The following is a 57,671-nucleotide window of genomic DNA, read 5'->3' as shown; positions in this document are numbered from 1 at the left end:
GTATGGCAAATTATTCTATCCCTCAAGAAGTTTTCGTGAAGGCTGCCGAACAGTACGGCACCCCGCTCTGGATTTATGACCGCGCTACGATTGAAAAGTGCGTGAAGGATGTCCAGGTTTTTGACACCGTTCGTTTTGCCCAGAAGGCATGTCCGAACCTTTCCGTGGTTTCGCTCATCCGCAAGCTCGGCTGCGTCGTCGATGCCGTCTCCGCTGGCGAAATCGTCCGCGCCCTCAAGGCCGGATTCAAGGGCGGCCAGCAGAAGGGCAAGGCTCCCGAAATTGTCTACACCGCAGACATCTTCGACAAGGACGCTCTTGAACTCGTCAAGGAACACAACATCGCCGTGAACGTGGGTTCGCCGGACATGATTCAGCAGCTCGCTGATTTCGGAGTGAAGTCGGAACTCACCATCCGCGTGAACCCGGGTTTTGGCCATGGACACTCCCGCAAGACCAACACCGGTGGCGACCTCAGCAAGCACGGCATTTGGCACGAACAGATTAAGGACTGCATCAAGCTCGCTCAGGCTAACGGCATGTGGATTACGGGACTGCATATGCATATCGGTTCCGGCACGGACTTTGAACACCTCGCTCAGGTGTGCGATGCCATGGTCGACGCTAGCCGTCGCCTGGGCTCTCACTTGCGCACCATCAGTGCAGGGGGCGGCCTCCCGATTCCTTACCACGAAGAAGACAAGGGCAACCGCATCGACGTGAACGCTTACTACAAGCTGTGGGACGATGCCCGCAAACGCATTCAGCAGAGCATCGGCCACGAGGTTCACCTTGAAGTGGAACCCGGTCGCTACCTGGTGGCCGAAAGCGGTTACCTGATGGCCGAAATCCGCGCCGTCAAGAAGCAGGGCGACAACTTGTTCTACCTGGTAGACGCCGGCTTTACCGATCTCGTTCGCCCGAGTTTTTACGGTAGCTATCATGCCATTTCCATCATCGCCCGTGACGGTCGCGAACTGAACGAAACGGTCGATGCCGTCGTGGCAGGCCCGCTCTGCGAATCCGGTGACGTGTTCACGCAGGAAGAAGGCGGCTTTGTGGTGACCCGCAAGCTCCCGAAGGCAAAGGTCGGCGACCTTTTGATTCTCCATGATGCAGGCGCCTATGGCGCGGCCATGAGCAGCAACTACAACAGCCGCCGCTACGCCGCCGAAACCATGTACACCAAGGGTGAACTGAAGGTGGTGCGCGAGCGCCAGACTTTCGAGCAGCTTCTCCAGAACGACCGCATTATTGATTTATAAACTGCGCATTACGGCGTTTCCCCAAAGGGGATAACTCTCACTAAGAGGCTACGCCTCAAGTGTCGTATAGCTCGCTCCCTCACGTACGTTTTAGTACGCTACGGGAGCTCGCGCCTTGTCCTGCTTGTTTCTAAATCAATAACAATAATTCGAATCTTATTTAAGGCTTTCGTCAGAAATGGCGAAAGTCTTTTTTTGAAATGTCGCCTATTGTAAGACGGCCTTGAATTTGGGTATTGAATTATTCTATATTTGCCCATACCCAATGGTTCAACCTCAACATCAAGGCGTAATTATGTCTGATCGTTTTATCGTGACCGGAAACTTCACCGATGACCCGTTCGCCATCGACATGGCCCAGTACATCGGCCTCCGTGAAGATATTTCCGACGTGGTCTCCTTGAAGACCTTCGCAAACTCCGAATTCTGCCCCCGCTACATGCTGGACGTGGACGATATGGAACATATCGGCCGCCGCCTGGAAGGCAAGATCGTGCTGATTTGCTCGGTTTCGAACCATGAACGCAGCCGTAACGACTACGCCATGCGTAACTGCATTTTGGCCCGTGCCGCCAAGGACAACGGTGCCGAACAGGTCGTCCTGGTTGAACCGGACCTTTTCTACAGCGCCCAGGACCGCGGTCCGCACCGCATCGGTGAACTCGAGAAGGATCGCCCGGACATTGACCTGAAGAAGTTTGACGGCCAGGCCTTCACGAGCCTTCTTTATGCCGAACTTTTGAAGAAGTCCGGTGTCGATGCCGTGGTCACGGTGCACAACCACAGCATCAAGGTGCAGAACCTGTTTGCCGAAATCTTCGGCAAGGACAATTTCCATAACCTGATTCCGACGGACGTCTACGCCCACTACATCAAGAACAGCAACTTTGTTCAGACTGGCAAGGACGGCAACAACCTCGTAATCGTTTCTCCGGACAAGGGCGCACGCCCGTTCATGAACGCCGTTTACGAAGCGCTCGACCTGCCCGAATGCAAGCGAGTGGTGATGGACAAGGTGCGTACCGGCGAACGCGAAATCAGCATGACCTTCAACCCGGAACTTTCCGACATCAGCATCGAAGAAATCGAAGGTAAGGACGTGATCGTGTTCGACGACATGGTGCGTACCGGTACGACGATCGTGCAGTGCTGCGAACACATCAAGAAGGGTAACCCCAACCGCGTGTGCTTCGGCGTGACGCACTTCCACACGAGCCCCGAAGCCCGTGAAAAGCTCAACAGCCACGCAATCGACGAAATCCTCACGACCTCGACTCTCCCGGATATCATGAACCGCGACTGCCAGGGCCGCCTCCGCAAGAAACTCACCGTGATGAAGCTCGGCAAGTGGATTGCCCGCCACGTGATGCAGATGTACGGCTTGGATGACGGTCGCTTCGAGAAGGACTTCTACAAGATCGATATGTCCTCGAAGAACCCGCGTTGGCCGCCTCAGTTCTTCTAATAGAGATATGAGTAACGAATAGACTCCCCGTTTTGGGGAGTCTTTTTTTTGCGAAAAAAAACTAAAGCGTGACAAAAAGTTCCAAAAAAAACATATTACCGCTTTAGATAGAACAAATAAAAATTTTTTTTACTAGACACATATATCCGTTTCCTTTTGAATCGGATATATGTTTATTAAGGTTTTTCTATAGGAGTAAAAATGCTTAACAAAAAAATCATCCTTCCTTTCGCCGCCCTTGCAATGGCTTCTTTCGTTGCGTGCGGTGACGACAGTTCCTCTAGTCCGTCTAACGGCACTCCATCCACTACCCCCTCGACGACAGACCTTCCGGCAAGTGTTCAAACGCTTGAAGATGCGATCAATCTTACTTGCTCACAGACCGTTAATATGTGCGCCAAGGTTTATGTTGAAGAAGATAACGATACCGTACAGTGCAACGGAACCATCTTTACTCCGATGACGTTCGGTAAACCGGTTGAAGGTTGCGAAAACGGTGCTACGAATACTCCAGCTACAGACGAACCTGCCACTGAAAATCCGGGCGCTGGCGAAGAACCCGCTGGGCCGGGTGCCGGTGAAGAACCTGCCGGGCCGGGTACCGGTGAAGAACCCGCTGGGCCGGGCGCTGGCGAAGAACCCGCTGGGCCGGGCGCTGGTGAAGAACCTGCTGGGCCGGGCGCTGGTGAAGAACCTGCTGGGCCGGGCGCTGGTGAAGAACCCGCTGGGCCGGGCGCCGGTGAAGAACCCGCTGGGCCGGGTGCCGGTGAAGAACCCGCCGGGCCGGGCGCTGGCGAAGAACCCGCCGGGCCGGGTGCCGGCGAACAGCCTGCTGCTGGCGGCGATGTGATTTACTGCATTGTTCCAGGTGTCATGGGAGGCTGCGAAGAGCTCCCTGCAGCAATGAAGGATATGTGTGAATCTCCGGACTTCGGCGGAACCCTCGTTGACGCTTGCCCCGCTGAATAAAAAATTATGAGCAACGAAAAGGCTCCCTGTTAAGGGAGCCTTTTTGTGTTTGATGGAGTACTAGAATGAAAATGGATTGAAGTAAAAATCAGTTACATCGCTTGCAGCAGGAGTATCGCGAGCACCTGGCTGCTTAAGATTCTTAGCAGCATGGTGAGAGGGTAAACGGAGGCGTAGCCGATGTTGACTGCTTCGCTGTTGGCTTGGCCGTTGGCAAATGCAAGTGCAGGCGGGTCGGTGGTGGCTCCTGCGAGTACGCCGCAGAGCGAAAGGTAGTTGACTTTGAAGACGAGGTGTCCCACGGCAGCAACGATGGCAAGCGGCAAGAAAGTGATGAGCGCCGCCAAGGCCATGTAATGGAGACCGTCACCATTCAAGAGCACATCGAAGAACTTGATTCCCGCATTCAAACCCACACAGCTGAGGAAGAGCGTCAGACCGAATTCACGAAGCATCAGGTTTGCGCTATTGGCCATAAAAAAGTTCAGCGGACCAATCTTGCGTTTACGGCTAAGCACGATAGCGACAATCAAGGGGCCGCCGGCGAGACCCAGCTTAAGCGGGGTCGGCATCCCTGGGATAGCAAGAGGAATGCTGCCCACAATGACTCCCAGGAAGATGCCAAGGAACGCGGGCAATATTTCTGGATGGTCCAGTGCTGTTAAAGAATTGCCCAGTTCCTTCGCCGCGGCCTCAATGCCTTCGGCGGTGCCAACAACCATAAGCTTGTCGGCGAACTTGATTCTCAAATCGAGGCGGCCTGTAAACTTGAATCCACTGCGCGTGACGCGGCTGATGTTTACGCCGTAGCGTTCCGCAAGAGCCAAGGAACCGATGGTGCGGCCGAGAATCTTCTTGTTTGTCACGAGAATCGTCTTGACGACAATCTTCTTGTCGGTGTTGCTGGTTTCAAGCGTAATCGGTTTTTCCAGACGCTTGCCGATAATTTTTTCCATGGCGCAAACGGCTTCGGGCATGCCCACAATGTGCAGCTTGTCGCCTTGTTCAATCACCGTCTTTCCGTTCGGGGTAAAAATGCTTTCGCCGCGCAAGAGGCGGGTGACGACGACTCCGCTCGAAATCAGGTTCGGAATGTCCTTGAGCTGGATTCCGTAAAGGTTCTGGTTTTCGACGGTAAGACTGCAAGATTCAATTTCTTTACTGTGGGCGGCAATTTCTGCAGAATAACTTTCAGCAGCCTTGTTAGGATCCTGCCTAAAGATAACTCGCGTAAGGATCATCACCAAAATGATTCCGATAACACCGAACGGATATGCAACAGCGTACCCGATACCCGTCAGGGAGGTGTCCACCCCGGCCGCGGCAAAGGCTGAGTTAGCGGCTCCTAGGGAAGGTGTGTTCGTGACAGCGCCACAAAGCATCCCAATGAGTACGGGTACGTTGTTATGCATATCAGTAAAGAAGTACAGGCACAGCGTGACCAATACACCAAGCAATACAACGCTAGTCGAAAGAATATTCAACACAAGGCCATGACGGCGAATGGAATCGATAAATCCTGGCCCCACCTGCATACCGATGGTGTACACAAACAGGATCAAGCCGAATTCCTGAATAAAATGAAGCACGTTAGGTTCTATGCGGAGCCCGAAATGTCCAAGGGCGATACCTATAAATAGCGCTCCGGCACTACCCAGGCCAATTCCCTTGACCTTAATCTTTCCGATCATCAGACCGAGTGCCGCCGTAATGGCAATCGCAAGGACTTGCTGGCCCACCGAGGGCTTCGTAAATAAGTCTATTAGCCAAGTCATTTTATCCCTCCGTCTTTAAATTTACTCTTTTACGCAGCGGACAGAGGCTAAAATATTCTTGTTGAAGTGTTCATAAGTAATGGTAGAATCGGTAACGCGAACCAGATAAGCTCTGGAACCATCGTAGCTGTCGCTCGTCCAGAAGCTGGCGCTGATATCCTTATCGGCAAACTTTCCGTCATAGTAGCGGAAACCGGCAAACTGCATATTGAAAGAGGAGCCATCCTTGAGTGTAGCTACAGACGCATTGCCGAAGGCGTTCTTGAAATCCTGCCGAGTCGGAAGAGTCCATCCCTTCGGGCAAAGTCCCGTTGTCGCCGCAGTCCAAGTGTACAAGCGGCCCATGGCGTCACAGTTCACGTGATCATTTCCGTAGCAGACACTGGAATCGGGAATGTAAACGGCCATATTTTCGGCAAGCCAGACTTTTCCACCAAGATTAGATGTCCTGTAAGTCTTTTCAGAGCAAGAAAGCGTATTCGCAGAAGCGTCGTAGTCGCAAGTGTTAGCCTGGTCGCAGGCGGTAAGGGTGAAGAGGGTGATTGCAGTGATTGCAATGGTCTTGAAGAACAGTTTCATATATACTCCTTTCGTTTTCGAGGACAAAATTAGAACACTCAATTCATATTGTCTAATAGATTATTTATATTTAATTCATCAATTATTTTGATGAATAATTTTAGATAAGAAAAATGTATGGAACTCACACACTTAAAGTATTTTTTAGAAGTCGCCCGCACCGAACACGTGACACAAAGCGCCAAAGCCCTATGTATCGTACAGCCTGCGCTCACCCACGCCCTGCATAAACTCGAAGACGAACTGGGCGTAAAACTCTTTAAAAGTCAAGGGAGGAACATCAAGCTCACCGAAGTCGGGGACTATTTTTATAAGAAGGTCAAACCACTTTACGAAGATATCGAAGCTCTCCCGGCGCAGCTCCGCGCCATGGAAAACGATCAGTCGGCAACGGTAAACTTGAATGTGCTAGCAGCTTCGACCTTCGTGACCAACGCAGTCATTCTGTATAAGCAGAACGATCCCGACCTGCGATTCAACCTGGTGCAAAACGAAGAGACAACACTTTACGATATCTGCGTCCGCACTTACGCCAACTACAAGGCCTCGGCACAGAAATTCAGTTCCGACGACGAAGAAAGTTTCGTATGTTCCGAAAACATCTATCTTGCCGTTCCCAACGTAGCGCAATACCGCAAGCGAGACTGTATCTCCCTCAAGGAATTGCAAGAAACAAACTTTATCGGGCTCTACGGTTCCAAGCAACTGCGCAATATTTGTAACGAGTATTGCGAACGAGTCGGATTCAAGACGCATATCATTTTTGAAAGCGACAACGCGCTAGCAGTTAAAGATGCCATTGCAAGCGGAATCGGCGTAGGATTCTGGCCCGAATTTTCTTGGGGGCGAATCAACAACCGCCGCATTCGCCTTCTCAAGATTACCGACGCCGAATTCAAGCGCGACATCGTCATCACCCTTCGACGCGGAAAGCAGGACAATTCCCGTTCCGAGAAATTTTTCCGCTTTTTAACCGGCTTACTCAAGCGGACAGAAAAAAGAAAGAATCCACGACGTTGAATTTTTTACTATATTTGGCTCCCCAATAAAGGTTGATTTGATGTTTGATTTGAATGCTTTTTTTGAAGGGATGTCCAAGCCGCTGCTTCGCAACGCGCACGCGAAGGCATTCGGCCACAAGGGCTTGCTGAACAACGCTCTCATCCAAGACGAAACACTCGGTTATTATAACGACAACGTCCGTGTTGCAGGCCTGTTCCAGAAAATGGAACCATGGCAACGCCACTGCATGGTGCTGATTTACAATAGCGCATCTAGGGGCCTGACCTTTAACGAACTTCGTCTAACCGTTCCCGTAAGCAAGTGCCGCGACCTGCAGAACTTTTTGCTTGAAATGTGCCGCGAATATGTATTGTGGCGCAGTCCTTCTGCCAGCACTTCCGTATACTATGGCTTTGCAAACTTCATAGACATTTTCTCCATGCCTCTCGAAGACGCACCGGCAGTAAAGGGCGCCGATATATTTTACCAGAACCTCATCGACTGGCACATTTGCGAAGTTCTTGCTTTGGGCATGACCGGAGAACTCAAGGTCAACAACAGCAACCTGCTGCACCGCCGCAGCTACCAGATTTGCACAGACGCCTTCACATCGGCGAAGCGTATTTCCGAAAAGACAGCCGAAAACGAACTGTCCCTGATCTTCAACTTCCTCACCGTAAATGGTTGGCTGGAACAGGAAGACGCCTGTCTCGTTCCCACAGAAACGGCACTCGAATTTATCCGCAAGAATGGTTTCCGCTTGCACCAGGACCTGGTCTCCTGGTGGCTCAAGGAACGTTTCCGCGGAGACCGCAGCCATTGCGTACGCCTCTTGAAAATGCTGGACAAGCCGCGTACCGCGCCCGTCGCCTCTTCTATTTTCTGGGTCATGGACCCCACCTTCCGCCTGCAAGAAAAAGACGGCTTGATTGCATGGGAATATCTGCCCCGCCCGCTCCGCGAGCTCTGGCTTTTGGGTCTTGTCCGCTTCACCATGGTGAACGGAAAGATTGCCGCCGTTACTTTGGAACAGGCCGGCCGCGACTGGATCGAGTCGTCCATCGCCTCCATTCCGGAACAGAACATTTCTTGCTTGCCCAACTTTGAACTCATCGCCTCCACCGGAACCTCTCCGCGAGTGCTGTTGATGCTCGCTTGCCTTACCAAGGTTGAAAACGACGAAGTGTACTTGCGCTTCTCGTTGAACCGCGACAGCTACATTCGCGGTCTCAAGTGCGGCATCGCCGAATCCGAAGTCGAGAATTTCAAGGGCTGGATCAAACCGCCGGTCAACGTGGAATCTACCATTGCCGAATGGAATTCTTCTTACTACGGCGCCCGCGTCCAGACAGTTCGTTTGCTCAAAATCGAAAACGCCGACGTGCTAAACGAACTTTCCCGCTTTCCGCAGTTCATGGAATGCACCAACGAATACATTGCCGGCTACGGTTTCGTACTCAAGCCCGAAATGGAAAGCCGCGCCTTCGACATTCTTACAAACTACGGTTACTGCCCCTTCGTGGAACGCAAGAACACAAACCGCTCCAGCGCTCCCACTGAAGAATGGCGCAAGGACTTTGCTGCAGGCTGGCCCGAAGCAAAGGCGCCAGACTACGAACTCAAGGATACCGCTAATTCCGAAACCTTGCAGACCGCGCTCAATTCCACCAAGTACGGCAACAACTACCAGAAGTTGAGCACGTTCGACCTGGTTAAGGTTTTGCGTTACGCCAAGACGGTCGGCGCCTTGATTGGCGCCAAGGTAAAAAACCCGACCAAGCGCGGAGAAAGCGAAGTCGAAAGGAATTTCTTTGTGCACGCCCTGAAGCTTGCCAAGTCTCCACAGACCATCGAGATTCAGCCTTACGGAAGCGAAGTTCCCGAACTGCTGGAGCTCTCCTTTATTCAAGAAGTCAAGGTCTACAACGGCCACCAGCCGTAATTACGGCAACGTTTGTGCGAACCCCGCAATATCGACGAGATCCTGCAACGGGAACTCGTCGATGTAGGCTTGCATTCCCCGGTCGTCGTCACCAAAATTGATTTGATACCAGAAAGTGGGCATGTCATTGCGTGCCCGCTGGCCTATATATGCAGGCGGCTCGTAATAAGGAGCGAAATTGAAACGGCGACCATCGTCTCCATGACAGGGCCTGCAGTTTTGCATGAACAGTTTTTTGCCGCGTTCTATGTTTGCGCCCTTGATTTTGCCGTCTTTGTCGAGAAGTTTGTACACAAGGAGCGCCATGCGGGCGTCTTCGCGAGTGAGCGTGTCCCCTGGAGAACCGGGCTCCGGTTTTTGCGTGGCAACGGTCTTTTCGTCTTGCGGTTTTGCAGCCGTATCGCCAGCAAATGCCGAAACTCCGAGCAGCATTCCGTATGCCGCTAGTGCCAGTAGTCCCGCAGATGCCAACCGAGTAAACCTCATGTAACGCAATGTAGAAAAGATGTGAAAAGTGAAGTTAGAAGGCGGTTGTCAGTTATCAGTTGTGGGTTACGCCCTGCGGGCTAGGAACTCACTACTTCCTACAGTCTACTTCCTACTGCCTACTATTTTACTACTATTTTCCCCATGCGTTGTTTGAATAGGGTTAAATCATCTTTGGCGGGTATCGCCCTGCTGTCCGTATTTTCTTTTGGAGCGGAGGTCTCCGTGAACGATTTTTCGAAAAACCTGTTGTTTACCGGCCGTTGGGAACACGGCAAGGAATACAGCCGTACAAGTGCTCCGGCTGCCATGGTGCAGTTCAAGGCGACGGCAAAATCCTTGGAATTTGAACTGGAAGGCGAAGCCAGATTCCGCGTCGACGAAGACGGTAAGGAAATTGCCGTATTCACGACAAATTCCAAAAATGTGTATAAAGTAAAAACAACCGGCAGTGCAGGTTCACATACTTATCGCCTGATTAAAATCAGCGAAAGCAATCCCGGTGGCGTTCACCTATACAGAGTAGCCACCGACAAATCAGGCAAGTTCGAGGAACCGCCGAAACCGTCCAACCGACGCATTGAATTCATCGGCGACTCCTTTACGGTAGGATTCGGTGACGAAGGCCAGAACGGCCAGGATGAATCCTTGGTGTTCGAAAAGACGAACGCCTCCAAGAGTTTCGCGTTTCTGATTGCCGACGGTTACAAGGCCGATTTCCAGGTCAACGCCTTCAGCGGACGCGGCCTCGTACGCAACTACGACAATATCGTGCCGGAATGGCCTATCCCCCGCCTATACGAATTCACCGTCCCCGGTGAAGCCCCTGGCGACATCGCCAACAATATTGCGGAATCCTCCCTCCGCTACGATTTTGCCTCATTCCATCCTCATGTCATAGTCCTTTTTATCGGAATCAACGACTTCCAGGGAAACCCGCCCTACGCAAAGCATGATGCCTTCAAGAAGGCCTACGCCGAACTTCTGGACAAGCTCCGCAAGGCCCATCCGGGCGTCAAGTTCCTGCTTTTGTCCACCAAGGTATGGCCCAATGACGACTTGACCCCCACCGTAAAGGCGATTTACGACGCCCAAAGGGCCGCCGGCAAGTCCGATTTGGAGTTCATGACCCTCACGACGGCAAATGTGGGACTCCTGGGACACCCTGACATACATTCCCACGAAGACATGGCAAAGGCAATTCGACCCGTAATTGGACGCCTCGGAAGGTGGCTTTCCCGCTAATTTTTATTGCAAGCACCACTTTTTTGGCATATTCGCGTTATGAAGCGCACACTTTTAAAGAGTAAATGTTGCTTTTTGGGCGTTTTTTGTATATTTAATTTGAGGATTTTGGCAGGTTACACCTATGTCTAGGATACTTGAGAAGATATACGTTTTGTTCAGGATGAATATTCTGATTTTTGTGCTTTTGGCAATTACGGTCATAGCACTTTTTGCACATCAGAATGGACTAGACGTTATTGAGCCTTTGTACCTGCACGACTATCCGTACCTCATTGCCGAAACGGACTCTGCTGACGGCGGAGCTTCAGCGGTCAAGCTTTCCCGTACCGATTCTTCCATCATCGTGGACTACGAACTTAAGGAAGGCTACGCCTACCCTTATGTGGGCGTCAAGATCTTTTTGGGCGACGGCAAGACCCGCGGCAAGGACCTTTCCAAGTTCGACAGCATATTTGTCTGGGTAAAGCCCCGTGGCGAAGGCACCGTGCGTCTCTACATGCGCAGCTACGACAGCACCTTTTCCCGCCCCGACGACGAACAGTCCCTCAAGTTCAACGAAATTGAATTCTTCCCTCTCGAAGAAACCTACCCCGCCGTATTCGTTCCGCAGGAATTCCGCGTAGCAGGCTGGTGGGTGGCTCAGAACGAAATCAACGTCCACAATGCAAGGGTGGACCTTTCTAACGTTCCCCTGATCGAAATCCAAACGGGCACCAATGCTCCGTTAGGTTACGGAACGCTCGAAATCAAGGGCCTCTGCTTCAAGGGCAAGAAGATTTCGAAGGCAGAGCTTTCGACGGCACTCGTGGCCCTCTGGTTCATCACCTTCTTCGTGATTCTCATGATCCGCTTCTTCGATTATAGCCGCGAACGTACGGCCAGCAGGAAAAAGCGTGAAGAACTGGAAAAGAACCTGCGCGCCCTGGAAATCGAAAAGACCGAATACGAGAAGTCCAGCAAGGAAGACCCGCTTACGGGCTGCCTAAACCGTGCGGGCTTCAGTAGCGTGCTCATGCGCGAACAAGAAAATCTGCAAAAGAACGACAGCCCCGTGTCGTTTGTGATTCTGGATATTGACCACTTCAAGCACGTGAACGACACTTACGGCCACATGGTAGGTGACGAAGTTCTGGTGAACCTCGCCAAGCTCATCCAGAGCAAAATCCGCAACACCGACGCCCTGGTGCGTTGGGGTGGCGAAGAATTCGTGATTCTTTGCGGCGACACGCCTATCCAGAACGCCCAGTTCCTTGCCGAAAAGCTCCGTATGGCTATCGAGAATACGCAGCTCATCAAGCAGCAGAAGATTACCTGCTCCTTCGGTATTGCAGAAATGATTGCCGGCGAAGACCCGAAGCGCCTGTTCGAACGCGCCGACAAGGCCCTTTACGCCTCCAAGGAAAATGGACGTAACCGCGTCACGAGCGCGACCTTCCGCCATACCAGGTGATGAGGTATGAGGACGCCCCCATGGGGGCTTTGAGCGGTGAGTTTTATCGTGAAATGTTTTCTTAAGACCTCAAAGGGGCGTAAGCCCCGCGCTCATAGTTCAAAGCAGCGAAGCTGCGTGCTCTTGGCTTTTCTTATCCTCCTATTATTCAGTTGCGCCAAGAAGGAACCTGAGGTTGATTTCAAGCCTATTCAGATTCGTTGGAACCTGGCCGAAGGCGAAGATGAAACCCAGATGCCCCGCAAGGACGAGTGTGTGATTTTGCTCACGGCGCGCCTGATGGCCGAGCCAGCGGTGCAGGCTTCGACTGCCGGCGAACTTAGCTACGAAGTCACCTATAGCCGAAGCCCTGAAAACCCGGAAATCCTCAAATTTGACGGAATTTGCAGGGATTTATCCATAATGGATAAGCCGGAATGCCGGTGGGAAGCGACCTGCGATGCGGATTGTAAAATCGTTGTAAACTTCCACAACGGAGATTAATCCTCTGCCATAGGCTTTTGATAGTCAATGATTTATCTTTATAGTTATGAAGAAGATTTTTGAATATACGGACTATCGCGAATGGTTGAGGGATGCTTTTGAGGATTTTAAGCAGCGTAAGACTGTCATCTCATGGCGTTACATGGCCATGAAAATGGGCGCTGATCCCGGCAACCTCCTTCGCGTATCGCAGGGCAAGATCCACTTGCCCCTTAGTCTGATTAAGCCCGCAGCAGAATTCTTCGAACTTGAAGGTAAAGAAGCCGATTATTGGGCCGAAATGGTGTATTTCGGCCGTGCCAAGACCGACGCCGACGCCCTGCAACACTACGAACGCATGCAGGCCCTGAAGGGAGTTTCTCTTAAGTTGTTGCAAAAGAAGGAACTGGAGTTCTACCGCCACTGGTATTACAACGCAATACGTTCGATCATTGGCATTTGCAAGTTCAAGGACGACTACCAGGGACTCGCCGAAAGCTGCACCCCGAACATTACCGAGCGTGAAGCCCGCGACGCCGTGAAATTGCTGGCCGACCTCAACATGATTTCGACCGACCGCGACGGCTACTGGAAGGTGAACGACACCTTTGTCTCGACGGGGGGAAACTGGCGTTCTCAGGCCGTACGTGCATTCCAGCACGAAACAATCCGCCTTGCCGACGAATCCCTGGACAGACATCAGCCGTTCCTCAGGGACATTAGCACGGTCACCATGACTTTTTGCATGGACGATATCCAGCTCCTGCGCGAAAAGATTAACGCTTTCCGCGAAGATTTACTACGTTTATCCCAGGAAGGAACGGATGACGATACTGTATTCCAGTTGAACATCCAGATGTTCCCGTTAGCGTTTACCAAGCCCTTGAAGGAAAAGGAGAAAGAAAAATGAGAAAATCGCTCTTTCTTTTGCCTTTGCTCTCGCTGACCGCAGCGGGTTTGGTAGCGTGTTCTAACAAAGACGTTGCTGGCGGTCCAGGTAGTATTACTACTAACGGATCTCCGGTCGCATTGGTCGATGGCGCCGCAGCACCTTATGCAGCCGTCGCATTGCGCAAAGTAAACTTTAAGGCGTCCGAGGCTGTCGAAGAGAACGCTCTCATTGTTGCCGATGAATATGCCGACGAAAAAGGGCATTTCGATATCAAAGTTCCCGAAAATGGTGAATACCGTTTGACGGTTACCCATGCAGGGGCGGCCTACTCCAAGGTGGTAACTTCAGAATCGTTTGCCTCAGTCGATACGGTTCGTTTGGAACCGACCGCCGTTCTTGCGGGTGTCGTGGATGTTCCTGAAGGTTCGTCTACGGTATGGGTCGGTATCGTGGGTACCGATGTCTTGGTGAAGACCGATGAATCCGGTTGGTTCGCGCTTTCGTCTATTCCGGCCAATGACTCCTTGCAGCTGTACTTCGTGAACGAGGACTTCGACAAGAGCTTGGGCGAAAAGGACCTCTTTGTATCTCCGATGGAATCGATTATGCAGGATTACCGCGAAACCGCGGCCCCTGAAGATACGACTCCGGAGGATACGGTTGAACCTGAAAAGCTGCTGCAGGTCTTGGCTTTGCTCAAGGACGGAACTCCGGCAACGTATGCAACGGTCGCCCTGCGCGCCGCCGATGCCAAGGTTGAGGATTACGCCGTGCAGAACACGATGGTGGAATCTGACCTGCGAACCGACAAGAATGGCCGTTTTGAAATGGAATGGCCCGACTCGGGCAATTACCGCCTGACGGTTACCAAGGACGGATTTGCATACTCCAAAGTCTACAAGGCCAAGGACCTCGCGAAGCTCGACACGCTCCGCCTGGAAGCGACCGCCTCTATTTCGAGCAAAGTAACGCTCCGTACCGGTGAAGAATTCCTGTGGGTAGGCGTTTACGGTCTCGATTTGTTGGTCAAGACAAATAATGTTGGCTCCTATGTGCTGCCCAGCGTGCCTGCTAAGGATTCGCTCGGTATCTACATTGTGATGCCGGACAGCGCCAACAGCCTTTATGCAGAATGGAAAACCATTGCTGATCCGTATAGCACTAAGTTCTCGAACCCGGTCATGGTGCTTCAGGACTTCGAAGACGGTATCAAGAGTTGGTACGTGAATACGGACGCGCTCTTCAAGGGTACGACGCTTACGCCTTTGGCAAAGAACGTGGCTGACGGCATTGTGTACGATTCTACCCGCAAGTCTAAAGTGTTCCATGGCGAATACAAGCTTGCCGATGACGATTACGCCTGGGTGCTTGTCGGAACGACCTTCGAACACGAGATGAATTTCTCCGCGATCGATTCCGTCGTGTTCGACGTCAAGGGCGATGGCAACATTCGCCTTTCGCTTGAAAACTACATCAACGACACCAAGAGCCTGAAGGCCGCTACTGATTGGATACCTATCAATGATGAATGGCAACACATTAACGTGAACCCAGCTGAACTCTGTGTCGGAAACGCCAAGACGGAAACTTGCTTTACCTCTTGGAGCGGCGTAAAATACTTGGTCAAGCAGCTCCACATTTTCCCGCAGGACGGCACCGAATTCTACATCGACAACGTGACGATTTACGGTGCTCTGTTCTAAGGAACAAATACAATTTTCTTACAAGTAAAAGCCGCCTTAAAAGGGCGGTTTTTTTATGTGTTTTTTCGCATCTTGAGGCCTTGTTTCGGTGTGTTTAGTCTTGTATACAATCGCGAAATTAAGTATCTTTGGGGTTATATGGAAACCCTTGAAAAAGAAGCGGCTGTTGCCCTCGATTACCTGTCCCGCATCTCAAAAGAAGCGGAAAAGAAGTTTGATGAATTTTTGCCGCCCGTAGCCGACCGTCCGAAAAGGCTCCACGAGGCGATGCGTTATTCGATGTTTGCAGGCGGCAAGAGGCTCCGCCCGGCACTGGTGCGTGCTGCATTCGACATGTTCGGCGGCAAGGGCGAATCGGTGGACTACGCCATGAGCGCCCTTGAAATGATTCACACCTTCTCCCTCATTCACGATGACCTGCCCTGCATCGACAACGATGACTTTAGGCGCGGAAAGCCCACGAGCCATAAGCAGTTCGGCGAAGCCACCGCCGTCATGGCGGGCGATGCCCTTTGCGTTTTGGCTTTTGAACTGATGGGCAAGACGGGCAATGCGAAGGCGATCGAAGTGCTTGCGCACCTGCTCAGCACCTACGGCCTTATCGGTGGCGAAATGATCGACATCGAGTGTGAAGGCAAGAAGGTGGACCTTGATACGGTTGATTACATCCATTACCACAAGACGGCGGCCCTCATCGAGGCGGCTCTCCAGGTGGGTGCGATGCTTGCCGGTGCCGACGACAAGTCTATCGAGGCTATCCGCGACTACGGCCGCGCCATCGGCCTTGCATTCCAGATTGTGGACGACATTCTGGACATTGTTTCTACGACCGAAGAACTGGGCAAGGATGCCGGTTCCGACATCGAAAAGGGGAAGGCGACATACCCGGCTCTCGTGGGTCTCGACAAGTCCCGCGAGCGTGCACACGAACTGTACGAGGAATCGCTCAAGGCTTTGGATGGCCTCAAGTGCGACACCACGATTCTGCGCTCCATTGCCGCATTCATCATTACCAGGGTTAACTAATGGACCTTAAGAATATCAAGTCCCCCCAGGACATAAAGCATTGCTCTGTCGAGGAGCTTTATCACCTGGCGTCGCAGATCCGCGAGACCATCATCGGTCAAGTGGCGAAGCATGGCGGTCACCTGGCTTCTAGCCTGGGTGTCGTGGAACTGACGCTTGCCTTGCATTACGTGTTCAATGCTCCTGACGATAAAATCGTGTGGGACGTAGGGCACCAAGCTTACGTGCACAAGCTTTTGACGGGACGTTTCGACCGTTTCGAGACGCTTCGCCAGCAGGGAGGCATTTCCGGATTCTTGAAGAGGAACGAAAGCGAGTACGACTGCTACGGCGCCGGACACGCGACGACCTCTATTTCTGCCGCCCTCGGCTTTGCCGTGGCGCGCGACCACTTCAAGCGCAAGAACAGCGTGGTCGCAGTCATCGGTGACGGCTCCATGACGGGCGGTATGGCTTACGAAGCCATCAACAACGCCGGTCTTTCGAAGCAGAACATGACCATCATCTTGAATGACAACAAGATGAGCATCGCCCCCAACGTGGGTAACTTCAGCAAGTACCTGAACCGCGTGATTTCGGACCCGGTCTACAACAAGATGCGTTCGGACTTGGACCGCCTGATGAAGCGCCTTCCGGGAATTTTGGGATCGCGTTTCCGTGACTTGTTCCTGCAGGCGGAACGCGCCGCGAAGACTGCGGTAAAGCCGGGACGCTTCTTTGAAGATTTAGGCATCCGTTATTTTGGCCCGATCGATGGTCACGACATTAACGAACTGATTATGCTGTTGCAGCGCGTCAAGGAACAGCCGGGCCCGTGCCTGGTGCATATCTTGACCGAAAAGGGACGCGGGCTTGATGCAGCCGTGAAGAACCCGACCAAGTGGCACGGCATTGGACCTTTCGACCCCGAAAGCGGACTCCCGCTTGCTCCGGGAAAGCCGAACCCGTCACTCACGCATGTGTTCGGGCAGACGTTGCTTGAACTCGCGAAGAAGGATGACCGCATTATCGGCATTACGGCTGCCATGCCTACCGGTTGCGGTATGGACATTGTGGCGAAGGAACTTCCGGACCGCGTGATTGACGTGGGCATTGCCGAAGAACATGCACTCACGTTTGCTTCGGGCCTTGCCTGCGACGGCGTGGTTCCGGTGGTCGCGATTTATTCGAGCTTTATGCAGCGCGCCTACGACCAGATTATGCACGACATCGCCTTGCAGAACTTGCATGTGGTGATGGTGCTTGACCGTGCGGGCCTGGTCGGTGCCGATGGCCCGACCCACCATGGCGCGTTCGACTTGTCATTCTTGCGCACGGTGCCGGGTATCACCATCTTGGCGCCGAGCAACGAAAACGAACTGCGCGACATGGTGCGCGCGTCTATCGACATGAAGGGCCCTGTCGCAATCCGATATCCGCGCGGGACCGCACTGGAAGAACACCTGAAACCCGCTCCCGAAACCGTGGACGTGAAGCTCCCGAAGGTTCTGGAAGAAGGCAAGGACATCTTGCTCCTGGGTGCAGGATTCATGACGAACGAACTCAAGAAGACGGCTGCCGTTCTCCGCGAAAACGGCAAGAACCCGACGGTCGTGGATGCACGCATTATCAAGCCGCTGGATACCGAGGCTTACCGCAAACTCTTTGACGCCCACAAGGTGATTGTGACGCTTGAAGACAACACGCTGGTAGGCGGTTTCGGTTCTGCCGTGGCTGAACTTATTGCAGATCTCGGACTCGAAGGCAAGCGCCTGTTGCGCTTTGGCCTGCCGGATCATTTTGTGGAACAGGGCGAAATTCCTGCCTTGTTCAAGCTTTTGAAAATTGACGGGGAATCCGTCGCCAAACAAATCATGGAAAAAGTATGAGCGAAGAAAATAAAAACCGCACCGTAAAAGTGACTCTGGACCGTAAGTTCGGAGTGAGCGAAAAGCCTGAACGTCGTCCGCGCCGCGACGATGACCGTGAAGAACGCGGTGGCCGCGAAGGCCGTTCTTTTGACCGTGGCGAACGTAAGTTTGGCGACCGTAAGCCGTTTGGTGACCGCGATCGTGGCGACCGCCGCGAAGGCCGCTTTGACCGTGAACGCCGTCCGCGTCGCGACGGTGATGACCGTGGCTCCTTCGGAAGCCGCGAAGGTCGCCGCCCGTTCGGTGACAGGGGTCGCTTTGGTGGCGACCGTCGCCCGCGCCGCGAATTCGCTTCTGCAGGGGCTCCGATTTACCGCCAGCGCCCCGAAGAACAGAAAGAAGAAGTCGAAGAAGTATTGGACGAAGCCGCACTCGAAGCACGCGTGGCACAGGCCGAAGCCAGCGAAGATTCCAACTTCAACCCGCCTTGGTACAAGAAGCTTTTGGCTCTCACTACCGAAAAGGGCCGCGAACGCGAAGGCAAGTTCCTTGGCGAAGGCGTGCATGTGGTGCAGGAACTCGTGAGCAATCACCGCGAACTCGTGATGGGCGTCTATGTGACCGAAGCCTTTAACGACGAAGCCCTGATTGAACAAATTAACGAAGCCGAAATCAGACTGAACGTGCTCACCGATGAACAGATGAAGCGTCTGTCTTCGACCATGACCACACAGGGCGTGATTGCCGTTGCCCGCATAGCAAGCAAGAAGCCGGTTTATGAATCGAGCCGCAGCGTGATTACGCTTGTGGACGCCGTGCAGGATCCGGGTAACCTCGGAACGATTTTCCGCACGAGCCTCGGCTTTGGCTCTGACGGTATGATTCTTGGCCGCGGCACCGTGAGCCCGTTCAACCCAAAGGTGGTGCGCGGTTCCTCGGGAACCTTCCTCCGCGTGCCTTTTGAATTCGACGTGGATCTCGTGGACCAGATCAACTTTTTGCGCAGCAAGGGTTACACTATTATCGCAACCGATTTGCATGCCAAGCAGTCCCTACGCCAGATTCCTACGAACAAGCTCCGCAAGATGGCATTCCTCGTGGGTAACGAAGGTGCTGGCACCAACCCGTACTTCATTGAACTTGCCGACGAAACGGTGAAGATCCCGATGAGCAGCGAACTCGAATCCTTGAACGTCGCTGTCGCTCACGGTATTTTGAGCTACGAAGCCGCCCAGATTCAAGAGGAACTTAAGTAATGAACTTCCAGGCTCGTTTAGAAGAACGTATCGCCAAGTGCGGTAACCCGATTTGCCTCGGCATGGATCCGGTCATGAAGTTGATCGACCCGTGCTGCCCTGAAGGTACTGCCGAAGACAAGATTAAGCGTTTTTATTCCGAAATTCTGGAATGCTGTTTAAAGCGTAACGTGACGCCCGCCGTAGTCAAGCCGAACAGCGCTTACTACGAATGCGTGAGCGTGCAGGCGATGCTCGTGCTGCAGCAGCTGATTGCCGACTACAAGAGCGCCGGCATCCCCGTTATTTTGGATGCAAAGCGCGGTGATATCGGCAAGTCGAGCGCGGCCTACGCAACTGCCGCTTACGATGTGTACAAGGCCGATGCCGTGACGGTGTCTCCTTGGATGGGTGCCGATTCCGTTGGCCCGTTCATCCGCGAAAATTCCGAAAACGGTGCGTACGTCTTGCTCCGCACGAGCAACAAGGGCGCCCATGACTTCCAGGACTTGCCGGTGGTCCGCAGCGACGACCCGCGCGACAACGCCGAAGCCTTCTATTCCGTGGCTGACAAGATTATGGAATGGGACGCGAACCTCGGCTACCTCGGTGCCGTGGTCGGTGCAACACATCCTGAAGAACTCGAAAAGATTACCGCCTACACGGTTGCACATAAGCACGAAATTCCGTTCCTGATTCCGGGTGTTTCTATTCCTGGTGTTCCGGGCGGTCAGGGTGGTGACGCGAAGACCGTGCTTACGGCAATCGCCAACGGCGGTGGCAAACGCAAGTTCCACGTGCTCAACAGCTCGAGCGGACTTAACTTTGCCTACCAGCGCAGCGGCAAGCCCGAAAACTTCGCAAGCGATTGCGTTGACGCTCTCGAAAAACTCGCAGAGGCCTGCAACTTCTAAGTTATGCGTTTCCTTGCTGTCATCATATTCGCTATCGCGGTTATCGCAGCGGCTTTTCATTTCGCAAAGCCGCTTCCCGGTACAAACTTCGACGAGTCATTCTTGCCGAAGGCATCGACGGTGCATTATGTGGCTGCAGGGCACGACGCGTCGGTGGCCGGTCTCTTCTGGATTAAAGGTCTCACGGAACTTGGCGAAAGTTACTTGACGGGTAAGGAATACGCCTACCTCGGTCATGTGGCTGAACTTTCTACGAGCCTTGACTCCTTGTTCTATACGCCGTATTACTTTGTCGGTGGCGTGACACCTGTCGATGCCCCTGATACTTCGGACTTCTCGGTACTGCGCCGCGCAAGTCGCGTGTATCCCGAGAACTGGCGCCTGTCGCTTTACTATGCGCTTCGCCTTGCCCGTGGCCCTTACCCGAACAAGACTGAAGCCGCTAATGTGATGCGCAAGTATTTCGATAGCCCGGACACGACGATACCTGACCACATTCGTACCATTTACCGCAGCTTCGAACTTGACTCCATGCAGACTGAAATGGCACTCGAAACCATCTTGAACGACGTGATGCAACCGCGCTTCAAGAAGTTCCGCAAGAGCTTCTACACAAAGATTACCAAGCTGCTCGGCTATAATTTCTTCGGCGAAGATTTAGAGAAGAACGAGACCTTCCAAAAAATCAAGACTCTCGTCGACGGCATGGCTGACGGCAAGATTCATCCGGCCGTTGTCTACCACGAACTCCTTGCCATGAAGAAAATTCGAGACGAAGAACTCGCGGAAGAAGCCAAGGCAAAAGAAACTGCTGCAGATTCTACAGCAACGAACGACACAACGACGGTCGTCGATACGACAGCCGCAGTCAATACTCCGGCAGACAGTTCAGCAAATTAAGTTGAAATTATTCCGCGCAGCGCTTGGCGTTGTTCGGAAGCCCCATCAGTTCAAAAGCGTTCCTGCAGCGGGCTTTCAAGTCCGCTACTTCGTTTTTAGGAGTGCTTTTCAATTGCGAACGATGATAAAGAATGGTCGCCGTGTTGTAAGGTTTATTAGCCTTGATGGCTTTTTCTTCGGCAACGCGGTAAAGGGAATCGGCTTCGCCGCTGCCGGAAAGGTCGGCCATGCGAGCCGCGGTAAAGGCGTAGAATCCGCCCTTCTTGTCGGAACGCTTGCCGGTCATTTTTAAAGCATCGGGAGCGCGGTCGCTACGGACGGCCGCATAAGCAATAGCGCATTCTCCGTAGAAGGCAGCCTGCGCCGTTTCTTCGGCTTTTTTCAAAGCTTTTTCATCGTAAGCGCTGCAAATCTTTGCGGCTTCCCGGTATTTTTCCTGCGCGTTCAGAAGGCTGATTTTAACCTTCGTGTATTGCAAGAGCGTTCCTTGGTCCAAAACTTCTTTGCGGACGACCGAGAGCAACGAGTCTGCAAAATCCAGGTCGAGGCTCATGGTACGAATTTGCGCCATGGCGACAAGTACGCGGCCTTCCGAAAGCAAGTCTGCTTCTTTGCGGCTTGCAAGCAGGGCACGTTCGAGCTGGTTGTAGCCCTTTGCGAATTTGCCCTTGTCTAAAGATCTTTGGGCACGGAACGAGTAAACGCCCGAATCGGAAGCACTTGCAATGGATCCCGCGGCAAGGAGCGCGATAATGGCAGTCTTAAACTTTACCATAACGTCTCCACCATAAAGGGCACGGAATCTTGGTTAGGCATGGAACGCTTCACAATCCACATGTTCGAAACGCCAGCCATCAAGTCGTCTGCATTCTGGAGCGTCTGCTCCGTTGCTTCCATAAAGTCCGAAAGTCCAGAAGTAACGAGGCTTACCTCGTTCAGGAGTCCATCGACACGGCCAAAGGTTTTATCCACCTGACCCATCAAGCCATCGACGCGGCCCATCACGTTGTCCACCTTTTGTGGCAAGGGCCTGACCTCAACCATCATTTCAGAGACAGTCGTTGCAATGGTATCCACCTTTTCAAGCAAGACCGGAACGTGATATTGGATAGTATCGAACAAACCGGATGCCTGGTGCAAAACTTTTGTGCCTTGGTAAGTAATATCGTCAAGACGCATGAGCTGACGGTTCAAGTTGTCGTACAAAAGTCTGGAACCAAACAGAGCACCAATGGTTGTACCCGTATCCTTGGCCATACCGAGAATGGTGTCAGCAGCATCGATCAAACCGTTTACGCGGCCCAGAACCATGTCCACTTTTTCCAAGACGGTTTCGATATCCTGCGACTCTTCTGGTGGCAAAAAACCGCCATCTTCCAATACGGTGCCTTTACCACGGCGAATGTCAATGTTAATCACACGCGCCGCAATCATGTTTTGGTCGCGCATGGCGAACACCTTGGCGCTATCTGTAATCAAGCTCTGGTACTGCTTTCGGATAATAAAACCGATCCTGACACCTTCCCCTTCGACGGTCATACTGTCGATACGGCCCACATTCACACCGCTAATCAGGACTTGGGTGCCCGGGCGAAGACCGAATGCCTTTTCGAAGCGGCTATATAGGTGGTATTCTTCCACACCGATCATGCCGGAGGAGAAAAGCTTTGCATAAAGCACAATGCCAAAAACCATCACGGCAACGGCAAAGAAGATACCGACCAAGAGGCCGGACATTTCCATCCAATTGATACGCTTAAATGGTTTAAAAGCCATGTCAAGAATATAGATTAAAGACTTGTCAATAAATTCATTAAGTAAAAAAAAGTATGCGAAATAGTTGCAAATCGATGTATTATCTATTTTTTAGGTATGGAATACTTTGAATTTTTGAACAAATCGGTGACTCCGTACCATACGGTAGAGGCCTTAAAGGCCCTTTTTGACGCAAAATGTGGAAAAAACACCCGTTTTTTTGAACGCGGTGGTGCCTTGATTGCCGTAAGAGCTCCAATGCAAATTTGTTCGGACTCGCAGTTTAGGATTGCCCTCGCCCATACGGATTTCCCGACTTTGAAAATCACCCCCAACCCTGATCACGTTGCCGCAGGAATTCAAACACTGCATCCTGAAATTTACGGAAGCCCCATTTACACCAGCTGGCTGGATCGAGACCTGGGTTACGCTGGATTACTCGCCTATGAAATGAACGAAAAAGTCCAGACAATGTTGTTCCGTGGAAATAAATTTGTCCGCATTCCGCAACTGGCAGTTCACCTGAATCGAGGAGTCAACCAAGACGGTCTCAAAGTGAACCCGCAGACCGATTTAAACGCCTTGTGGACCGCAAGCGTCGGTACAAAGTTTACAGATATATTACAACAGGAAGTCCCGCAAGGCGGAAAACTATTGGATTTTGACGTGCAGCTCTTTGACGCGCAGCCTGCGCAGTTTGGCGGACTCGAAAACGAATGGATTTACTCGGGTCGCCTTGACAACCTGAGCAGTTGCCACGCCATTGCCGAAGCCTTTGCTGCCGGCCACCCCCTAGAAAAGGACTTTCAGGTGGCAGCCTTCTTCAATAACGAAGAGGTTGGTTCCGAAACCCGCGAAGGTGCCGGAAGCAATTTCTTGAAAAGTGTGTTGGAATTGTCGCTGCGAGAAAATTGTGCGGCCGAAAGAATTCAACTGGATTCGATGCTTGCTGCAAGCCTTGCGCTTTCTATCGACATGGCCCATGCCGAACACCCGAACTTTGTGCAAAAGCATGAACCCAACCACGCTCCCGTTCTGGGTGGAGGCGTGGTACTGAAGATGAATTCTCAAAAGCGCTATGCCAGTGACGTGTTTTCGAACGCCCGTTTCAAGCTGCTTTGTGAACAAAATAATGTCCCGTGCCAGACTTTCGTGATGCGTAACGATATGCCCTGCGGCTCGACGGTTGGCCCCGCCATTTCGGCCTCGCTCGGGATCCCGACGGTAGACATTGGCGAGCCCATGCTCAGCATGCACAGTATTCGAGAGATGACCGCGGTCAAGGATCACGAAAAAATGACAAGTCTGCTTTTTGCGTTTTGGAAATAGCCTCAAATAGTTATATTTACCCCCATGCGTTTACCGATAAAGTCTACATTGAAAAATCTTGTGACGGCTATTCTTGAAAAAATCAAGGGTTGTTTTAGACAAGATTCCTTTGCCCTTTGGGGATTGCTGGTTATTCTGCTCAATTTCGTGATGCTGCACGGAATCGGGTTCGCATCGGATTTGACGTTCTGGCGCCATTGGGTAACTGACTTGCAGCAGGGTGTCGGGAACTTTACCGGCAACTACCCGCCGCTTTATGTGTTGTGGCTTCGCGTGGTCGGGTGCATTTACCAGATTACCGGCCTCAACATGGATCTGGAATATGAACTCAAGCAGTTCTGCCTTTTCCCGGTGATTTTAGCCCACATTTCGCTGGCGCATTTTGTGTGGTTGCGCATTCATAAAAAGAGCTGGCTTCCCGAAGTCAAAACCATCGTGATGCTCCTGGTGGTGGCAAACCCGGCGTTTTACCTGGACGGCCCCATTTGGGGACAGGTCGACGTATTGCCGGTGACGTTCTGCGTGTGGGGACTTTGGTATGCCTCTCGCCCCAAGACGTACGGCCTAGGCATGGCTCTGTTTATGCTTGGACTTTTGACGAAGTTCCAGATGATTATGTTCTTGCCGGTGTTCGGAGCTCTTTCTCTGCGTTACCGCAAGGTGATGTGGCAAGGACTTCTCTCGATGACGGGCGTGTTCCTGCTGGTGTTCTTGCCGTTTATTATCGCGGGAAACTTTAGCAAGGAATTTGCCCAGGCTTACCTGAGTACGATCGACGAATATCCTTATGCATCGATGAATGCAGGTAACTTGTGGATGGTATTCTCGGGGAACATGACGCCGCAATCCAGGCCGATTTTCGAATGGGCGCCCTCGTTCATGAATCCGGGCCTGCTAGGAAAGATTTTCTTTGTGGTTATTTCGGTCGCGGTAATGGCATTGACCTTCTTCAAGCGCTTGCCGGTATCGCGCGTGATGACCTTGGCGGCATTGAATGCGTTAGCCTTCTTTATGATTTTGCCTTGCATGCACGAACGTTATGTGCTTGCCGCCGCTGTCGTTGCCATTGCAGGAGTCGCCTGCAAGAATCGCCCGGTGGTGATTTGGGCGGTACTCCTTTCGATGGTCGCCTTCTTGAACATTTCGATGATGACATCCATTCGCGGAAGCGCGCTCTGGTATTGGATTGCCATGACGGGAATCGTGGTAATGCTTGCCTACATGGTGCATACGTTTGCGCCGGCTGCACTCGACAAGGCTTTGCTGGTATGCGGCAAGGTGAAGTTGCCCGCACTTGTGCCGTATGCATTGTTTGCCTTGATTTATTTGGTAGATGTGGGCGGGAGCTATTTGCAGCAGGCAAAGACTGCTTACCACCTCAAGAAGGGTGAAAGCTTTGTTTATGACTTGAAATTGCTACACCAGTCTCAAGGCTACGGCAACACGAATATCGGCAAAACGGTCGACAATAATCCATTGCATTTGAACGGAACGCTTTACCTGAACGGAATCGGATCGCATGCGCCGTCGAAACATGTTTATGCGCTTCCGGAAAACGCTTCTCGCTTTACCGTGACTTGTGGCGTTGATGACGAATCGGGCAACGGTGTGGTAGAATTTATCGTGCGTGTCGACGACAAGGAAATCTGGCGTAGCGGGCGTATGGAAGGCCGCCAGACGGCAACTGCCGACTTGGACATTCGTGGTGGTAAAAAAATTTCTCTTGAAACCGATGAACTGGGCTCCAAAAATTTCGACCACATTGACTGGGTGAACCCGGTGGTGCATGTAGATTAATAAAGTCAAGCCATATCTTTACCTAAGAGAATGTCTGGCCGTGCGCTAGGCATTTTTGTATATTCTTAGTCGAAGGTATTAGAATGCGTTTACTTGTTTTTTTGATGTGTTTACTTGCTGCCGGGCTGTGGGCGCGCCCCATTAATGACGGCAATAAATTGTTTAAGAACGGCGACTACGCCGGTGCGCTCGAAAAGTACATGAAGGCCCGTGAATCGGAGCCTGCAAACCCGCTTTTGTTCTACAATATCGGAACTTGCCAGTACAAGCTCGGCAACTATGACGAAGCCAAGAAAGAGCTTGAGAGCGCCGTGCGCATGCCCGATAAGGGTATGGCGGCGAAAGCAGCCTACAATTTGGCGAATACGCATTTCCGCATGGGCGAAAAAGCGGCTGAAGGTAGCGAACGCATTGCTGCCTGGCGTGAATCGGTGGCATACCTGAAAAAGGCGATTGACCTCGACAATACTTTTGAAAATGCGAAGAAGAACGTGGAAATCGTTCAGCGCAAACTGAAAGAAGAACTCGACAAGCAAAAGCAGAATCAGGACCAGAATCAGGATAACAACGACCAAAAGCAGCCGCCCCTGAGCGACAAGGCCAAGGAAGTTCTGGCCCGAGCCCTGCAACTTTGCAAAGACGGCAAGTACGCCGAAGCAAAGGAAATGCTCGAGAACCTGATTGCCGAAGACGAGACCGCCGGCCAGCTCAGCGGACACGTGCAGCGCATTGACGACGTCATCGAAATCAAGGCCGGCCGCAAGCCCAAGGCGAAGATTGACGCCAGTAACACCGACAACGACCTGGAGGTAATCTAATGGCTATGAGCTATGGGCACGCTCCCTTCGGTCGCTTCGAGGTGCGAGCTATTCAGATTTGTGCAGTTGTATTTTTCCTTGCGGTGGCAGCGTTTGCGGCACCGAAGTCGGCAAGCGCCTACTACAGCGATGCGGCGTTCCAGTATATTGAAAACCGCTTGCCCTCGGCAGAAATTACTTGTAACGAAGGCCTGCAATATTATCCGAACGACCAAAAACTGCAAATGCTCCTAGACCGTATTCACGAGGCCAAGGACGAGCAGAAGAACGAAAACAAGAAAAACGACAAGAATCAGGATAATAACCAAGACCAGAATCAGGACCAGAACAAGGACGAAAATCAGCAGGACCAGAATAAGGACCAGCAAAACCAAAACCAGAATCAGAATGGTGACGGGCAGTCCAGCAGTTCTGAATCTGATCAGAATCAAGACCAGCAGAATGGTCAGAATGGCGACCAGTCCAGCGATTCGAAGTCCGAAAGTTCCGACAGCAACGAAGGCGGTGCCGGCCAACAGCCCGAGCAGCAGCCCGAGGGCGAATCCAGCGACAGCAATGGTGGCGAAGAACCGCAGGAACAGCCCGTGCAGATGGGTGAAATGAGCCCTGAAGAAGCGGCACAGCTGTTGAAGGATTTCGACGAACAGAACGGCGAACGCAAGCCCTGGAAACCTATCCGCGGCCAAGCAAGACCTGCCAAAGACTGGTAAGGGAATCAAGCGAGAACCCACTTGTGGGTTCGCATTTGATACCCGCAAGGTCTTGCGCTCGAAGAGCGCAATGACTGGTAAGGCGAGCGCCTCAAGATTGGTAAGGGTATCAATTGTCACCCCGGCTATGGTGCCGGGGTCATCTTTTTTATATTGCAAATTATGAGAAATCTTGCCCTTGCTTTTTGTTTTAGCGCCCTGGTGGGTGCAGGCTTTATCGCCTGCGGTGACGATTCTTCGTCGGCAAATGCCGCCGATACACCTTCGAGCGAAAGCTCGCTCTTGTCCAGTTCTTCGGCGGATGATTCTGCCGGAGCCAAGTCTTCGAGTTCGGAAAAAGCATCTTCTGAATCGGCTCCGGTATCGTCTTCATCTGTTGCGTCGGAGGTTTCTTCGTCGAGTTTGGCGCCCGCGTCTTCTGGCAATAGCACCCCCGATGACGGCAAATGCACCGCTTGCGATAGCTTTACTGCAGCAGACCCGGAGCTTACCGAAAACGGTGGCAAGGGTTCTGTGACTACCTACGGAAGCATTACGGCGAAAGAAACGAGCTTGGGTGGCGCCTGCAATTACGGCCAGACCAATATTCAATACTATGCGGCAATCCATGTGAACGTTTCTCCCGGAGATGAAAAGGGCCCGTGGAATGGTGGCGCCGCTTGCGGTGGCTGCGTGCATGTGAGGGCAAGGACGCCGGACGGCTGGAAAGAAGTCACGGTGCGCATTACCGACCGTTGTCCCGATGCAAATTGCGGAGTAGACTTGGGCGGTGCTCCGGCCTCTGATATTATGGGGATCAACGTTGGCCGTTATTCCGGCGAATGGGAATTCGTGAGCTGCGAAGGCGTAGACGGCGTGTGGGGTGATTCCACATCGCTCTGGGTCAAGGAAGGTGCCAGCGAATTCTGGAGCATTATCCATGTGCGCAACCCGAAAGACATGGTCAAATCCATTACGATTTACGGCGTAGATACTCGCGATGTTCATGAACTCGAAATGGTCGTGGGCACCGAAAACTTCTGGACGGTTCCACAAAGCGTGCTGCAAACGGACAACCGCTATCGTGTCGTGGTCAAGTACCGCACCGGAACCGATGACGAGTGGAAAATAAAAGGCTCTGACTTAGCAGAGCCCGAAGCGAATCTGTATTTGTACGAACACCGCGATTAAGACGTATGTATATGATATTTCAGGCATAATGAACGGATGACGATATATATACTCAAAATCTTTTTAAATTGATTGTAGAAAAATGCATAATGCCGTGGGAGGGCAAACTTGTATGGATTTTGATAAGATTCTATCGCATTATAAGGCGAAAGCCTGCGTGATGTCCGTGGAACTGTACCCAGATGGATCTTATGGGAATATCCGCGTTGTGGCTGGGAATAAGGCTCATTGCGAAGAAATGGAGTCAACACAGGGGCGCCCGTTTGTGCCGGATTGTCCGTATGAGTTTTGCTTCCCGAAAAACCAGAACTTCGAAGACCACTGTTTCCGCTGCGTGCAGTCAGGCAAGCCTCTCCATGCTTATGTGAACCTTTACATGATGGGCCTCTGGCTGAACATGTTCTTGATGCCGCTGGATTCCGACCGCGAAGACGTCGGTTACTGCGTTTACTGTTACGATGTCGCACCCAAGGCTGATTCTTCGGCCATGGCAGACCTTTCCGGAGACACCGCCTCGAATGTTCTCAAGGCTTGTATCAAGCTGCGCGGTGCAGAAAATGTCAAGCAGACTTTCCAGGAAGTGGTCGAGGATATCCGTAAATCTTGCGAATCCGATCAATGCTGCATTTTGCTCACCGATGCTGAAAATCGCGAGTGCTCCATTTTTGCAGAATCGACTCGAGAAGGTCTGAAAGTACAGCCGATGTCGCGATATGTCGAAGGCTTTTACGCGATTGCAGAAACATGGCCGGAAACGCTTGCCGGCAGCACCTGCATTATTGTGAAAGACGAACGCGATATGGAAAAGCTGCGCTTGACGAACCCGATTTGGGGCTCGATGCTTGACCTTTCCGGCGTAAAGACGATTATGCTTTTCCCGTTGCGTCATGGCGGTGAATTGCTTGGCTACTTGTGGACGGTTAATTTTAATGTCGACAATACGCTGATTATCAAGGAAACGCTTGAAGTTACAACGTTCCTTATCGCATCTGAAATTTCGAGTTACTTGCTTTTGAACAAGCTTCAAACGCTAAGTACGATCGATTCGCTTACTGGCGTGAAAAATCGTAATGTAATGAACAACCGCATTGACCAAATTGTGGCGGGGCGTAAGCCGACTCCCAAGGCCGTTATATTTGCCGACTTAAACGGACTCAAGTACACAAACGACGAACAGGGACATCTCTCTGGCGATAAAGTGTTGCGTTCGGCGGCAGAAATTCTGCAATACGTTTTCCCAAAAGAAGATGTGTATCGCGCCGGTGGCGACGAATTCATGGTGCTTGCTTCTGACATTACGGAAGACGAATTGAATACCCGCATTGCCAAAATACGCACGATGGCAAAACTGTCCGAAAACGTGTATTTCTCTATTGGCGTATGTTGTGGTGAACCCGATGTTCGTCGGGCAATGCATGTTGCAGACGAACGAATGTATGTCGACAAGAAGTCTTTTTACATCGAACACCCTGAATTAAAATACAGATAAGACCGTGAGGCTTCATGAACCAGCCTCGCGAATCTCGAACTTACGCAGCCATTGACTTAAAGTCGTTCTTTGCCTCGGTGGAATGTATCCTTCGGGGCCTTAATCCGCTTAAGGCAAAACTTGTAGTGGCCGACGAAAGTCGTACTGAAAAGACGATTTGCTTAGCGGTGACACCAGCGTTAAAAGCTTACGGAATTCCGGGGCGTGCGCGACTTTTCGAGGTGAACCAGAAGGTGCGCGAGGTGCTGCGTCGTACGGGCGAAAAGATTGAATTTACCATCGCAAAGCCGCAGATGGCAAAGTACGTGGAGTATTCCACGAAGGTGTACAATGTTTACTTGAAGTATGTGAGCGCCGAAGATATTCACGCGTATTCCATTGACGAATGTTTTCTGGACTTGACGAAATACCTGAAGTTGTACAAGAAGACTGCACGGGAATTGGTGAAGACGATTATTCAAGATGTCTTTGCGACTACAGGAATTACGGCCACCGGTGGCATCGGCACCAACTTGTACCTATGCAAGATTGCGATGGATGTGATGGCGAAGCATGTGGATGCGGATGCCGACGGCGTGCGCATTGCAGAACTTGACGAAATGAGTTACCGCAAGCAACTTTGGGCGCACAGGCCGCTCACGAGTTTTTGGCAGGTGGGCCGCGGGATTGCAGAGCGCCTGGAAAATTGCAGGTTGAATGCGGGGCGCGGCATTTACACGATGGGCGATATTGCTCGCGTGAGTGTGAAGAATCCCGAAGCGCTGTATAAGTTGTTTGGCGTGAATGCGGAGATTTTGATTGACCATGCTTGGGGTTACGAGCCTTGCACGATTGCGGACATCAAGAAGTCGAAACCGCGGAATAGGAGTACGGGCGAAGGCCAGGTGCTGCAGGATCCGTATCCGTTCGACAAGGCGCGTCTCGTGGTGCGCGAAATGGTTGACACGGTTTCGATGACCTTGATTGCGCATGACCTTGTGACAAACGCGATGGTGCTCACGGTGGGTTACGACCGTGAAAACGTGGACAATGGAATTTACCACGGCGTGACCGTGACGGATTTTTATGGGCGCACGATTCCAAAGCCCGCTCATGGCACGGCAAGCATTGGTTATTATACCAGCTCGCAGTCGGTGATGGCCGATGCCGTCATGAAGCTTTTCGACCGCATCGTGGACCCGAAATTGACGGTGCGTCGTTTGAATTTGGTGGCCGCCGACATTGTGGATGCGAGCCACGAACAGTACGACCTGTTCACTGACGTGCAAAAGCAGGAAAAAGAAAAGAAACGCCTGAAGGCGGAACTCCTCATCAAGAAACGCTTCGGCAAGAATGCCATCGTGAAGGGAATGGATTTGCAAGAAGGTGCTACCACCATCGAGCGCAACGGACAAATCGGAGGACATCGTGCCTAATTATGAATGTGTCATCCTGAGCTAAACGAAACTTAGAACGTTAGTTCTCTAGTTGAGTTATGCCCTTTGGGTAGAAGTCGAAGGATCTAATATATGATAGATAACTATTCTGACATAATAGATTTGCCGTATCCGCGGAACGATTGGAATTTTTTGATAAAGCATCCGCGCATGAATGTGGAAGATCGCGCAAAGATTTTCCACCCGTTTGCGGCGTTGCGCGGGCATGCCGAGGCGCTTGACGCGACGGCCGAACGCAAGCTTGAGGCGGTCGCGAACGAACTCACGCTAGACGAGAATTTTTAAATTAGTGGTATCATGTCGCAGCCTGTTCGCAACATTGCAATCCTTGCCCACGTAGACGCCGGAAAGACGACTCTTTCGGAGCGTATTCTTTTTGCGGCGGGCGAGGTTCGCCGGCCGGGCAAGGTGGAAGAAGGCCTTGCCACTATGGACTACATGCCCGAAGAAAAAGAGCGCGGCATTACCATCGAGAGCGGCGTGGCGCATTTTGAATGGAAGAACACCTGGTTCAATTTCATCGATACGCCGGGACATGTGGATTTTGGTGCCGAAGTCGACACGGCGCTTACAGCCGTCGAGGGCGCGGTACTTGTGGTGAGCGCCGCGAGCGGAGTGGAAACGCAGACGATGGCCGCCTTCCGTAAACTGCGCGAAGCGGGCGTGCGGACGATTCTGTTTGTCAATAAGCTTGACAATCCCGATTATTCGCTTGACGAAACGCTAATTAATATTGAAGAAGTTTTAGGCGTGCGCCCGGTGCTCATGACGCTCCCGGAATACAAGGGCGGACGCATGTCGGGCGTACTCGATGTGCTGAGCAAGAGCCGCCTGATTCATTCGGATACAGGCGAAGAAGTTGTTGACGATTCCTGGCCGCAAGCAGGCGAGGTGAGCGATTCTACCGAGAAAATCAAGAAGCATTATGCCGAGGCGGTAGAATTCGCGAGCAACTTCGATGACGAAGTCTTGCAGCTTGCGCTCGAAGGAAAATCGGTTCCGCCCAAGACACTTTTGCGCGGGCTCAAGGAACTGGCGAAGAGCAATGATTACGCGCTTTGCTATGCAGGTTCGGCTATTGAAGGTTTTGGTGTACGCAGCCTGACGACGGCATTGACCTTCTTCTTGCCCGATGTACCTGAATTCGATCCTAACGAATTAGGACAGGTGATTCGCTTGCGCCACTTTAAGGGCGTGGGCGAGATTTCACTGTTCCGTAGTCATACGAACATGGAGCGCAAGGAATGGCCCGCGGGTTTTGAATTTTCTCGCCTGAAAGCAAACTTATTGCAGCCCGTCGAAGAAATCCGCGCGGGCGATATTTACGCCATGCGCAGCCCGTTCGAAACGGAACTTGGGCAGGTGATTTATTTAGACGGAACGTCATTGCGAGCAGAAGGCGAAGCAATCCATGACGAATCAACATCCCTCCGCGACAAGTACCAGCCGCTCTTGCAGACCCGCGTGGAATGCTTGGGCGCCGAAGATTATCATCATGTCGAAAAGAGCCTGAATGTTTTGGCTCGCATGGACCCGAGTTTCCGCGTGCAAAAAGACGATGGCGGATTCTGGTATTTGCATACGGTGGGCGAAGTGCAACTCGACGTATTGCTAGCCCGACTCAAGCGTGAATTCGGCTGCGAAGTCAAGGCCGGTAGCCCCGAGGTGCGTTGGCAAGAACGCCTGTGCCGTAACGTGGGCCCGGTCGAAAATACATTCCAGCTTGGCCCCCACAAGATTTCTATCAAGCTTTCGGCGACGCCGCTCGATGGCGACGCACATGACATTCGCCTGTCGGCTGAATTCCTGGAAACAGCCCCGCGCGAAATTTTGGCGGGCGTGCGTTCTGCGCTTCTGGAATCTACGGAAATCGGCGTACTCGGTAAGGGCCCGCTCGTAGGCGTGTGCTTTGAAGTCCATGAATTTACCTGGACCGAAGGCGCTTTGCCGCCCATGATCAAAAAAGCTTGTGCCGATGCGGTCACCAAGCTTATCAAGCCTGCCGATGTTCAATTGTACGAACCTGTCATGGAGCTGTCGCTGGAATGCCCTGTGAATTTTGCAGGCCTTGTGACGGGCGATATCCAGTCTCGCGACGGCAAGGTGAAGGAAATCGGTGGCGACGGCAAGACCCATTTTTTGAAAGCCGATGTCCCGCTGCGCAAGATTTTTGGTTACGCCACAGGCGTGCGTAGCATCAGCAAGGGCACTGCGCTTTATAGTATGAAGTTGCTCGGCTACCGCCCCGCGACAGTTTGATATATATTTAAAACATGAGCGCCCAAATCCCCAATCCAAATACGATTCATCCAGTCGCTGGCTACGACAAGGAAATCTACGTCAAGCCGACCATCAAGAATCCGAACATCATCGTCGGGGATTTTACCTACATCGCTGACTCGGAATTCGAAAGCCATGTGACGCACCATTACGACTTTATCGGCGACAAGCTCATCATCGGGAAGTTCTGCCAAATTGCAGCTGGCGTGGAATTTGTGATGAATGGCGCGAACCACCAGATGAATGCCGTTTCGACTTTCCCGTTCTATACGCTTGAAGGCTGGGACATGAAGCCACCTGCTGCAAGCGAAATGCCGTTCAAGGGCGATACCGTTATCGGGAACGATGTGTGGATTGGGCAGAATGCGACTATTTTGCCTGGCGTGCATATTGGTGACGGCGCGATTATCGGCGCGAACAGCGTTGTCGCTAGCGACGTGGAACCTTATTCGATTGTCGTCGGGAACCCGGTCAAGTTGATCCGCTACCGCTTTGACGAAGAACTGACTTCGCTGCTGCTGAAGTTTAAGTGGTGGGACAAGCCCGTCGAAGAAATCAATGGGTTGATTCCAATCCTCACGAATAGTGATTTGGAATTCGTAAAAAACAAAATTCGGGAATTAACAGAAAAGGTGGTTTAAAACCACCTTTTTAATTTGCAATTTTTGGCGCGTTACATTCTCGCAGCGCGGGCGCGGCGGCGGAAATGCTCGATAAGCGGAGCGACCGTTTCCTTAAAATCGTCGTGAGTCTCGATTCGCACGAAGTCAATCGACATGCGCTGGAACAGTTCCTTGGTCGCCTTACCCTGGCGCTTTGCCTCGCGGGCGAATGCTTCGCGGAAAGTCGCATCGCCGGTATCAATGAGGAGTGTTTCTCCGGTTTCGGGATCTTCAAGTTCTACGAGGCCCGCGGGCGGGAGTTCCATTTCGCGCGGGTCAACGACAGAGACCGCAAGCACGTCGTGGCGCTTACGGAGAATCTTGAATGCGTTCTCGAAACCTTCGTCCAAGAAGTCGCTCATCACCACGACGACGGCACGACGGTTCAGAATCTTGCCGGCATACTCCAGCGCCACCTGCGTGTTCGTGCCGTGGTGCTGCGGCTTGAAGTAAAGGATTTCGCGGATAAGCCGCAGCACGTGCTTGCGACCCTTCTCCGGCGGAATAAAAAGTTCGACCTGGTCGGTGTAAATCAGCAAGCCGACCTTATCGTTGTTCTTGATGGCGGCAAATGCGAGCAAAGCGGTCAAAGTCGCCATGACCTCGCCTTTCATCTGCTTGCCGGATCCGAATTCCGAAGAGCTGGACGCGTCGACCATCAAGAGCATGGTCATTTCGCGTTCTTCGATAAACTTCTTCACATACGGCGTGCCCGTTCGAGCGGTCACGTTCCAGTCAATGGTACGCACATCGTCGCCCGGCATGTATTCGCGAACCTCGCTGAATTCCATACCGTTCCCCTTGAAGGAACTGTGGTAGGCACCGGTCATCACGGTGTCGAGCGTGCCGCGAACGCTAAGTTCAATGCGGCTCACGGTCTTTAAAACTTCTTTATCTAGCATTTCAAAGTCTCTTTTACACCAAGAATATACAAAAGTGTAGGGGCAGGGAGTAATCGCCAGGATAATAAAAAAAGGAGACTTTTAGTCTCCTTTTGCAATTTCTAGGTGTATAGCGGTTAATTCTGCTTTATAGGGAAGTTTGTCTGGATGCTGAAACCGCTCATTGTTGTTCGACGGGCACAGAAGAAAATATCGATGGGGTAATCCTTGCCTTCTTTCATGTACGAGCTGTAAGTCTTGTTCAGTGTTTTCAGCTGCACGAAACTTGGTGCGTTTACGTGGTTGCCGCCGTTATCTACGGCTAGCTTGTTGCCGATAAACACCCACTGGTCGCCATTGGCCGAAAACGCAGCTTCGAGACTGTCGGAGTAAGTGAAAGATCCGTGAATTTCCATACAGAAGTGTTGGTTACGGTTATTTCCTGTCCATCTTGAAACGCCTACCCAGTTCCATAAGCTGGGAGTATCGCCATTTGCAAATAGTCCGTTGCATTCGCGACCGCCTGTCCAACCAGCGGAGTTGCAGTAGTGGTAGAAATCTATTGTATCGGAAATAAAAAATGGTCCATCGGCTTTGCGCACTGTCCTAGCGTCTAGTGTGGGGCCTTGTTTGATTCCGTTGACCGCTATAATATCGTTGTCTGTTGTATTTTCAACAGGAAAAAATCCGCCAACATCACCAGCTGTGTGAACTGTATCGGAATTGAATCCCCATAGGCCATCTTCATTTTTCTCAAAAGGCATTTCCCAAGCGGTTACTTCGTTTACACCCTCCGTGTAGTTGAACAACTGGTTGAAGTATTTTTCGTCTATGAAACAGGCTTTGCCGTCTTCGGCGAGAGTCGGTTTCTTGTTTTCACCTAGGGTTGTTTCTACAGCTCCCTGGATTACTCCGAAACAGGCATTGACTGCCGCGACTGCGGTTTTTGCATCAACACCCTGAGCTCCGGTTTGGCATCCTTCGCCAGCAGAGAGACCGTGGTTGCCGACATCGCAAGAGAACAGCGGATGCAGTGATGCATCGGTGTCGTAAATTGTAGCCGTCAACGAAGCCTTTGCGGGCTTGACATCTTTCGAGGAGCTACTGGATTTTTCCTCCTTTTCGGAAGAGGAACTCTTCGCCTCGGCGGAACTTGAAGATTCGTCCTTCGCCGAAGAGACCTTTTCGTTTCCGGAACTGTTCTTTTCGGTAGACGAGCTTGATTTATCCGTCTTCTTGGACGAACTTGATTTTTCGTCAGAAGTGCTTTCAGATTTCCAGCGGCCTTCGGTACATGTCAGGAATCCGTGCTCGTCAAGAACATAGGCCGAGACGCCATTGCGCTTGTCGGAACAGTTGGGAAGGTCTTCCCTTATCGCGGCGACATCTTCTGCCTCTTCCCATTTTTCGTCAAGGCAGATGCGGATAGAAGAATCGTCTTCGATGAACGAGACCTTTTCCTCGCGCTTTTCAGTGCAGCTCGGCAGGTCGTCGACCGTCTTTACGGAATCCATCTGGACTTCTGTGTTCGGGTCGTCTTTCGGGGTGTTGGGCGAGGAATCCGAATCACCGCAGCCGGTCAAGGCGACAAGCGGCGCCGCAACGGACAGGGCCAGAACGTAGGCGTATCGTTTCATATCCATCTCCTTGGTGTAAGAAACATCCAATCCGGTGCAGAGACAAATACCTACCAGATAAGAGCTGCTTCTTAAATTATATGCCTAGCTATAATATACATTTAATTCTGAATATAGGGCCGCGGGCGTTATCTGTCGATTGAAAAAGTGATTTATTTCGCATTTTCGATTTCTCGATCGAACTTTGAATAGGCGTTACATTTGCTTTTAGATTAGCAACGCCCTGATGTAATGTTCGACCTGCTTCACGGAGAGCGCTTTAGCGGCTGTCTCGAAGGTGGCGATGAAATTCTTGCCGAGAATGTAGCCGCTCGCCGCATAGTGGGCGATCTTCTGGACGGTTTTCTCGGCGTAGTCTGGGTCACTCATGAGTCCGAAGTGCTCCCAGATGATTTCTTCGCGGGAACGCTTGTCGAGGCAGGTAAAGTCGGGGTAGAGCGTGCCCCAACCCTTGACGCTCGTGGGGTATTCGTAGCGGAAGGGGACTCCTGCGCGACTGAGCGCGTCCGCGATAATGACTTCGGACTTGGAGCGGACGCGCACGCCCGTGCCCGTGTAAAGTTCCGGGGCATTGATCTCGAAGGGCTTGCCGGTATAGGGTACATGCAGCCATGCGGCGATAAAGTCTTCGTCAGGTTCGTGCACGGGCGCAACAAGGACGCGGCGGCCGGGATTGAGTCCGGTGTAGGTTGCGTCAAGCGCTCCTGGTCGGTAATCGGCAAGAAACCGGTCAATGGTCGAGATCTGCTTTTTGAGGGCGTCCGCCGCGTTCCTGTTGTAGTCGCGCTGGGCAATCGCCCGCGCCTTGCGAATTTCCTTGCGCGGAAGGTAGGTGCCGTTTGACGCTCCATGCGGTTCCACGATGTAATACTGCGGGCGATTGTGGTTTGTGATAACGCGGAGATTCCCTATAGGTAGATGCCTTGGCTTTTCAGGAATTTTCGCGAGCAGCTCACGAAGTGACGAGCGTTGCCTATTCGCCGCAAGAACCAACGGATCGTTTTGTGTATGTTGCATTCCCATTGTTTTTCCTTGTTAAACAAAAAAAAGCGCTGATATGTTGTTAAGACATAGCAAACGCTTGGGAATGCGGCTAATGTACAAAATAATGCAAAGTTTGTCAAATGGCACACAACGCCGATTGAGTAACGTGCCTGCGGGCTGTTGGAAAGTTGCATTGTATTTACTCTGGTATGGCGCTGGGCTGCTAAATGGCGAGAGAATGCATATTTGGGAAAAAATAGGGCTTTGCGGGCGAAGCTTACATACTGAATTGGGAAAAAAATTGTTTAGTATGTAAAAAATGGACGAAGACAGTCCACAATCGAGACTTTTGCCCCGTCAAGCTGGAATTTGAGTCGCAAAATGGTCTTTTTAGGGACAAAGTTCGGTTAATTTATTCTGAAATTACATACCGAGCGCCAGAAAAAGCGAGTTCAATATGTAAGCGCTTTGGCGAACTGCATGGAATTACATACTAAAAGCCGCTTTCGAGTCATTTAGTATGTAGCAGAGAGCGGAAGAGGGGGATAATTGTAGGTCATGGGGAATATTCACCCCCGATTTTTTTCCTTTTATCGCCAAAATCGTAGTTTTGCATCGATTTATGCTCTCGCACCTCGAAAAAATGATTATTTTGTTAAGCGCAAGGCTGAATCACTCAACCCTAATTACAGGTAGCTATGTCGGCAAAAGTAACGAGCAGCGACAAGATTGAAGATTTGTTCCCGGAAACCCCCATCCGCAAAATCATCACGCCGATGGAACGGTTGATGAAGGTGGAAACGACCGGTGGCATCGTTTTGATTATCATGACGATTGCGGCCCTGATCTGGGCGAATATCAGCCCTGAATCTTACCATCATGTTTGGCACATGCCGTTTGCCTTGACGATTGGCAGTTGGGTTGGGTCGGCCGATTTGCATTGGCTCATTAACGACGCCATGATGACGATTTTCTTCTTCAATATCGGGCTTGAAGTCAAGGGCGAAATGACCTATGGCGAACTCAGGAACCCGAAGGCGGCGAGCCTCCCGATTATCGCGGCGGCTGGCGGTATGTTGTTCCCGGCTTTGATTTACTTGCTGCTTTGCCCGCATGGCGCCAATAGTGCGGCCCACGGTTGGGGAGTTCCGACTGCAACGGATATTGCTTTTGTGGTGGGTTGCATGGCCATTCTCGGTAAAAAAGTGCCGCATGCCCTGCGTGTGATGATTTTGACTCTGGCGATTGCCGACGATATCGGTGCAATTCTCGTGATTGCAATCGGTTACCCGAGCGGCGACGGCGTGAACTTTGTTGCGCTCGGTACGGGTTTTGCCTTGCTCGCCTTGATCAACGTGATGTTTAGAATTGGCGTGCGCAACTTGCTTTTGCATGGCGTGATCGGTATTGCGGTGTGGGCGTTCTTTGTGAAGAGCGGCGTGCACCCGACTATTGCGGGCGTGCTGCTCGGACTCTCGGTGCCGGCAAAGCCTGTGCTTGCGAAGGGCAAGCTTGCTCATTTCGCTGGCAGCGTGGGTGGCGCTCTTTCGGGCGAAGCGAAGGACCGCAACGAACAGTACGAAGTGTTTACGCTTTTGAAGCGTGGTGCCCGCGAAAGTATCTCGATGCAGGAACGTTTCTTCAAACCGCTCGTGCCGTGGGTGAACTTCTTTATTATGCCGCTGTTTGCACTCAGCAACGCAGGTGTCGAAATCAAGCTCGGTGGAGTGGAAGTGCCGGTGATGGGTGCGGTGGCGCTCGCCTTGATCCTGGGTAAGCCGATTGGCATTTTCCTGTTCAGTTTGCTTGCCGTAAAGATTGGCGTGTCGGTGAAGCCGAGCTACAGCTGGAAGATTTTGTGGGGCGGCGGTATGCTTGCCGGTATCGGCTTTACCATGGCCTTGTTTGTAGCTAACCTCGCTTTCGAGGTGGGCGACCGTCAGGATTCCGCGAAGCTCGGTATTCTCATGGGTAGCTTCTGTGCCGCAATCCTTGGCACCATCTACATGAACCTCGTGTCGAAGGCGCATCACGAAGAATCGTAATGTCGCACTTTGTGTACATGCTCCGTTGTGCGGGCAACCGCATTTATACGGGGTATGCTGTGGATGTAGAAGCTCGTTTTGAACAACATAAATCCGGCAAGGGAGCGAAGTTTACCAAGGCGTTCCCGCCGGAATGCATTTTAAGAAAATTTGAGCTTTCCTCCCACGAAGAGGCGCTGCGTCTGGAGGCGCGCATCAAGAAACTGCCCCGCCCGCAAAAGGAGCTGCTCGCCGCAGGGAATGTGACCCTGGCCGCAGAACTGCTCGCAGGCCTCGGCGAAACGCTTGAAGAATGTCGCGCCCGCAAGCGCCGCGAAAAACGGGAAAACATTACCTCTCACGACGATTGATATTGTATATTTCTGCAAGAAAGAATCTGTCGAAATAGGGGATGAAATGTTTTTTACTGACAGAATAAATACGCTTGAAGCCTTGTTCCGTGTCCGGGTGGCCATCTTTGGGAAAAAGCTCCAGGTTTTCGAAGGGCGTGATGGCGTGATGAGTCTTTTGCAGGAATCGCTTGATGTGCAAACTAACGAAAGGGATTATCAAACCGCCTTAGATATAATCAGCCCCTTGGTGAAGGTGGCAGAAGATCATCCGTTCGTTTCTGACGATTCCGTCGAATATATCTCGATTTCCAGCAGAATGGAACGCGCCCTTTACTGGCATTATTTTGAGGCTCAATCAAGTCGATTGGTAAAGAACGTTCATTCCTGCTGCCCGATGGAATTTATTTGGCGGCAGGCAGGCCTTTTGGAATTGAACCTGGCAAATTATCCTGACGCAGAAAAGGCAATGTCCAATGCGACAAAATGGAACCCGGTTTCGGCAAAATACAGGCTCATGCTTGCACGAATCCATAGCGATCAAGGGCGTTGGGAGAATGTAGTAGAAGATGCAGTGGCGGCCATGAAAGTCGCCTACCGGGCGAGCGATTTGATTCTCTGTTTTAGATTCCTGCGCAATTATTTCCTTTACAAAAAGATGTATTTGGAGGCGGTATACTGCAGTTTCGCGCGTCTAAATTATACGGATTCCGGTTGCGCTCTTGATGAAATCGTCGATGACATTTTGGGGTACGCCACGATGGTCGATGTTGAGCATGACCAATCGAATGACGAAAGCATCACGGAGTCCTTAAAGCGCTTTGGCATTACACTCGGATTTAATCCGGATGTCGTGGCGGTCGCGAAAAAGAATTGTGAAGAAGCTTTTTTGGCCGGCGATGCGGAGTTGGCGAATTACTTCGCCGAAATCATGTCGGGCTTGAAAACCGTGCAGGAAAAGAAAGAGGCTTTTAACTTAAAGCAGCTAGTCGAACACTACAAGAACATCAAGAGTTGATTATTTCACAATCAAGTCCACAACAAGCGCAATTGCCATGCCGATGCTGCAAACGCTAATGAATCGCTGAATAAACTTGTTGCCTTTTTTACGCTGCAAAAAGCTCCCGAAATAGCCTCCAACCCAGGCGCCACCTGCCATCAACACCGCAATGGGCCAGTTGATTTTGCCGTTGATTCCAAGGGTGACGGTACTTACCACCAAGAACACGTTGGTGAGGGAATTCTTGAGGGCGTTAATCTGGATTGGCGCAAGTCCGGTGTAGCGCGTGAGTCCAAAAATCTGCACAAATCCGACACCAACTTGCACGATGCAACCGTAAACGGCGATGGCGAAAAATCCAAGAGCGCCTTTGAGAGTCAACTTTTCAGGTGGAGCCACCGGAGGTTTGCCCAGGATATCCTTGCGCAGGTTGCTCATGACGACCACAAGGCAGATGACGACGGCAAGAATTGCCTGGAACAGCTTGTCACCGATGCGCACTAGGAAACATGCTCCAAGAAGGGCACCGAGGATAGTGGGCGTGAGCAGTTGAAAGAAAACGCGCTTGTTCAGGTAGCCGTGACGCGCCAGGTTGAAGGCGCTGCTGAAATTCCCGATAATGAGTCCTATACGATTCGTACCGTTTGCAACAGTGGCGGGCATCCCAAGGAAAATCATGATAGGCAGGCTCAAGGTAGAGCCGCCGCCTGCGATACTATTGATAAGACTTACCACTGCGCCTAATACGAAATAGGCGGCGTAAAGTGCAAGTGCTGTAGGCTCGAAATTCATCGCGCCCAAATATAGAATTATCCGAAGAAGGCGTCGCTAAGGGATGCGCGGAAGGCGTGGATGCGGTCGGCATTCGCTTCGCGGTGCGGGTAGGTAAAGTTACTGAGCAGCACCACGGCGGCACCCTTGTCGGGATCGGCTACGATGCTTGCGCCGGTGAATCCCGTCTTGCCGAAGGTGTGCGGCGAAATTTTTGTACCCATGAACTTCGCGCTGTTCAGTTCCCAGCCGAGGGCGGTGCAGGCGTCCTTGGCGGTGGAATACTTGCTGGCCGAATCGAGCGCAAAGGCGTTTTCGCTGACCATCTTGAGAATTCCCGCCGGAGCAACCCGTGCGCATTCTCCGCCACATCCATTTGCAATCATACCATCGTTCAAAATCATTTGTACAAAATTCAGCAAGTCGGGCACGCAGCTGAACATGCCGGCGCTACCGACGGGGAATAGCTTTCGCAGCACCCAGGCGCTTTCGTCGTGAATTTCGCCCTGGATTTCGCGCCCCCTGAAACTGCAAATTTCGGTCGGCGATATTTCTGCTTTCGGAATCGGATTCCAGTCGCGGGTTAGCGGATCCCAGCCGGAGCGTGTCATGCCGAGCGGAATAAAGAATCGCTCGCGGCCTTGCTGCTGCAGGTCCTTGCCCATAAGGCGCTGCAATATGATTCCAAGAAGTACGCTGGCGGGGTTGCCGTAATTAAAATCTGCGCCGGGCGCCTTCTCAAACTGGTATGTATACAGTGCATTCAAAATGCCTTCGGCGGGCAGCGTGCGCAGAGTCTTCATGGGCACGCGGTAATCGAGACTGTGCGTCAGCAAGTGGAAAACACGAATGTCTTCGCGGTAATTGGTCTGGAGTTCGGGAATGAAGTCGATGACCCTTGTATCGACCGAGAGCTTGCCTTCGAGAATGTAACTCAGGGCGAGTGTGGAGGTGGGGCACACCTTGGTGAGGCTCGCGATGTCGAAAACCGTATTTTCGGGCGTATTAAGCGTCAAAATCTCGCGGCTTCCGTCGGGCAAAATAAACCCGGCGACCGCCTTGTTGAAAACACCCTCAGTTTCGGCCCGTTTCAAAAGCCCCATCAATACATCTTTTTCGAACTTCATGTCTTGAAATATAGCATAGTGTTATTTCTAGAAATATCTTATATTTTGATTGTGTTCTTCAGGACTATAGAAAGTGAAAAACGCTTGAGGGCCTTCTACGGGAGTATCCTTGTTGCGGTAAGCATTGCCCTTGCCGCGGTAAGTTATTATGCACTCCGAGATTACGCAGAGACCATCAAGCGCGAAACGCTACTTGCAGGCATATACTCCAACGAAAAAGACGCCGAATCGATTAGTGGGTTCTTGGCACGTGGCGGTTCGGTTCTGCGAGTGACATCTCACATCGTCGAAAAAAGTTTGGAACATGGAGCCACGCAGGCACAAATCGAGTCGCTGCTGGTATCCGAAGCGGAATATTACAAGCACTCCAACGATATTGTCTTGTGTAGCATGTTCGGCATTCTCCGTGAAGAGTTCTTTAGCGGCGAACGTTGGACTCCTGCCTTAGGTTACGTTCCCTCCAATCGTCCGTGGTACCAGAACGCCCCTATGGAAAAAGACAAGATTGCCCTGATTCCGACTCATATGAACCCATATAGCGGCGAGCAGGTGGTGACCATTAGCCTGCGTCTTTCGGACAAGAAGAGTGTTCTTGCCATTGACGTGTACCTGAAGGACTTGCTTGCAAATGTCAAGAAGAGCGACTTGTCGAATATGCTAGTCATTCTCGACAAGAAAGGTTCGGTTATTTCACATACCGACATTTCCCAAAATGGTCGCAACTACCTGTCGGCAGAATGCTGGGGCACCGACGAAGAAAATCTCGCCAAAGCAGCCCCTTACGCCAAAGACGACCCCTTCGTCATAAATCTGAGGGGCAAAGAGTACCGCGTATTTTCTTCCCTTATACAAGATGAATGGCTTGTCGTCCGCCTTGTCGAAGACGATCAACTCTGGAAACCCCTGTACACCGCTGTCCTGCGAATAGCCGCTATTATTTTCCTGGGTTACGTATTGTTCGTCATCTTGGTTGCAATCGCATTCATAAAGCACATACAGCTTATCCGCAGCAACCATTCCAAGACAGCCTTCCTCACCAGCATGAGCAGCGAAATCCGTTCGTCCATCAACGGCATTCTCGGCATGAATTCCATTATCCAGAAAGACCTGCACGACGAAAGCATGAAGGAATATTCCAACAATATCCAAAGTGCAGGCCAAGGAGTCCTTTCGCTGGTAAACGACGTACTGGACGTCACCAAGATTGAATCGGGGCGTCTAAGTATCGAATCCATGGAATACGAGGTATTCACGATTCTGCAGGAATGCTACAATGAAAACGAACCGAAGATCAAAGCCAAGGGCTTGACCTTCCATATCGATTGCGATCCTGACATTCCGTCTTGCCTGTGGGGCGACGAAAACCGCATTATCCAGATTATCAACAACCTGCTTTCGAACGCCACCAAGTTTACAGAAGTGGGTGGAGTTTCCCTGTCGGTAGGCTTCGACAACCTCCCCCCCGTTGGAGCCTTGCACTCTGACGACTATATCATGTTAAAAATAGCCGTCAAGGACACAGGCATCGGAATCCGCACCGAAGAAAAGAAATCCATTTTCCAGAAATACATTCTTCCCAGTTCAGCCGAACAGAACGAAATCGAAGGAATGGGACTAGGCTTAAGCCTGACTCAGGAGCTCCTAGCCAAATGTGGAGGTCATATGACCATCAACAGCCGCTACGGTGAAGGATCTTCGTTCCTGGTCGAAATTCCGCAGCTCGTGCTGAATACGGAGCCCATGGGCGACTTTACCATGCGTTACAGGACCGCATCCCGCAACAACAAAGATCTAGCCGATGTATTCCTGGCTCCCGAAGCACGCATCTTGATTGTTGACGACGTCGAACTGAACCTCAAGATGTTCCGCGGGTTCCTGAAGAATTCCCAAGTGAAAATCGACGAAGCCCTGAGCGGTCACCAGTGCTTGCAACTTGTGGAATCGAGGCACTACGACCTGATTTTCCTGGACCACATGATGCCCGTCATGGACGGTATCGACGTCTTCAGAAAAATGAAGATGATGGACAAGTTCCCGAACAAGGACACCCCCGTTATCGCACTCGCTTCCGAAGGAGAATCCCTTACCAAGGACTCTTTCTTGGCAGAAGGTTTCGCCGACTACTTGATCAAGCCTCTCAAGGAAAGAGACTTGCGCCGATCCCTGAAGTGGTACCTGCCCAAGCAACTGGTGCTCACGCCCGAAGACCTGAACGAACCGGTAATCCCCTCTGCCAGCGCCGCCAGTGTCGCAGGCAGCGTGCCGAGCAACAAGATCGATTCCATCTTCGATGATGACGAAATCGAACTGCGGTCTATCACGGCGGCAACTCCGCTAGACCGTTTCAAGTCCCTGGGAGAATTCCTGGACATAAAGGCAGGCCTGAACTACTGCGCCGACGACGAAGAAATCTATGTCGAAATGTTGCAGGAATACGTGGCATCTCCTCTCTGCAGAAACGTGGATGCCTGCTACCGAAATTCCGACTGGGACAACTACCGTTTCTATATGCACGTTCTTTACGACTCGTCGATCGCCATCGGCGCTGTCTCCATGGCCGAAAAATTCCGCAACCTCGAAAACGCAAGCCGAGAATCCCGGCTGAAAGTCGTTCACGAGAACCACGATCTGGCGATGGCCTTGCATGCGGAGCTAATCGAAAACATCCAGAAGGGGCTTGAAGAACGATGAAATGGACCGTCCTAGCATCTACTATTGCGCTCGCCATGATCATTGGCGTTCTGCTCATGTTCAGCCTCGATACCGAAGAGCAGGGCTCCCAGCAGAAGCTTCGCGTCGCCATGATTTTAACGGGGCTTAGCAATGACCATAGTTGGAACGAGACCCATTACGAAGCGATTCAGAAAGCCGAGAGCCTTCTGAATCTGGAAGTGGCCTACTACGAAAATGTGCCCACCGATTCAAAGTCCCAAGCCATCATGGAAGAAGCCATTCAGAACGGGGCCAAGATCATCATCGCCAATTCAATTGGCTTTGGCGAACACGTATTGGCCGTAGCAAGAAACCATCCCGAAACAAAATTCCTGCACGCCACGGGACTTCAAACAGCTACCAACCTGTCCACTTTTTTTGGCCGCATGTACCAGCTGCGCTACCTGACAGGCATTGTCGCCGGCATGAAGACTAAGACTAACGAAATCGGATACGTGGCCGCATACAACATTTCAGAAGTAAACCGCGGCATCAACGCGTTTACCCTCGGCGTACAAAAGGTAAACCCGGACGCCAAAGTGTATGTCAGTTGGTCCGGTTCCTGGACCGACGAATCCAAGGCCTCCAACGCCACCCGCGATTTGCTCAGCAATCACAACATCGATGTTCTGGCCACCCACGTGGACGCCCTGTCTCCCTACGAGATTGCTGACAACAGGGGCGTATGGATTATAGGCTACAACAGGGACAATTCCAGAAGGTTCCCGGATCATTTCCTGACCGCACTGGTTTGGCGCTGGGAAAATTTCTACATCCCGAAGATTCGCGAAATCATCCAAAACAAGTTTGAAGGGCGCGCCTATTGGCTTGGTCTCGAAAGCGGAATCATGGAACTGGCCGACCTGACAAGAAATGTGGATGATACCACTCGGCAAGTCGTTGAAGACGAAAAGCTCAGGCTTACCCAAGGAAAATTTGATGTATTCTACGGGCCCATTGTCGACAACCAGGGCAATGTCCGCGTAGGCGAAGGCGAAAGCATGACCGACGACGTCATGTTGAATCGATTTGACTGGTTCGTCAAGGGGGTAGTCGATGGAATTAACCCCTAGAAATGCAAAGATCAACATCAAGATGGTGGTGTGGCTCGCCGCCGTCATATTCGTGTTGTGCCTTGTTTGCGTGTTGCTCCGCGTAAAGCTTGACACTCTTTTGAACGCTTATGTGTCCAAGCAGGTGTCCCAGCAAGCGGTACTGATTGCAGATCTCGCAAACGAAAAAATGCACATGCGCCTGAATTCCCTGTCCATGATTTCCCGTAAAATCGAAGCGGACGGGGCGCATATCGAAGATTTCCTGAACCTTGCAGAACTTAAGGACAAAAGCACTACATACGGGCTTATCTCTCTTGACGGAACGGCACATACGGCAGATTCCGTCTTCACCCTGCCCGACGAAAATTATCGCTGCATCATGGAATCCTTCCGCGGCAAGCAAAACATTTGCTATAGCGAAAAAATGGGAATCATGCTAAGCGTCCCTGTCTACAACCATCTCAATGTCCGCTTCGTACTGTATCTTCAATTCAATAAAATTCCCATCAACGACTTCTTTGACGTAGACTGCTTTGACAAGAAATGCTTCATACAAATCATCGATAACGACGGCAAGGTCCTGATCCAGAACAACACCGGAAAATGGTTCAAGGATTCCGTTTGGAAAAATACCGATATTGATAAAATCTACGGAAAACTCCGCCAGGATATGGACCGCGGTCTTTCGGCCTCCAGAAACTTTGTCATCGGCGAGGCGACTTACTACTTCTACATGGCAAAGCTCTACCAAGACGATTTCGTGCTTGCAGGAATGGTTGCCGCCGAAGACGTCTCCGATGGATTGAACCGCCTGTCCTTCCTAGTATTCTGGGTGGTAGGCCTCTTGATGCTTTTGTTCCTGACAGGTCTCGGCATTCGTTTCTTCTTGGTCCGCAGGCACCGCGAATACAGTTTGAGGAACCACTTGGCAAGCGATGAGCTGGATCGCCTGCGCATGATGGATTCCGTAGGCCAGGATATCCGCGAACCCGCCATGAATATCTTAAACATCGGCGCCATCGTGCTGAGAGAATCGCAGGATTCCTCGCTAAAGGAATATATCGCCGACATGCGCGCCTCGGGGCAGCAACTGCTTTTATTGTCCAATGACATCTTGGACATGAACAAAATCCGCACCAACAGTCTCGAAATCTCCATCAAGGAATACGACCTGTTCGCAGTCCTTTGCGACAGCCTTAGCGCTGCTCGCAGCCGAAAGAATTCGGCCGAATTTGAATTGTTGGTAGATTCCTCGGTCCCGACACACCTCGAAGGTGACGAATCTCGCCTACAGCAAATCATAAGCAACATCCTGTTTAACGCGGATCACCTGGTAGTAAACGGGGCGAACATCATCCAAATCGGTTACCATTGGATTGAAGACGAAGACAACGCCGTCAAGGTTCAGAAAATCAACTTGATTATCGACATCCCCGATGCTGGTGTCAGCTGGACGGGAGCGTCCCTTTCACTAGTAAAGATGCTCGTGGTTGCGATGGGAGGCGAAATTAAGAACAGCCTCATTGCCGACGGCTTGCCGGTGGTTGAAATCATCATTCCCCAAAAGGTGGTGAAGAACGAATTGATGGGAGACTTCAAGGCCCGTTACAACGAATTCGTACAGGCGTCCGAAAACGCATCCATCCACTTCTACGCTCCCAACGCTTCAATTCTTGCCATTGACGATGTTCCCATGAATTTGCGCGTAATGGGAGGTCTCATAAAAGAGACCTTCGCACGTTTCGATTCCGTATCCAACGGTATGGAAGCTATCGAAAACTTCAGGCGCAACCACTACGACATCATCTTCCTCGATCACACGATGCCGATTATAGATGGTTTGAACATTCTCACCATCATGAAGACTCTTGACGATCACCCCAATAAGCACACTCCGATTATCATGCTTACGGCCGACGACGCCACTTCGGCAAAGACTATTTGCGAAACCACAGGTTTTGCAGATTTCTTGACGAAGCCGGTACACGAAGATGCCTTATTCGCCATATTGCTGAAGTACTTGCCTAAGGAACTGGTAAACCGCTTTGACGAATTGCCTAAAAAAGAAGACGCAATTAGTCCCGTGGCCGAAGCAAAGCCTGAAAAGAAAGTGGAGCAGGAGCCGAAAAAAACTAGCGAAAATTTGCCTAGCGATCTCTTGAACGTATCAATAGGACTTTATTGCTGCGAAAGGAACGAAGCCCTGTACCGCAAAAAGATCATGCTTTATGTGGAAAAGCAATTCGACGAAATTTTGAACAAGCTGTTCAAGGAAGAAGATTTCGAAAGCTACCGCCTCATTGTGCAAACCCTAAAGAGCACATCGCTATTCATAGGCGCAGTCAACATCGCAAGTATCGCCAAGCTGATGGAATTCGCTTGCAGCGAAGGCGACTACGACTATGTCCGCGTTAGGCACGAAGACTTGATGAGCGAATACAAGAAACTCGTCAGGGAACTTAAAGAACGGATATCCCATGGAAGAGCAAATTGATATCTTGAATGCAGATGGAACTCCTGCCGGATATTCGCGCGGGCGTACCGAAGTTCACGCCAAGGGACTGTGGCACCGCACGGTGCATATCTGGGCGTTTGACAGCAAAGGCCGCATTCTGTTCCAGCTTCGCAGTCGCGTGAAAGAAAACAACCCTGGACTTTTCGACACGAGTTGCGCGGGCCACATTTCGGCAGGCGATTCCAGCGTGAATGCCGCCGTGCGCGAACTGCGCGAAGAACTGGGCGTGCGAAAAAGTTCGCGCGACCTCGAATATCTATTCGAGGCTAAGCACGAAAGCGTGCTTAACGGCGGCTCTTACCTCGACAACGAATATTACGACGTCTACAAGATTTCGTTAAACGACGACGAAGCGAATTCGCTTGTGCCGCAACCAGGCGAAGTCGATAGTTTTGCCTGGATGACCCGCGAAGAATTCTTTGCAAAGCATAAGTTGCACCCCGAAAAGTTCGTGGAGCATCCGAAAGATTATTTGTGGCTCATGGAGAATGCCTAATGGCGATGTATAAGGATATTGCGCTTGCTGTCGAAGGCGGCGGCATGCGCGGCGCGTATTCGGCCGGCGTACTGGATGTATTTTTAGATAACGGAATCAAGTTTGGAGCATGTGCCGGAACATCTGCAGGCGCAACGCACCTCTGCAGCTATTTGTCGGAACAACGCGAACGCAACAAGCGCCTCGACACCATTCATTCAGCAAGCAAGCGCTACATGAGCTGGGGCAACCTGATTCGCACCGGTGAATTTTTCGAAATCGAATACTGCTATAACGAAATCCCGCGTGTCATCGATCCGTTTGACTTCAAAAAATTCCGCGAGAATGCATCCGAAACAAAATTCTACGCAGTCGCTACGAATTTGGAAACGGGCGGCGCGGAATACTTGCTCACCCGCGATTTAGACAAGCCCGAAGACATGGACAAGATTCGCGCCTCGGCCTCGCTCCCGCTCATGAGCCATATTGTAGAAGTTGACGGCATGAAGCTTCTGGATGGTGGTGTCGGCGACAGCATTCCGTTCGAAGTGTTTACGGGCATGGGTTACAAAAAACAGGTCGTTATCGTCACACAGCCCGAAAGCTTTGTCAAGAAGCCGAATTCCATGATTCCCCTGTTCAAGCTTTTCTATCGCAAGTACCCCAAGTTTATCGAAGCGGCGCGGAACCGCCACATTCGCTACAACCAGTGCTTGCGCACGCTGGAAGAACGCGTCGCTCAGGGCTCAGCCTTCATGATTCGCCCGAGCGAAAGCTTCAAAATCGATCGCCTGGAAAAAGACAAGTCCAAACTCGTAAAACTGTACGATCTCGGCGTAAAAGACGCAACCGCGCTCATGCCCAAACTGCTCGCATTTCTGGAAAAGTAATATGTCGAAAGCAATTGCCGGTCACCGCTATCGCCATTACAAAAAAGAATCAATGGTTTACACCGTCGTCACCGCCGACGCTCTAGATTGTGAATCGGTTGAACCGCTTGTCGTTTACCGCAGCGAATACGAGACTCCTGAACACCCGAAAGGAACTTTATGGGTGCGCGACCGTGAAGATTTTGAAAGCAAGGTGACGCTTGCCGATGGCACTGTCGTTGACCGCTTTACTGAAATTTAAAGGGAGGAAAACAAATGGATTTCAAAAAACTTTCTGCCACCTCTGCAACACTTGCTTTGGGGCTTACGTTTGTCGCATGTGATTCTGATTCGTCTTCTGGACCGCAAAGCGATCCCGCACCGACAAGTTCACAAGAGAATACGCCTGCAAGTTCTAGCGATGTAACGGGTGCGCTTTCCTCTTCGTCAGTGAACCCACTTTCCAGCAATACACTAAAGTCGAGCAGCAGCGAGATGAGTGTATCCAGCAGTAGTGCCGAATGCTTCACGAAAGGCATGGCGAACATTACCATGCGCAATATGGAGCGTACTTCAATTTCTTGCCCGAACAGCTACACGATATACGATTACGACTTGCAGATTTTATACAAGTGCGAAGGTACTGCACTTATCGAAATCGACATGCCTCCTTGCGAAAGCGACGAACCTGAATCAAGCGCATCCGTGACCGCCCCCGCTGTAGATTACGGCACGCTCGCCGATTCCCGCGACGGCAAGAGCTACAAGACGGTGAAAATCGGCAACCTCACGTGGATGGCCGAGAACCTGAACTTTGACAACAGTGCTACAGCCACAGGTTCCATCGATTCCAGCTTCTGCTACGACGGTATTCCCGCGAACTGTACAAAGTACGGCCGCCTCTACCAGGAATACGCCGCGACGGCCGTGTGCCCCGAGGGTTGGCGCCTCCCCACTGCGGACGACTGGCGCGACCTGACCACAACGGCGAAGAGCGAATTCGGCGACAACAACGGCTCCCTGCGCGCCGTGGGGCAGTGGGAAGATACGATTTTTGGAGACAACATAACGGCTACAAACGCAAGCGGGTTCTCCGCTATCCCGGCAGGCTATCGCGCCAAAACGGGTGAATGCGACGGCGAAGGCAAAAAAGCCTATTTCTGGGGCGAAGACAACATGAATCACTACGCCTGGATACTCTCGAACCAGTACGACATGGAGAAGGAATCCATGCAGCGCGGGTATTACGCCTACGCTGTCCGTTGCGTCAAGGACTAAGATTTCCGTTTCATCTCGGCCATGACCATGCCCGCGATAATCGCTACCGCACCCACGATGGCAACGGCGGTGATTTGCTCGCCGAGGGCAATGGTTGCCGTAATCATTGTCACCATGGGGACGGCGTAGCCGTAGTTACTTGCAAGTACGACGCCCAAACGCTTAAGAACGCTGTTCCAGATAAGATAGCCGAATAGCGACGAGAATACGGTTAGACATAGAAAGTTGAGCGTTACAACGGGTTCCGTAAAATGGTGCCACGGAATGTCCAGGGCTTTTGAAACGCTACCGTGGGCTTCGACAATCATGGCGGGAATAGAGGAGAGCGTTCCGTAAAAGAACATCTTGCGCGTGATGAACAGGGAACTGTATTTGCCGTTTAGTTGTTTAATGATTAGTGAAAAGGTTGCCCACATAAGCCCGGCACTGAAGGCGAGTAAATCACCCACAGGCGAAAGCTTTAAAATGAATTTTCCGTTCAAGACCACAAGTATCATGCCGATGAACGTGATGAGGCATCCGAGAATCTGCCGCTTGCCGAGTCGTTCGCTCTTGTAAATGAGTCCGCCGAGAATCATGATAAGCAATGGGTTGGTGCAGACAATGAGCGAGACGTTACTTGACTGCGAAAGCGTGAGAGCCGTATTCTCTGTCCAGAAATAGAGCGTGCATCCGGTAATGCCGCAAATAAAAAGAATCAGTTCGTGTTTCCAGTTTTCAGAACGGAACTGTTTGTGGCTTGCAGCCAGAAGAATCAGGTACGTAACCGCGAAGCGCAGCGAAAAAACCTGCACCGCCGTGAACCCGTGATTCAAGAGCACTTTTGTGCTTACGAAGCTCGTCCCCCAAAAGGTAATAGTTATAATGGCGAGTAAATGCCATAGGGCCACATTATTGCGTACGGGAGTCATCAGGTATAAAGATAGAAAATGCAAAGTCCTTGCCCATAAGAAAAGCCCGCACACGCGTGCAGGCCTTTTAAAATGCGGAATGTGAATCCGAATTAGTCGCGGAACTTCACCTGCTTGGTGCCAGCAACGACTTCGCCGATCTGCACCCACTTTTCGCCCTTGGCTTCGAGGTGTGCGGTGACTTCAGCCTTGTCAGCCGGGTCAATGAAGATGAGCATGCCCATACCCATGTTGAAGGTAGAGTACATTTCGTCCTTTTCAACAGAGCCGGCCTGCTGGATCAGCTTGAAGATCATCGGAGGATTCCACGTGGTGCGGTCGATAATCACGTCGACATCGTCCGGCAAGATACGCGGAATGTTGCCCTGATAGCCCGAACCCGTAATGTGGGCAAGGCCCTGGATAATCTTCTTGTTGCAAAGGTCGATGAGGCTCGGGTAGTAGCTGCGGTGCGGCACGGCGAGAGCTTCGCCGATGGACTTGTCCATACCGTCGACCATGGTGTCGACCTTGTAGCCGGCCACGTCGAAAAGCACCTTACGGGCAAGAGAATAACCGTTTGTATGCAAACCGGTAGAAGGCAGACCGAGAATGATAGTACCCGGCTTGATCTTCTTGCCGTCGATGATGTTTTCGCGTTCCACGACACCCACAATGGTACCGGAAATATCGTAGTCGCCGGGGCCATAGAAACCCGGCATTTCAGCGGTTTCGCCACCGATGAGCACGAGGTCGTTTTCGCGGCAGGCCTTTGCCATACCGGCAACGAGCTTGTCCATGACACCCGGTTCCAGGCGGCCGGTAGCCACGTAGTCCAGGAAGAACAGCGGACGTGCACCCTGCACCAGAATGTCATCGCAGCAGTGGTTCACAATGTCCTGGCCAGGAAGTTCGTGCGTACCCATTTCGATGTCGACCTTGAGCTTGGTGCCCACGCCGTCCACGGAGCTCACGAGCACGGGGTCCTTCATGCCGAGGTGGTTCAGCGTGAATAGGCCGCCGAAGTTACCCACGTCGCCCAAAACGCCCTGGTTGAATGTAGTACGTACGGATTTCTTGACACCGACCATTGCTTCGTCGGCACGTGCCAAGGACACTCCTGCGTCTGCGTAATTCATCTTTTATCCTTTTGCCCAAGTCTTGGGCACGTGTTAGCCCTTAGTGGGCATTTTGTTTTTCATCAATATTTCTGAGCGCATCCAGAATCAGGCTCGTGGTGTCGGACATCTGGTTGATGTTCACGATGTCAGGCATCAGGTGGGTGTCGAGCTTGAACAACGTCTCGTCGCCCCAGGAGAGCATCTTTTCAAGAGCGTCTGGGCCTGCCAGTTTGCCACACTTGGCACAGCAAATTCGGCCGTCCTGGAATGCGATAAAGCCCTTTTCGCCATTGCATTCGAACATGACCGTTCCCGTCACGCGGCTCTTTTCCAAAGTTTGCGCAAAATCGATAAAGGGGAGCACCTTTGCCGAAGCAAGAAGCGAAAGTCTTTCAAATTCGTCGAAGGCCTTGTTCTTTGCACGCAGGCGGTCGGCGACCACCTTGTACAGGTACACCATGATGTTCGGGTTCTTGTCCAGGAACTTCACGAACTCGTCACTGGGAATGTGGAGCACCGTGGCGCCATCTTCACCCGCAACAACCGTATTGCTTGTGGGCTCGTTACAAATGATGGACATTTCACCAAAACATGTCCCCGCCTCAAGCGTTGCCAGCGTATTGTAGTGGCCATCGGCCAAAAGTTCACCGCAAATAAAAGCGCGACCGCTCTGCAGCACGCAGAAAGAATCGCCAATAGACCCGCCATTAATAATGATTTCGCCCGGTTCGTATTCGCGAATCTGAGCGTTCAAGAGCAAATAGTCGGCACAGTCCCTGGGAACCTGCTGCAAAAAAGGTGTCCCAAGTTCATAGTTGGCTGCAATCCAGTCACCAATACCTGTATGAGTTTTCATGGCCTAAAAGATAAAAATATTATGGTACCATTCAAAACCCTTTCGGGCAGAATCAGCCCCTTTTGTTGCCGTCTGTATACATTCCTGCAGGTTTTGAAGCATTTCGGCAGGGTAAGCCACTGCGGACTCGTAAAAGTCGCTGCCGCCGCCAGGGCCCTTGCGTCCGTCGTTTTGGCACACGTGTTTTTCCTTGAACGCCTTGATGTACTTGATACGGGGTTCCGCGGCAAGCAATTCCTCCGGAGACCCGAACATCCCGGGATTCACCCACACGTCGACACTGTCGGCCACCTTCACGATTTCTTCCAACGCAAACTGAAGTTCCCGGCTGGTATCCGCCGCCCACAAGTAGCAGCCTCCCGCATCCTTGATAAGTCGCGCGGTGAAGCTGTTTCCGCCCGGAGCATACCACACGCCGCCGTAACTCATGCCTACAAGCACACGAGGACACGCCCTGTTGTCATCCCGGGCATGACCCGGGATCTCCTTTCTCGTAGCCTGCAAATACGCTCTTTTACTTTGTTCAAAAATTGAATCCGCCAAAGCTTCCACACCGAACATCGTTCCGTACAACTTAATCCACTCCGCCTTCGCCAGAGGAGAATCTTCCTGCCATTCAGACGTAAGCATCAACGGGAGCTTCAAGGCGTCAATCCGTTCGTAGTCGTCATGTCCTCCACCCGTGGCAAAGCTCATAACCAAGTCCGGCTGGAGCGCCACCAGCTTTTCAAGAGAAATCGTAGAACCCACCCCCACCTCGGCCACCTGGCCTGCAGCGACCCGGGCATACAGGACGCTGTCAGCAATGTACTTGCCTTCGCCCACACCCACAATGTGGTTTTCAAGGCCAAGACGCAGCATATAGCCTATCTGTGCCGAAGAAAGGGCCACTATCTTTTGGGGCGCCACCCCCAGCTTGAAACGCCTCACCAGCGTATCGCGACCCACGACAGAACGGATTTCGGCAACATTCTCGTCGCAAAGCCTGCCTACTTTAAGGTTTTTGCTGAATTCCAGGGCTGGCAGTTCCCCACAATCGGCCTTTTTCTTGGCCGGTTCGTCATTATTATTGCAGCCCCCCAACAGGATCCCCCAAAAAGCCCCAAATAGCCCTAAGGAGGCGACGGCGACCATTTTTCCACAAAAATTCAACATTTTCAGGCCTCAAAAAGTGCGTAAACCGTTGATTTTTAACGTCTTATGAATTTTTTTATGCCAAAAACCCAAAACATAATGTATTTTATATGCCGGATACTAGCAACGGAATCTTTTATGAAAACAAAGATAGCCTCTTTTTTGAGCATTGTCGCTCTCAGCTTGCTCACCTTCGCCACCGGCACTTTCGCTGACGAAGAAGAAGGTTTTTACGAAAAGGACCACGTCCGTGGGTTCATTTCTATTGGCGCCGACTACCGCGGCATGCGCAATGAATACCAGCGCTACGTGAATACCGTAGCGCTTTACAACGGTGCCCATAGCGTCAAAACCGTCGTTCCCAACGAAGACGGCACCAGCGTCGATACGGTGGACCAGTGGGCCAGAGGAAATATCGGCAACTACAAGAAATTCGACGACTATTACTTCGGCCTCCATGTGAATGTCGGCGCCCAGTATAAGCAGTTCCTTACCTGGATCGACTTCAACTTCATGCCGACACAGGTTTCCAAGCGTAAAGCTTCTTCCTACAGCGTCAGCGGTTATGACGGAACCCCCGTCTCCACCACCACATTCCCGCTTTACGACGTGGAATGGTTCACCTACGGTGCCGACTGGATGTTCGGGTGGAAGCTCTTTGGCGAAAATGCTCCGATTAACCTGATTCCTTCTGTCGGTTTCGGTTTCAGCCTCATGAACATGCACTTCGCCTCTAACTTCGAATACTACGAACTGGGTAACGAAGAAAATGTTCAGATCTTGCGCGACCGCTTCTACAGCACGTTCGCTTCCACCATTAATTCCGAACTTGAACTGCGCATCGAACTGGGCCGCCTGGCTTTGGGCGGTTACCTCGGTTACCGTTTCGTCCGTTACAACGACATGAACCACGAAGAGTTCAACATCAACTACGGCGCAAGCAAGACGCACCACACCGACAACGTCGGCGATACCTACTTCCTCGGTATCCGCGCCACCTGGTACTTCCTCTCCCGCTGGGAAAAGAAACAGGCAGATAAATTATAAGGCCGCTCGCGCCCAATCGTACTAAGTACGTACCCAGAGCGCTCGCTCTCGTAACCGCCCCTGTTTAATAACAGGGGCTTTGTTACTCACAAAGGCAATTTGGCTCTATCGTAAAAGCCGCTCAACTTTTTCGCTTTAATTAAGGCGGTGAGGCGCTTGAGGATTACGCCCCACCGCCACCTTTGGTCGAGGATTACGTCCTTTGTCAAAAGGGTGTTCGCACTGAAAGAAAAATCCGCGAGGGGCTCCCCCGTTAGGATCGCTGTCCACGATTTTTTCCATCGCCACGTAATGGGCGCAAGTCCGCCGCAAACACGAATCCGTTTTCCAGCGGAC

At 51.7% G+C, this 57,671-nt stretch carries 51 protein-coding genes (1 of these 51 cut by a window edge); 36 read left to right on the top strand and 15 right to left on the bottom strand.

Annotation, left to right across the window (positions count from 1 at the left end):
• Positions 1 to 2: 2 nt before the first annotated feature.
• The 3 genes from lysA (at position 3) to B9Y58_RS12120 (ending at position 3,699) form a co-directional block, all read left to right on the top strand.
• The gene (gene lysA / locus B9Y58_RS12130; protein WP_073057270.1) at positions 3 to 1,265 is read left to right on the top strand and encodes a diaminopimelate decarboxylase; all 1,263 of its coding nucleotides are present in this window, start codon (positions 3 to 5) and stop codon (positions 1,263 to 1,265) included.
• Between the two features lie 295 nt (positions 1,266 to 1,560).
• Entirely contained in the window at positions 1,561 to 2,730 is a 1,170-nt protein-coding gene (locus B9Y58_RS12125; RefSeq protein WP_073057267.1) for a ribose-phosphate diphosphokinase, read from the top strand.
• Between the two features lie 201 nt (positions 2,731 to 2,931).
• Positions 2,932 to 3,699, top strand: coding sequence for a hypothetical protein (locus B9Y58_RS12120; RefSeq protein ID WP_073057265.1), 768 nt, complete (start codon positions 2,932 to 2,934; stop codon positions 3,697 to 3,699).
• A 92-nt stretch (positions 3,700 to 3,791) separates the two neighbouring features.
• Here the strand turns inward: B9Y58_RS12120 and B9Y58_RS12115 are convergent, their stop codons facing one another.
• Complete coding sequence (locus tag B9Y58_RS12115; protein WP_073057262.1) at positions 3,792 to 5,474, bottom strand: putative transporter; 1,683 nt, start codon at positions 5,472 to 5,474, stop codon at positions 3,792 to 3,794.
• Positions 5,475 to 5,495: 21 nt separating this feature from the next.
• Complete coding sequence (locus B9Y58_RS12110) at positions 5,496 to 6,053, bottom strand: FISUMP domain-containing protein (RefSeq protein ID WP_073057255.1); 558 nt, start codon at positions 6,051 to 6,053, stop codon at positions 5,496 to 5,498.
• A gap of 117 nt (positions 6,054 to 6,170) precedes the next feature.
• Between B9Y58_RS12110 and B9Y58_RS12105 the strand changes: the two genes are divergently transcribed.
• Together B9Y58_RS12105 and B9Y58_RS12100 are read left to right on the top strand one after the other, a co-directional pair.
• Positions 6,171 to 7,073: a LysR family transcriptional regulator gene (locus B9Y58_RS12105; RefSeq protein ID WP_073057252.1), complete on the top strand. Its 903-nt coding sequence runs from the start codon at positions 6,171 to 6,173 to the stop codon at positions 7,071 to 7,073.
• A 40-nt stretch (positions 7,074 to 7,113) separates the two neighbouring features.
• Positions 7,114 to 8,997 (top strand): hypothetical protein, encoded by a 1,884-nt coding sequence (locus B9Y58_RS12100; RefSeq protein WP_073057249.1) that lies wholly within the window; start codon positions 7,114 to 7,116, stop codon positions 8,995 to 8,997.
• Here the strand turns inward: B9Y58_RS12100 and B9Y58_RS12095 are convergent, their stop codons facing one another.
• Positions 8,998 to 9,483 (bottom strand): c-type cytochrome, encoded by a 486-nt coding sequence (locus tag B9Y58_RS12095; RefSeq protein WP_073057246.1) that lies wholly within the window; start codon positions 9,481 to 9,483, stop codon positions 8,998 to 9,000. It abuts the gene before it with no gap.
• Positions 9,484 to 9,708: 225 nt separating this feature from the next.
• On the opposite strand from B9Y58_RS12095, the gene B9Y58_RS12090 reads away from it, so the two are divergent.
• From B9Y58_RS12090 to B9Y58_RS12045, 10 genes are all read left to right on the top strand, one after another.
• Positions 9,709 to 10,728 carry a GDSL-type esterase/lipase family protein gene (locus B9Y58_RS12090; RefSeq protein WP_233247956.1) on the top strand — a complete coding sequence of 340 codons (1,020 nt, stop codon included), beginning with the start codon at positions 9,709 to 9,711 and terminating at the stop codon, positions 10,726 to 10,728.
• 163 nt (positions 10,729 to 10,891) lie between these two features.
• Positions 10,892 to 12,181, top strand: coding sequence for a GGDEF domain-containing protein (locus B9Y58_RS12085; protein WP_233247955.1), 1,290 nt, complete (start codon positions 10,892 to 10,894; stop codon positions 12,179 to 12,181).
• Between the two features lie 48 nt (positions 12,182 to 12,229).
• Positions 12,230 to 12,664: a type 2 periplasmic-binding domain-containing protein gene (locus B9Y58_RS12080; RefSeq protein ID WP_073057239.1), complete on the top strand. Its 435-nt coding sequence runs from the start codon at positions 12,230 to 12,232 to the stop codon at positions 12,662 to 12,664.
• Between the two features lie 46 nt (positions 12,665 to 12,710).
• Positions 12,711 to 13,553: a TIGR02147 family protein gene (locus B9Y58_RS12075; protein ID WP_073057236.1), complete on the top strand. Its 843-nt coding sequence runs from the start codon at positions 12,711 to 12,713 to the stop codon at positions 13,551 to 13,553.
• Positions 13,550 to 15,238, top strand: a complete 1,689-nt coding sequence (locus B9Y58_RS12070) for a carboxypeptidase-like regulatory domain-containing protein (RefSeq protein WP_073057233.1) — start codon at positions 13,550 to 13,552, stop codon at positions 15,236 to 15,238. The genes B9Y58_RS12075 and B9Y58_RS12070 overlap by 4 nt, the downstream gene beginning before the upstream one ends.
• A gap of 138 nt (positions 15,239 to 15,376) precedes the next feature.
• Positions 15,377 to 16,264 carry a polyprenyl synthetase family protein gene (locus B9Y58_RS12065; protein WP_073057230.1) on the top strand — a complete coding sequence of 296 codons (888 nt, stop codon included), beginning with the start codon at positions 15,377 to 15,379 and terminating at the stop codon, positions 16,262 to 16,264.
• Positions 16,264 to 18,132 (top strand): 1-deoxy-D-xylulose-5-phosphate synthase, encoded by a 1,869-nt coding sequence (gene dxs / locus B9Y58_RS12060; RefSeq protein ID WP_073057227.1) that lies wholly within the window; start codon positions 16,264 to 16,266, stop codon positions 18,130 to 18,132. Before B9Y58_RS12065 ends, dxs begins: the two co-directional genes overlap by 1 nt.
• Complete coding sequence (locus B9Y58_RS12055) at positions 18,129 to 19,370, top strand: TrmH family RNA methyltransferase (RefSeq protein ID WP_073057224.1); 1,242 nt, start codon at positions 18,129 to 18,131, stop codon at positions 19,368 to 19,370. The genes dxs and B9Y58_RS12055 overlap by 4 nt, the downstream gene beginning before the upstream one ends.
• Positions 19,370 to 20,263, top strand: a complete 894-nt coding sequence (gene pyrF, locus B9Y58_RS12050) for an orotidine-5'-phosphate decarboxylase (protein WP_073057221.1) — start codon at positions 19,370 to 19,372, stop codon at positions 20,261 to 20,263. The genes B9Y58_RS12055 and pyrF overlap by 1 nt, the downstream gene beginning before the upstream one ends.
• Before the next feature lie 3 nt (positions 20,264 to 20,266).
• Positions 20,267 to 21,163, top strand: coding sequence for a hypothetical protein (locus B9Y58_RS12045; protein WP_073057218.1), 897 nt, complete (start codon positions 20,267 to 20,269; stop codon positions 21,161 to 21,163).
• A 7-nt stretch (positions 21,164 to 21,170) separates the two neighbouring features.
• On the opposite strand, the gene B9Y58_RS12040 is transcribed toward B9Y58_RS12045, so the two are convergent.
• On the bottom strand, positions 21,171 to 21,938 hold the full coding sequence (locus tag B9Y58_RS12040; RefSeq protein ID WP_085534934.1) for a hypothetical protein: 768 nt from the start codon (positions 21,936 to 21,938) through the stop codon (positions 21,171 to 21,173).
• Entirely contained in the window at positions 21,932 to 22,939 is a 1,008-nt protein-coding gene (locus B9Y58_RS12035; protein WP_085534933.1) for an MlaD family protein, read from the bottom strand. Before B9Y58_RS12035 ends, B9Y58_RS12040 begins: the two co-directional genes overlap by 7 nt.
• A 96-nt stretch (positions 22,940 to 23,035) precedes the next feature.
• On the opposite strand from B9Y58_RS12035, the gene B9Y58_RS12030 reads away from it, so the two are divergent.
• From B9Y58_RS12030 to B9Y58_RS11985, 10 genes are all read left to right on the top strand, one after another.
• Positions 23,036 to 24,247, top strand: a complete 1,212-nt coding sequence (locus B9Y58_RS12030; RefSeq protein WP_085534932.1) for a M18 family aminopeptidase — start codon at positions 23,036 to 23,038, stop codon at positions 24,245 to 24,247.
• A gap of 24 nt (positions 24,248 to 24,271) precedes the next feature.
• Complete coding sequence (locus B9Y58_RS12025; RefSeq protein ID WP_083532339.1) at positions 24,272 to 26,044, top strand: NPCBM/NEW2 domain-containing protein; 1,773 nt, start codon at positions 24,272 to 24,274, stop codon at positions 26,042 to 26,044.
• A gap of 83 nt (positions 26,045 to 26,127) precedes the next feature.
• A complete protein-coding gene (locus tag B9Y58_RS12020; protein WP_073057203.1) occupies positions 26,128 to 26,862 on the top strand; it encodes a tetratricopeptide repeat protein in 735 nt (244 codons plus the stop codon).
• On the top strand, positions 26,862 to 27,572 hold the full coding sequence (locus B9Y58_RS14620) for a hypothetical protein (RefSeq protein WP_158278357.1): 711 nt from the start codon (positions 26,862 to 26,864) through the stop codon (positions 27,570 to 27,572). Before B9Y58_RS12020 ends, B9Y58_RS14620 begins: the two co-directional genes overlap by 1 nt.
• Before the next feature lie 162 nt (positions 27,573 to 27,734).
• Positions 27,735 to 28,742 (top strand): expansin family protein, encoded by a 1,008-nt coding sequence (locus B9Y58_RS12010; RefSeq protein WP_083532338.1) that lies wholly within the window; start codon positions 27,735 to 27,737, stop codon positions 28,740 to 28,742.
• A 112-nt stretch (positions 28,743 to 28,854) separates the two neighbouring features.
• Entirely contained in the window at positions 28,855 to 30,231 is a 1,377-nt protein-coding gene (locus B9Y58_RS12005) for a sensor domain-containing diguanylate cyclase (protein ID WP_073057315.1), read from the top strand.
• Positions 30,232 to 30,245: 14 nt separating this feature from the next.
• Positions 30,246 to 31,646 (top strand): Y-family DNA polymerase, encoded by a 1,401-nt coding sequence (locus B9Y58_RS12000; RefSeq protein WP_073057197.1) that lies wholly within the window; start codon positions 30,246 to 30,248, stop codon positions 31,644 to 31,646.
• A gap of 93 nt (positions 31,647 to 31,739) precedes the next feature.
• Positions 31,740 to 31,952 carry a hypothetical protein gene (locus tag B9Y58_RS11995; protein WP_073057194.1) on the top strand — a complete coding sequence of 71 codons (213 nt, stop codon included), beginning with the start codon at positions 31,740 to 31,742 and terminating at the stop codon, positions 31,950 to 31,952.
• Between the two features lie 12 nt (positions 31,953 to 31,964).
• Positions 31,965 to 33,926: a GTP-binding protein gene (locus B9Y58_RS11990; protein WP_073057191.1), complete on the top strand. Its 1,962-nt coding sequence runs from the start codon at positions 31,965 to 31,967 to the stop codon at positions 33,924 to 33,926.
• 14 nt (positions 33,927 to 33,940) lie between these two features.
• Positions 33,941 to 34,588, top strand: a complete 648-nt coding sequence (locus B9Y58_RS11985) for a CatB-related O-acetyltransferase (RefSeq protein ID WP_073057189.1) — start codon at positions 33,941 to 33,943, stop codon at positions 34,586 to 34,588.
• A 32-nt stretch (positions 34,589 to 34,620) separates the two neighbouring features.
• Here B9Y58_RS11985 and B9Y58_RS11980 read toward each other — a convergent pair whose 3' ends face one another.
• The 3 genes from B9Y58_RS11980 to B9Y58_RS11970 form a co-directional block, all read right to left on the bottom strand.
• On the bottom strand, positions 34,621 to 35,511 hold the full coding sequence (locus B9Y58_RS11980) for a DUF58 domain-containing protein (RefSeq protein WP_073057186.1): 891 nt from the start codon (positions 35,509 to 35,511) through the stop codon (positions 34,621 to 34,623).
• A 116-nt stretch (positions 35,512 to 35,627) separates the two neighbouring features.
• Entirely contained in the window at positions 35,628 to 37,127 is a 1,500-nt protein-coding gene (locus B9Y58_RS11975; protein WP_158278356.1) for a fibro-slime domain-containing protein, read from the bottom strand.
• A 207-nt stretch (positions 37,128 to 37,334) separates the two neighbouring features.
• Positions 37,335 to 38,150, bottom strand: coding sequence for a hypothetical protein (locus B9Y58_RS11970; protein ID WP_143154703.1), 816 nt, complete (start codon positions 38,148 to 38,150; stop codon positions 37,335 to 37,337).
• Positions 38,151 to 38,809: 659 nt separating this feature from the next.
• Between B9Y58_RS11970 and nhaA the strand changes: the two genes are divergently transcribed.
• Genes nhaA through B9Y58_RS11955 form a run of 3 tightly spaced genes read left to right on the top strand, consistent with a single transcriptional unit; the run spans position 38,810 to position 41,503 of the window.
• Positions 38,810 to 40,156 (top strand): Na+/H+ antiporter NhaA, encoded by a 1,347-nt coding sequence (gene nhaA / locus B9Y58_RS11965; RefSeq protein WP_073057177.1) that lies wholly within the window; start codon positions 38,810 to 38,812, stop codon positions 40,154 to 40,156.
• The gene (locus B9Y58_RS11960) at positions 40,156 to 40,506 is read left to right on the top strand and encodes a GIY-YIG nuclease family protein (protein WP_073057174.1); all 351 of its coding nucleotides are present in this window, start codon (positions 40,156 to 40,158) and stop codon (positions 40,504 to 40,506) included. Before nhaA ends, B9Y58_RS11960 begins: the two co-directional genes overlap by 1 nt.
• A gap of 46 nt (positions 40,507 to 40,552) precedes the next feature.
• On the top strand, positions 40,553 to 41,503 hold the full coding sequence (locus tag B9Y58_RS11955; RefSeq protein ID WP_073057171.1) for a tetratricopeptide repeat protein: 951 nt from the start codon (positions 40,553 to 40,555) through the stop codon (positions 41,501 to 41,503).
• Here the strand turns inward: B9Y58_RS11955 and B9Y58_RS11950 are convergent, their stop codons facing one another.
• Both B9Y58_RS11950 and B9Y58_RS11945 read right to left on the bottom strand, forming a co-directional pair.
• Complete coding sequence (locus tag B9Y58_RS11950; protein ID WP_073057168.1) at positions 41,504 to 42,277, bottom strand: sulfite exporter TauE/SafE family protein; 774 nt, start codon at positions 42,275 to 42,277, stop codon at positions 41,504 to 41,506.
• 17 nt (positions 42,278 to 42,294) lie between these two features.
• A complete protein-coding gene (locus tag B9Y58_RS11945) occupies positions 42,295 to 43,383 on the bottom strand; it encodes a serine hydrolase domain-containing protein (RefSeq protein ID WP_073057164.1) in 1,089 nt (362 codons plus the stop codon).
• 51 nt (positions 43,384 to 43,434) lie between these two features.
• Between B9Y58_RS11945 and B9Y58_RS11940 the strand changes: the two genes are divergently transcribed.
• From B9Y58_RS11940 to B9Y58_RS11910, 7 genes are read left to right on the top strand one after another with little or no spacing between them, the layout of a single operon-like run.
• Entirely contained in the window at positions 43,435 to 46,074 is a 2,640-nt protein-coding gene (locus B9Y58_RS11940) for a hybrid sensor histidine kinase/response regulator (RefSeq protein WP_085534931.1), read from the top strand.
• Positions 46,071 to 47,168, top strand: a complete 1,098-nt coding sequence (locus B9Y58_RS11935) for a BMP family ABC transporter substrate-binding protein (RefSeq protein ID WP_073057159.1) — start codon at positions 46,071 to 46,073, stop codon at positions 47,166 to 47,168. The genes B9Y58_RS11940 and B9Y58_RS11935 overlap by 4 nt, the downstream gene beginning before the upstream one ends.
• Positions 47,152 to 49,644 (top strand): response regulator, encoded by a 2,493-nt coding sequence (locus B9Y58_RS11930; RefSeq protein ID WP_073057155.1) that lies wholly within the window; start codon positions 47,152 to 47,154, stop codon positions 49,642 to 49,644. The genes B9Y58_RS11935 and B9Y58_RS11930 overlap by 17 nt, the downstream gene beginning before the upstream one ends.
• Positions 49,628 to 50,161 (top strand): NUDIX hydrolase, encoded by a 534-nt coding sequence (locus tag B9Y58_RS11925; protein ID WP_073057152.1) that lies wholly within the window; start codon positions 49,628 to 49,630, stop codon positions 50,159 to 50,161. Before B9Y58_RS11930 ends, B9Y58_RS11925 begins: the two co-directional genes overlap by 17 nt.
• Positions 50,161 to 51,030, top strand: coding sequence for a patatin-like phospholipase family protein (locus B9Y58_RS11920; RefSeq protein WP_233247954.1), 870 nt, complete (start codon positions 50,161 to 50,163; stop codon positions 51,028 to 51,030). Before B9Y58_RS11925 ends, B9Y58_RS11920 begins: the two co-directional genes overlap by 1 nt.
• Before the next feature lies 1 nt (position 51,031).
• The gene (locus B9Y58_RS11915; protein ID WP_073057149.1) at positions 51,032 to 51,271 is read left to right on the top strand and encodes a DUF1653 domain-containing protein; all 240 of its coding nucleotides are present in this window, start codon (positions 51,032 to 51,034) and stop codon (positions 51,269 to 51,271) included.
• Positions 51,272 to 51,285: 14 nt separating this feature from the next.
• Entirely contained in the window at positions 51,286 to 52,287 is a 1,002-nt protein-coding gene (locus B9Y58_RS11910) for an FISUMP domain-containing protein (protein WP_083532337.1), read from the top strand.
• Here the strand turns inward: B9Y58_RS11910 and B9Y58_RS11905 are convergent.
• The 4 genes from B9Y58_RS11905 to B9Y58_RS11890 form a co-directional block, all read right to left on the bottom strand.
• Positions 52,284 to 53,198 carry a DMT family transporter gene (locus tag B9Y58_RS11905; RefSeq protein ID WP_073057140.1) on the bottom strand — a complete coding sequence of 305 codons (915 nt, stop codon included), beginning with the start codon at positions 53,196 to 53,198 and terminating at the stop codon, positions 52,284 to 52,286. The genes B9Y58_RS11910 and B9Y58_RS11905 overlap by 4 nt on opposite strands.
• A gap of 92 nt (positions 53,199 to 53,290) precedes the next feature.
• Positions 53,291 to 54,316 carry a phosphoribosylformylglycinamidine cyclo-ligase gene (purM, locus tag B9Y58_RS11900; RefSeq protein ID WP_073057137.1) on the bottom strand — a complete coding sequence of 342 codons (1,026 nt, stop codon included), beginning with the start codon at positions 54,314 to 54,316 and terminating at the stop codon, positions 53,291 to 53,293.
• A gap of 40 nt (positions 54,317 to 54,356) precedes the next feature.
• Complete coding sequence (locus B9Y58_RS11895) at positions 54,357 to 55,154, bottom strand: Crp/Fnr family transcriptional regulator (RefSeq protein WP_073057134.1); 798 nt, start codon at positions 55,152 to 55,154, stop codon at positions 54,357 to 54,359.
• A gap of 3 nt (positions 55,155 to 55,157) precedes the next feature.
• Positions 55,158 to 56,309 carry an ABC transporter substrate-binding protein gene (locus tag B9Y58_RS11890; protein ID WP_083532336.1) on the bottom strand — a complete coding sequence of 384 codons (1,152 nt, stop codon included), beginning with the start codon at positions 56,307 to 56,309 and terminating at the stop codon, positions 55,158 to 55,160.
• 117 nt (positions 56,310 to 56,426) lie between these two features.
• On the opposite strand from B9Y58_RS11890, the gene B9Y58_RS11885 reads away from it, so the two are divergent.
• Positions 56,427 to 57,335, top strand: coding sequence for a hypothetical protein (locus B9Y58_RS11885; RefSeq protein WP_073057127.1), 909 nt, complete (start codon positions 56,427 to 56,429; stop codon positions 57,333 to 57,335).
• Positions 57,336 to 57,470: 135 nt separating this feature from the next.
• On the opposite strand, the gene B9Y58_RS11880 is transcribed toward B9Y58_RS11885, so the two are convergent.
• A protein-coding gene (locus B9Y58_RS11880) for an NYN domain-containing protein (protein WP_073057124.1) crosses the window boundary here: on the bottom strand, positions 57,471 to 57,671 show its 3' end. It continues 498 nt past the right edge of the window; only the last 201 of its 699 coding nucleotides appear in the window; its start codon lies off the right edge, out of view — the gene reads right to left on this strand; it ends in the stop codon at positions 57,471 to 57,473.

The organism is Fibrobacter sp. UWB15 (assembly GCF_900177705.1).
Taxonomy (GTDB): domain Bacteria; phylum Fibrobacterota; class Fibrobacteria; order Fibrobacterales; family Fibrobacteraceae; genus Fibrobacter.
Note: the sequence above shows the minus strand (reverse complement) of the source record. Positions and strands in the feature narration are given on the sequence as shown.

What these genes read in the sequence shown, in the direction of transcription:
- B9Y58_RS11955 (WP_073057171.1), top strand. Translation starts at nt 40,553, where the DNA reads ATGTTTTTTACTGACAGAATAAATACGCTTGAAGCCTTGTTCCGTGTC.
- B9Y58_RS12105 (WP_073057252.1), top strand. Translation starts at nt 6,171, where the DNA reads ATGGAACTCACACACTTAAAGTATTTTTTAGAAGTCGCCCGCACCGAA.
- B9Y58_RS12125 (WP_073057267.1), top strand. Translation starts at nt 1,561, where the DNA reads ATGTCTGATCGTTTTATCGTGACCGGAAACTTCACCGATGACCCGTTC.
- nhaA (WP_073057177.1), top strand. Translation starts at nt 38,810, where the DNA reads ATGTCGGCAAAAGTAACGAGCAGCGACAAGATTGAAGATTTGTTCCCG.
- purM (WP_073057137.1), bottom strand. Translation starts at nt 54,316, where the DNA reads ATGAATTACGCAGACGCAGGAGTGTCCTTGGCACGTGCCGACGAAGCA.
- B9Y58_RS12020 (WP_073057203.1), top strand. Translation starts at nt 26,128, where the DNA reads ATGCGTTTACTTGTTTTTTTGATGTGTTTACTTGCTGCCGGGCTGTGG.
- B9Y58_RS12035 (WP_085534933.1), bottom strand. Translation starts at nt 22,939, where the DNA reads ATGGCTTTTAAACCATTTAAGCGTATCAATTGGATGGAAATGTCCGGC.
- B9Y58_RS12110 (WP_073057255.1), bottom strand. Translation starts at nt 6,053, where the DNA reads ATGAAACTGTTCTTCAAGACCATTGCAATCACTGCAATCACCCTCTTC.
- B9Y58_RS11915 (WP_073057149.1), top strand. Translation starts at nt 51,032, where the DNA reads ATGTCGAAAGCAATTGCCGGTCACCGCTATCGCCATTACAAAAAAGAA.
- B9Y58_RS11905 (WP_073057140.1), bottom strand. Translation starts at nt 53,198, where the DNA reads ATGACTCCCGTACGCAATAATGTGGCCCTATGGCATTTACTCGCCATT.
- B9Y58_RS12070 (WP_073057233.1), top strand. Translation starts at nt 13,550, where the DNA reads ATGAGAAAATCGCTCTTTCTTTTGCCTTTGCTCTCGCTGACCGCAGCG.
- B9Y58_RS11975 (WP_158278356.1), bottom strand. Translation starts at nt 37,127, where the DNA reads ATGAAACGATACGCCTACGTTCTGGCCCTGTCCGTTGCGGCGCCGCTT.
- B9Y58_RS11890 (WP_083532336.1), bottom strand. Translation starts at nt 56,309, where the DNA reads ATGTTGAATTTTTGTGGAAAAATGGTCGCCGTCGCCTCCTTAGGGCTA.
- B9Y58_RS12040 (WP_085534934.1), bottom strand. Translation starts at nt 21,938, where the DNA reads ATGGTAAAGTTTAAGACTGCCATTATCGCGCTCCTTGCCGCGGGATCC.
- B9Y58_RS11920 (WP_233247954.1), top strand. Translation starts at nt 50,161, where the DNA reads ATGGCGATGTATAAGGATATTGCGCTTGCTGTCGAAGGCGGCGGCATG.
- B9Y58_RS12065 (WP_073057230.1), top strand. Translation starts at nt 15,377, where the DNA reads ATGGAAACCCTTGAAAAAGAAGCGGCTGTTGCCCTCGATTACCTGTCC.
- B9Y58_RS12095 (WP_073057246.1), bottom strand. Translation starts at nt 9,483, where the DNA reads ATGAGGTTTACTCGGTTGGCATCTGCGGGACTACTGGCACTAGCGGCA.
- B9Y58_RS12075 (WP_073057236.1), top strand. Translation starts at nt 12,711, where the DNA reads ATGAAGAAGATTTTTGAATATACGGACTATCGCGAATGGTTGAGGGAT.
- B9Y58_RS12000 (WP_073057197.1), top strand. Translation starts at nt 30,246, where the DNA reads ATGAACCAGCCTCGCGAATCTCGAACTTACGCAGCCATTGACTTAAAG.
- B9Y58_RS14620 (WP_158278357.1), top strand. Translation starts at nt 26,862, where the DNA reads ATGGCTATGAGCTATGGGCACGCTCCCTTCGGTCGCTTCGAGGTGCGA.
- B9Y58_RS12025 (WP_083532339.1), top strand. Translation starts at nt 24,272, where the DNA reads ATGCGTTTACCGATAAAGTCTACATTGAAAAATCTTGTGACGGCTATT.
- B9Y58_RS11930 (WP_073057155.1), top strand. Translation starts at nt 47,152, where the DNA reads ATGGAATTAACCCCTAGAAATGCAAAGATCAACATCAAGATGGTGGTG.
- B9Y58_RS12085 (WP_233247955.1), top strand. Translation starts at nt 10,892, where the DNA reads ATGAATATTCTGATTTTTGTGCTTTTGGCAATTACGGTCATAGCACTT.
- B9Y58_RS12115 (WP_073057262.1), bottom strand. Translation starts at nt 5,474, where the DNA reads ATGACTTGGCTAATAGACTTATTTACGAAGCCCTCGGTGGGCCAGCAA.
- pyrF (WP_073057221.1), top strand. Translation starts at nt 19,370, where the DNA reads ATGAACTTCCAGGCTCGTTTAGAAGAACGTATCGCCAAGTGCGGTAAC.
- B9Y58_RS11950 (WP_073057168.1), bottom strand. Translation starts at nt 42,277, where the DNA reads ATGAATTTCGAGCCTACAGCACTTGCACTTTACGCCGCCTATTTCGTA.
- B9Y58_RS11960 (WP_073057174.1), top strand. Translation starts at nt 40,156, where the DNA reads ATGTCGCACTTTGTGTACATGCTCCGTTGTGCGGGCAACCGCATTTAT.
- B9Y58_RS11990 (WP_073057191.1), top strand. Translation starts at nt 31,965, where the DNA reads ATGTCGCAGCCTGTTCGCAACATTGCAATCCTTGCCCACGTAGACGCC.
- B9Y58_RS12055 (WP_073057224.1), top strand. Translation starts at nt 18,129, where the DNA reads ATGAGCGAAGAAAATAAAAACCGCACCGTAAAAGTGACTCTGGACCGT.
- B9Y58_RS11980 (WP_073057186.1), bottom strand. Translation starts at nt 35,511, where the DNA reads ATGCTAGATAAAGAAGTTTTAAAGACCGTGAGCCGCATTGAACTTAGC.
- B9Y58_RS11970 (WP_143154703.1), bottom strand. Translation starts at nt 38,150, where the DNA reads ATGGGAATGCAACATACACAAAACGATCCGTTGGTTCTTGCGGCGAAT.
- dxs (WP_073057227.1), top strand. Translation starts at nt 16,264, where the DNA reads ATGGACCTTAAGAATATCAAGTCCCCCCAGGACATAAAGCATTGCTCT.
- B9Y58_RS11945 (WP_073057164.1), bottom strand. Translation starts at nt 43,383, where the DNA reads ATGAAGTTCGAAAAAGATGTATTGATGGGGCTTTTGAAACGGGCCGAA.
- B9Y58_RS12005 (WP_073057315.1), top strand. Translation starts at nt 28,855, where the DNA reads ATGGATTTTGATAAGATTCTATCGCATTATAAGGCGAAAGCCTGCGTG.
- B9Y58_RS11925 (WP_073057152.1), top strand. Translation starts at nt 49,628, where the DNA reads ATGGAAGAGCAAATTGATATCTTGAATGCAGATGGAACTCCTGCCGGA.
- B9Y58_RS12030 (WP_085534932.1), top strand. Translation starts at nt 23,036, where the DNA reads ATGGAATACTTTGAATTTTTGAACAAATCGGTGACTCCGTACCATACG.
- B9Y58_RS11935 (WP_073057159.1), top strand. Translation starts at nt 46,071, where the DNA reads ATGAAATGGACCGTCCTAGCATCTACTATTGCGCTCGCCATGATCATT.
- B9Y58_RS11885 (WP_073057127.1), top strand. Translation starts at nt 56,427, where the DNA reads ATGAAAACAAAGATAGCCTCTTTTTTGAGCATTGTCGCTCTCAGCTTG.
- B9Y58_RS12100 (WP_073057249.1), top strand. Translation starts at nt 7,114, where the DNA reads ATGTTTGATTTGAATGCTTTTTTTGAAGGGATGTCCAAGCCGCTGCTT.
- B9Y58_RS11995 (WP_073057194.1), top strand. Translation starts at nt 31,740, where the DNA reads ATGATAGATAACTATTCTGACATAATAGATTTGCCGTATCCGCGGAAC.
- B9Y58_RS12010 (WP_083532338.1), top strand. Translation starts at nt 27,735, where the DNA reads ATGAGAAATCTTGCCCTTGCTTTTTGTTTTAGCGCCCTGGTGGGTGCA.
- B9Y58_RS12120 (WP_073057265.1), top strand. Translation starts at nt 2,932, where the DNA reads ATGCTTAACAAAAAAATCATCCTTCCTTTCGCCGCCCTTGCAATGGCT.
- B9Y58_RS12045 (WP_073057218.1), top strand. Translation starts at nt 20,267, where the DNA reads ATGCGTTTCCTTGCTGTCATCATATTCGCTATCGCGGTTATCGCAGCG.
- B9Y58_RS11985 (WP_073057189.1), top strand. Translation starts at nt 33,941, where the DNA reads ATGAGCGCCCAAATCCCCAATCCAAATACGATTCATCCAGTCGCTGGC.
- B9Y58_RS11910 (WP_083532337.1), top strand. Translation starts at nt 51,286, where the DNA reads ATGGATTTCAAAAAACTTTCTGCCACCTCTGCAACACTTGCTTTGGGG.
- B9Y58_RS11895 (WP_073057134.1), bottom strand. Translation starts at nt 55,154, where the DNA reads ATGAAAACTCATACAGGTATTGGTGACTGGATTGCAGCCAACTATGAA.
- lysA (WP_073057270.1), top strand. Translation starts at nt 3, where the DNA reads ATGGCAAATTATTCTATCCCTCAAGAAGTTTTCGTGAAGGCTGCCGAA.